Genomic DNA, 57,671 nt, shown 5'->3' with positions numbered 1-57,671 from the left:
CTATATCACAGCCATTACAGGATCCAGCATTTAGGTGAAAAATCCATGGTGATTTAGCCCTACTTTGATCAATTAATTTATCAAACAAGATACTTTCCTCCTCTTTAACACAGCTAGAGCTTTAAATAAACTAAGATTAAACTTAGCAAAGCCAAAGCCGTTGGTATTGTCCAAAAGAACTTCAGCAGCTGTTCAACCTTTACCCTGGCCACTACAGCCTTTACAAAGGAAATACAAACTACCGTCACTACTATCATTATGATAATAAGCAATACGATATTGAGTATTAGATCTATAGTATCATTTCCCGTTACTCCCACAAAGCCCTCTCCACCTAGGAACAGAGCAGCAAATAAGGAACCCATGACCAATATCTTGATAGCCTGGGTCAACTTATAGATACCAAGATAAAATCCGCTGTATTCTACCAGGGGGCCTTCACAAATCTCTGTTTCAGCTTCGGCCACATCAAAGGGCACGCTGCCCACCTCTGCCGGGATTATTAGCAGAAAGGCTATAGCTGCCGGTATCAAAGTCCAATGTGAGATTGAAACACCATTAAGCACTTGAAATTCATGTATTTTTGAAAGTGAAAAAGTAACCTTTCCATCTATAGAAAAACCTGCCTTTGCCCCAACTGCTAAAAGTACAATTACTAGGGGCAGCTCATAGGACAGCATAGTTACTACTTCTCTTGAAATTCCCACTCCTGCATAGGGGGAGCCGGAAGCAGACCCTCCCAATATCAAGGCTATGGCTGGTACTGTCAATAAGTAGATCAATACTATGATATCAGCAGTGCCGGGAATCCACACCTCACCAAATATAGGTATAAACAGCGGTATTGTCACTATACTCAAAAATCCTAGTATAGGCGCTAATAAAAATACTTTTTCCGACGCCCTGCCGGGAATAATATGAAGCTTACCCACAAGCTTAAAAAAGTCATAAAAGGGTTGAAGGAGAGGCGGTCCCACTCTTCGTTGAAACCTAGCCACCACTTTTCTATCTATACCTGCCAGCAATAATCCTACAATAAAGCAGAAAAGGAAACCGGGAAAAACAAGCACGTAAAATATAGGCATTATTACACTATTTATCCAATCCATTTTAACCCCCCCTCCCTATATTACTGCGAACAGATATATAGTAACAACCGCCAGACAAGTTACCACCCACAAGACATAATCGTTGACAAGTCCACTGTGGGCTTTATAGATGCCATCAAAATACAGCTTTAATTGATGCCTTATGCCCCAGAATAAATCTTGTCCTCCGATTGGTGCATGTTCATCCACTTCTCCGCCGGTAAAGCTGTCAAATTTCATATCCAAACCGTCTACTACATTTATTGTCTTTTTCTTAGCAGATCTTATATTTATTGAAAGTACAACTATAGCTCCAATCAATAATACAAAGAAAAGTGCCAGCCAGGCTTCCGGCTTCCAATAGCCTGCGTATTCTGCAGTCATATCCGGTATAATTATTTTTTCCTTGATCATCTCTTCTGCATAGCCCTCTTTGAACATCACGTCGATATAATTTCCTATATTGTAAATTGCATTGGCAGCCGGCTGTATCAGGTATTTTGAAACAGCATTATAGGCAATACCCCCTATGATACAAACCAGTGCCAGGATAATCATAGGAATTCTCATTGCCCAAGGAACTTCCTTTACCTTGTCACACTCCACTGTAGCTTCTCCAAAGAACACTGACTGCCCAACTTTAACCAAAGAAGCAAAGGTCATTACGGAACAGAGGAGGGCAAGTACAGTTATAGGTGCAAATCCCGCCTCATAGGTTGATTGATATATTAACCACTTAGACACGAAGCCGTTAAAGGGCGGTATACCACTGATAGCCGCAGTACCTATTAAGAATAAGGCCGTAGTAACGGGCATCTTCTTTGAAAGCCCCCCCAGCTTGGTCAAGTCTGTAGTTCCTGCTCTATATAATACTGCTCCTGCACAAAGAAACAAGAGGCACTTAAACATAGCATGGTTTAACATATGGTACAGGCCTCCCATAGTCCCCAGCACTGCCACGTTACTGCGGTCAGAGAGTCCTACTCCCAAGGCCACAACTATGTAGCCTATCTGAGATACGGAACTGAAGGCCAAAAGCCTCTTGAAATCTGTCTGTATCATGGCCATGGTTACCCCTAACACCATGGTGATTGTACCCCAGAAAATTATCAAAAGCTGCATTTCTGTCCTGCCGGTGCTTTCAAAAATGATATACAGGATTCTGATCAAGGCATAAACACCGGTTTTGCTCATAACTCCGGACAACAGCATGGATATAGAGGACGGTGCTGCCATATGGGCATCCGGCGGCCATGTGTGGCAGGGTACCAAGAAGGCCTTAACCGCATAGCCTGTCAGCATCAGTGCTAGGGCAAGAATTGTCACCGCTGAATATGGTTTCCCCTGTAATACCGCTGCTATCTGAGCCAAGTTTAAGGTGTGGGTTTCAGCATATAAGAGTACCGTACCCAAGAGTATAAATGAAGATCCTACAGAACCGATTACTATATACTTAAAACCTGCTTCGATAGACTTATAGAGGCCATTTCTAAAGGAGGTCAATGCTACTGCTGCAAAGGTCATGATCTCTATCATTACATACATATTAAAGAGGTCTCCGGTTAAAACAAAGCCCATCATACTGCCAGCCAGCAGTAAAAATAAGGTGTAGTACTTGTCTAAGCCATTGTCCTTTTCCATATATCTGATAGAATATATGGAGGATAAAAATACTGTAACTCCAATTATCAACCCTACAAACCATCCAAGTCCATCCACTTCAAGACCGATACCTATGGCCCAAAAGTCTTTAACATCTTTAGCTGCCCAATTACCCATCCAGTATGTAGCTATTTCTCCCCTTCCCACTATGGGCTCATACAGGAATATTATACAGAGCAGTGAAACCAGAGTAGCCAGCACTGCTACGGCTCTTTTTAAATTCAACAGCCTTTTGCCCAAGAGTCCGATTATAAAAGCTGATGCAAAAGGAAATACGATTGCAAGTATGGGTAAGTTAGATTCAAAACTCATCCCTTCAACCTCCTTACCTTTTCGGCATCTATGGTACCATAATGCTCCTTAACCTTTATAACCAGAGCCAGGGCCAAGGCGGTTACGCAGGCACCGATTACTATGGAAGTCAGTGTCAGAGCTTGAGGTACAGGGTCTACAAAGGGTGTCCCTTCCTTATATTCTGACAGAAATATGGGAGCAGTACCGTCTATTCTAAAGCCTATGGAAATCAGCAACAGATTTATACCACTGTCTAACAATCCCATGCCTATGACTATCTTAATCAAATTTTTCTTAACAAGGATTATATATAGACCGAATATGATCAATAAAAAGGATCCTAAATAATTCAGTAACATTCTTCCACCTCTATTCCTCTTCCTCTGAATTAAGGACGCTAATCATTACAAGAATCAATAATCCAACACCGGCTAATACCTTAAAGCCAACGGCAAAGTTCATCCAAAATATTGTACCTGAGCTGTATAGCTGACCCGGGTCACCGCTTTGGGCAATGAAATTGTTGAAAAAGGTACCCCCATATATCAAACCCAAAGTTGCCACCAGCACAAAGCCTAAGGCACCAATATTTTCAGATAGCTTTAAACTATCAGCCTTGAAGAGCTTATTGACCATATCTCCTCCATAGGCCAAATACAGTATTGCAATGGCACCGGCAATGAGCACGCCACCCTGGAAGCCTCCTCCCGGACTTAAATGTCCATGCAAAATTACACAAAAGCCCAATACCAAGGCTATGGGTAACACCATATTTGCACAGGAGGTAATAATGGAGTCCCGTCTCTTAACACCCTTTTTCATATCAATGGTCCTCCTTTGCCTTTATTTGTTTTCTTAAAATAACTGCTGTCCCGGTAACGGCTGTAAAAAGCACAAAGGATTCGCCAAGGGTATCATAGCCTCTGAAGTCGAAAACTATGGCAGTTACGGAATTCACAGCACCGGTTTTGTCTATGGTCCTATCCACTATCTCTTGGGCAATGCCCTCATAGGTAGGATGTTGCTCAAGACTGACCGTCATCTTATAGGATACATAAACAGAAAATATCAATATAACTGTAAGGGAAAACCACAGCATTGCTTTCTTCATTTACTTCTCCCCCTTCTGCTTTTCAGGCAAGGACTTTGCTTTGCCTTGCACCTTCTTTAAGGTGATTATAAAGATTATGGGTGATAAGACTGCCCCAACGGCTCCTTCTGCTATAGCCACGTCCGGTGCCCGTAACAATAGAAATTCTATAGCAATAAAGGTTCCTAAAACAGAGGATGCTATGATGCAGGGCAGGAGGTCATCCACTATAACCGTTATCAAGCCTGCTACTATTATGCCAATCATAATAAGGGTATTTAATATAGCCATGCTACTCATTTACTCTATCCCTCCCATAATCATCACATTTTGTTCTGGGATCCATCTTTGCACTGCTTTTATAAGCAGCTCTTGTCATCGCATGTGAGGCCGCGGGATTTGTGACTATTATGAATATTCCGATTATTAAAGATTTAACTCCAATACCTACATTTCCCGTAGAGAAACCGTAAATAGCAGCTCCTATCAGTATGGGCAGGGCACCGAGGGTCACAATATTGGTGGAAGACTGCAGCCTGCAGAAGGTATCCGGCATACGGAGCATTCCCACTACACCCGCAAGCATAAAAAAAATACCTATGGCGAAAAATATATCCATAATTATTCTATATATCATAGCTTTCCCTCCAAATACTTGGAAATAAGAATAGTCTCTATAAACCCTAGCAGGGCTGTAATTAGTCCCAAATCCACATAGAGGGACCTATCCTCATAACATCCAAAGATAACCATAACTACTCCGATTATAACATCAATGCTATCTGCTGCAGCTAATCTGTCCACCGCATGAGGCCCTCTTATAATTCTGTAAATCAGGCAGATTGCCATTATAGTTAAAACTATACCAACCACAGCAAGGTCGCTACGCATAAGATTATGAATCATTTCACTCATTTAAAAATCCTCCTAACCCAAGGTTCAAAGACCCCCTTAATAGTGTCTGATGCTTCCTTCATATCTCTGGTAGCCACATCTATCCAATGGATATACATATAACACTTTCCATTCTCCTCTACGATATCCATGGTGATTGTGCCCGGCGTCAGTGTTATGCAGTTGGCAAGCATCGCAAGGCCATAGTCAGATTTCAGTTCAGTTTCAATTTTCACGATTCCGGGATTGATATTCAGCTTTGGTGATAAGGCCCTTTTTGCTACATCCCAGTTTGCCTTTAACAGTTCCCATATATACAACAAACAGAATAGTAAAAATGCACCAAATCTCTTAGGATTAAAAAGCCAGAAAGGTTTTTCACTTATTAGAAAGGCTGAGCTAAAATAAGCCACCAACAAAGAAACTACTGCACCACCTATATACTCCTGCAGGGACGTTTCCGAATTACTGTAGGCCCCGGTAAACAGGACCCACATTAAAAAGCAGAGTATAAAGGTTGAAAGTACAGCCATCAATTTTTTCATTACTTTTTCCCCCTTACTTCACCATTTCAGGATTTATTCTACCTCCAAGCTCTGAATTAAAAATTCATTTCCTCTTATGATTTTAATGTCGCTGTGGCCGCACACCGGACAGCCATAGCCCTTACTTTTATCTATTTCGCTCTCGCTGTTGCAGTTGTTACATCTTACTGCCACCGGAACCTTGTTTATGATGAGCTTAGCCCCTTCTACCACTGTCCCCCGGCTTGCTATATCAAAATAATGCTGAATACAGTTAGGCATAAGCCCTGTTAGTTCTCCTACCGCTATCCTAATTTCCAATACCTTGTTAACCTTATGTTTTTCCGCTTCTTCTTTGGCAATTCTAATTATACTTTGTGTTACAGGCAGCTCATGCATCTTATCTATCCAAACATGAAAAGCAGGGATCTATGCTTGCTACTATTAATCCTGCGTCTGCTATAGAATTGCCCTTAAGCATTGTGGGAACTGTTGCGGCGTTTTTAAAGGTTGGTACGTGGATACTAACTCTCCAGTTATTTTGTCCGCCATCGGATACTACATAGTAAGTCAGCTCTCCTCTTGGCGCTTCTATTCTGTTGAAACATTCTCCTGCCGGTATTCTGGGCAGCTTAAACCCTAGGTTTATAGGCCCGTCCGGCATATTGTTCACTGCTTGATTTATAATGTTCATACTCTCCTCTACTTCCAATAATCTTACTACTGCCCTTGCGAATACATCTCCGTCCTTCATTACTATCTTCTTAAAGTCGAAGTCCTGGTAACTGCAGTAAGGGTCATCCTTTCTCACATCTATCTCCATGCCGGAAGCCCTTCCATGGGGACCGCAGGCACCATAAATCCATGCATCCTCATACTCCAGCTTTCCTACTCCCTTGGATCTGAGGGCAATGGTCTTGTCTGTTAAGAAAATATAAGTTATTCTCATAACCGGGTCTTTTAATTCTTTCAAAAGCTTTAAAAGGTCCTGAAGCTGCTGATCAGACAGGTCTCTTCTTGCCCCGCCTACAATATTCATTGCATAGTTTACACGGTTTCCTGTCAGCATTTCCAGCATATCCATTACCTTCTCACGGGCGGCGAAGGTCTGCATAAAAACACTGTCAAACCCAATAATATGGGCTGCCAGCCCCACCCACAGCAGATGGGAGTGGATTCTTTCCAGCTCGCTGATTATTACTCTAATATAGCTGCCACGTTTAGGCACCTCCATACCGGCCATGCTTTCTAAAGTTGTGCAGTAGGTTAGGGTATGGGCGTTGGAACAAATTCCGCATACTTTTTCCACCAAGGTAATGGTCTGTATGTAGTTTCTCTCTGTAGCCAGCTTCTCAATGCCCCGGTGGTTATAGCCTATAAAGACGTCAGCCTTGGAGATCAGCTCTCCGTCGGTATAGAGTTTTACATGTATGGGTTCTTCTAAAGAGGGATGATAAGGTCCTATTGGTATAACATAACTCACAATAAATCCTCCTTATGGTATCTTTTATTTTTCTGCAGCCTTTTTAAGCTCTGAAAGTGGCATTACCAGTATTTGTCCCGAGCCGTCAAATTCCTCCGGTAAAAAGAGTCTGCCGGACTTCTCCAAGCTTTCAAAGTCTATGGGCATAAATTCGCAGATTTCTTCTTCACACCATTGGGCCGAGCCACCATAAATCCCTGTTAAAGATGGTAAAGTACTATAGCCCTTGCATAGATAGGTCTTTATGTGTCCATCAATTTCAAAATTATAGGCCACCACATTATTTCCTTCCTTGTCTATATAGCCATTGATTATAACCAGCCTTCTCTTTTCCTCCCTAAACTTTTGAGCTATAGAAAAGAGCTGCTCTTTTGTAACATACTCCCCATCAAACTTTCCCACTTACATACCTCCTTAATTTATAGATAATAGTTAACATATTCTCGGCAATATGTCATAGCTAAGCTTATCCAAAATCCTCCTTCCCCCCAGGCTTCCCTTAAGCAGCACTTTTGAAGGCATATAGTCAACTACCTCACCGATAATTGCAGCCTTTTGTGAAAGTTCTATCCCTGATAGGCCTTTTACAACCTCATCTGCAATTTCTGCATCCACTACTGCCAAATACTTGCCTTCATTGGCACTATACAAGGGATCTAGTCCCAAAAGTTCACAGGCTGTTCTGATATGGGCATCCACAGGTACAGAATCCTCCAGGATTTCTATAGAAAAGGACATGCCTTCAACAAACTCATTAAGTGTAGTGGCAACTCCTCCCCTGGTAGGGTCTCTTAAGATTTTAACCCCGTCACCGTACTTGTACATATACTCTATAGGCTCCTTCAATACTGCACAATCGGATTCTATGGCCGTATCAATTAGGCCCTCTCTGGCATTTAGTATTGAAACACCGTGGTTTCCGCAGCTTCCGCTCAAAATAATCTTGTCTCCAACCTTAATTTTTTCTTTTCCGTAGTTTATACCTTCCACTCTTTCTCCGATACCTGCAGTGTTTATGTAGATTCCATGACCATGTCCTTTGTCAACCACCTTGGTGTCCCCGGTAACTACCTGAACCCCTGCAGCCTCAGCTGTCTTTGAAATGGATTCTATGATCTTCTTAAGCTCCTCTACAGAAAAGCCTTCCTCCAATATAAAGGATAAACTTAGGTACTTTGGGATGCTTCCACACATCAACAAATCGTTTACTGTACCACAAACACTTAATTTCCCTATATCTCCCCCCGGAAATATATAGGGATATATTACATAGCTGTCTGTGGAAAATGCTATATTGTTTTGTACATGCAAAAGAGCCCCATCGCTTAGGACCTCCAGCTTGTCATTTTTTAGCTTGGGCAAAATAAGCTCTTCAATTAGTTTGGAGGTCTTTTTTCCTCCATTACCATAAGACAATGAAATCAGTTCATCCATAAAAACACATCCTTTTACTTTAGTTAATAATTACCAAACTTGTATCTGGCAGCACAGCTTCCTTCACCAGAAACCATACAGGGTCCCACCGGTGATTCGGGACTACATACCCTTCCAAAGAGCTTGCACTGGTCCGGTGCTATTTTTCCCTTCAGCACTTCACCGCATTGACATCCATTTTTCCTCTTTTCAGGATTGCTGTGGTCAATGGGAAAAACCTCTTCTATATTGTACTTGGAATATTCTCTCTTTAACTTAAAGCCGCTGTCTTTAACCAGGCCAAGACCTCTCCAGTAGTCATGCTCTGCACAAAAGTATTTCTCAATTATGCTTTGAGCTGCCTTATTGCCTTCCTTCCTAACCACAGCACTATAGACATTTTTTATGGTAGTACTGTTGGACTTTAAATCTAATATAAGGCTATATAGGCCATTGATAACCTCGTCCAATTCAAAGCCAGCAATAGAAGCCGCACAGTCATATTCCTCCAGAAATTTAAAACCATCCTCACCAATTATTACCGCCACATGACCCGGGCATAAAAAAGCATCTATCTTCAGTTCCTCGTCCTCTAATAATAATCGCATAACCGGTTCTATCTTCTTATGCATGGACAATATATAAAAATTGTCCAAGCCCAACTTTTGAGCTTCCATTACGGCAATGGCCGTTGCCGGAGTTGTAGTTTCAAAGCCTATACCCAAGAAAACCACTCTTTTCTCCAGATTTTCTTTGGCAAGCTTCACTGCATCCAAGCTGGAGTAGACCATCCTCACCTCTGCTCCTAGGGCCTTGGCCTTTTCAAGGGAAATATGTCTCTCTGTCCCCGGCACCCTTATCATATCCCCGTAAGTTGCAATTAGGCAATTCTTGTTTACTGCAAGATCATAGATATAATCTATATAGTGGTCCGGTGTTACACATACGGGACAGCCTGGCCCAGAAAGCAGGTTGATATTACTTGCTAACAATCCTCTTATCCCATGCTTACCGATAGCCATGGTGTGGGTACCACAGACTTCCATTATATTGACCCTTTCCTTATAGCTGTTTATAAACTCAATCTTTCGCTTTAACTCTTGTATATCCATTGCTCCATCTCCCGCTATTTATCTGCCACCATTTTTCGCACTTCTTCCAGGGCATCCATAGTATCCTTGGCTAAACTTTCATCGATTTTCTCCAGGGCAAAGCCTGCGTGCACCATTACATAATCCCCGGACTTAATGTCCGGCAATAGATCTATCCTAATCTTTTTCTTAATTCCATTCATTTCTCCTACTGCTTCTTTGTCATTTTCAATACTCACTATCCTTAGTGGAACTCCTAAACACATAATTACACTCCCTTATATTTAAATCTGTTATACAAATTTCCTCTTGCTGTACTTGGATTATTTTCCAATACTTCTATAGTTTATGATATCATATTCTATTATATTATTAAAGGTGTTACTATGCAAATGCTCTAATTTTTAATTTTTATTCAATTGGACTACGGTATAATTAAAGAAAATTGTCAAGTTTAAAAAATTTAAACACGGAATCCACGGAGAACACTGAGGACGCGGAAGGTGGCTTAAAGGATGCTCCTTCCGTGTTCTCAGTGTCCTCTGTTAAATTCAGTGTTAAAAATATAAATCTCTTCCGCGTAATTCAGCGTCTTCAGTGTGTTCAGTGATGAAGATAATGTTTCGTATTTTCTTTCTGTAGTGACCAGAAATTAAATTCTTGTTTTAATAAAAGCAACATTATGATATAATAAATTGAATAATTATGTGAAGTTTGACATATCAATAACATATTCAGTTATTTTTCATTCACAATCAATAGATTAGTTATTAAAATAAACTTTAGTATAAATTTTTATGAAAAGGAGTCATACATATGGGATTTAAAGAAAAATTAGCAACCTATTATCAGAACTCATACCTGAAAAAATATGGAGACCGTCTAACACAAGTAAGAGGAAACATACTTTCAGTTAAAATTGAAGAAAAGAAGATCTTATGGATTTTTCATAAACTAAAGGTTTCAATAATTGTAAAGCCGGATAGAAGCAAGGGTGTTGTGTCCTGTGTTTATAAGAAGAATAAATGGTTTAAGAAGCCAAAGTTTATCCCTGTAAGTCAAGGTAATCTGGTAATCATCCAGGGTTTGAAGGGTAAGAAAGGTAAGGAAAACAGAGAAATTATTGAGATTTTGAACGTTATGAACCTTACCACAAAGAAGGACCTGTTCCCTGTTGACGGTGACGCTGTAAAGAAGGCTACCAAAGTTCAGTATAAATATAAATAGAACATGCATGTTTCAGATAGATATGCAATAAAAAAAACGGAAGCTGAGCTTCCGTTTTTTTTACTTTCTCCTTAAATATAGGTATACGCTGTTGATCAAGGCTATGATGCCTGAGAAGAAGAGTACTATGAACCATTGGGTGGATCCAAGGGCTACTGTGTCGAATACCTTTTGCAATGGTACCACATAGATAATGGATATGAGCATGGTAACAGAGATCAATACAGCGCCAATCAAATATTTATTTGTCAACGGATTGATTTCAAACAATGAATGCTTCTCAGACCTGCACTCAAAAACATGGATCAGCTGTGAAAGTACCAGGGTGCTTAGGGCAATGGTTCTGCCGCATTGTAAGGAGTAGCCCTTCATTTTGGCAATGATGAAGGCAAATACAGTGCATATGCCGATAAGTCCTCCACGGAATACGATCTTCTCAGTGAGACCTCTGGCAAAGATGCTCTCATTTTTGGTTCTTGGTCTCTCATACATTATATCTTTTTCAGGTGGGTCTATTCCCAGAGCAATGGCAGGCAGGCCATCGGTAGCTAGGTTTACAAACAGTATTTGTATGGCCTTTAGGGGCGGATCAAGGTAGAATAAGGTAGCCAGGAACATTGTAAGAACTTCACCGAGATTACAGGATAACAAGTATCTTATGAACTTTCTTATATTCCTATAAATAACTCGGCCTTCCTCCACAGCCGCAACTATTGTAGCAAAGTTGTCATCCATTAAAATCATGGAAGAAGCTTCCTTGGTTACATCTGTACCGGATATGCCCATGGATATTCCTATGTCCGCTTCTTTAACCGCAGGCGCATCATTTACCCCATCACCGGTCATGGCCACAATTTTACCCTTGGCCTTTAAAATTTTTACTATCCTCAACTTATGTTGAGGACTTACCCTGGCAAAGATAGACAGCTTATCTATCCTTGCAGAAAGTTCTTTATCGCTGAGCCTATCCAACTCTTCACCGGTTATTACCTCGTCAATGCCCTTGCAAATGTCCAGTTCTTTTCCTATGGCATAGGCTGTATTTTTATGGTCTCCGGTTATCATAACAGGCTTTATCCCTGCAATACGACACTGCAATACAGAATCCTTAACTTCCTTTCTTGGCGGGTCAATAATACCGGCAATCCCCACAAAAATGAGGTCATTTTCTACAGATTTGCTGTGGGTAATGCCTGTATCCCTGTAGGCTGCTGCTATACATCTCAGGGCTTTACTGGACATAATATCTACATTATTTAAGATTGCCCTCCTATAGTAATCAGTCATTGGTTTAGCTTCACCATTGATCAATATCCTCTTACATTTTTCCAATATTCTCTCAGGAGCACCTTTTACATAGCAGGTCTCTATTCCCCTTTCCTTCATCACCACAGTCATCATTTTCCTATTGGAGTCGAATGGGATGTCATAGGTCCTCAGAGCCGTTGACATAAAGGCCTTAAGCTCCCTGCTGTCTTCAAAAAAGGCTCTTATCAAGGCTGTTTCAGTAGGATCACCAAAAATGGCGGGGGAAATGTCCTTTTTATCGAAGTCAAAGTTCACATCGTTGCAGAAGGTGAAGATCTTCTTCAATATAGTGCTGTTGATTAAGCCCTTAAAGCTCTTTCTGTCACCGCATTCTACCATATTATTATTGTAGTAAATGGCTTTAACCGTCATCTTATTTTCTGTGAGTGTACCGGTCTTGTCACTGCAGATTATAGAAGTACACCCCAGGGTCTCAACTGCAGGTAGCTTTCTTACCAGGGCATTTCTCTTCAGCATTCTGGATACACCTAGGGCCAAGGCCACTGTTACTATAGCCGGTAACCCCTCCGGTATAGCTGCTACAGCCAAACTTACTCCCATGAGGAACATGTCCACCGGAGCATTACCTCTTATGATACCCAATACAGTTACCATTACGCATATGACTATACAGATTGCCACCATTACCTTACCTAGGGATGCAAGCTTTTCCTTCAAGGGCGACTTTTCTTCTTCTATGTTCTGAAGCATGTCTGCAATTTTGCCCATCTCTGTTTCCATTCCAGTATGTATTACCTTAGCGGTAGCCTTTCCCGTTAAGAGTACAGTACCCATATACAAGGAATTTTCCTTATCTCTGGAGCTCTTGATTACCCCTACAGATTCTCCCGTAAGCAGGGACTCGTCAACCATAACATTGCTGGAATGTAGTATCACAGCATCTGCAGGAATTCTGTCACCGCTTTCCAATAAAACTGTATCTCCTATCACTATGTACTCGGCATTTATAACCTTAACCTTCCCATCTCTTATTACCTTTGCTGTGGGTGCCGCCATCTTCTTAAGTGCATCCAGTGACTTTTCTGTTCTATATTCCTGAACAAAGCCTAGGATAGCATTCATAAAAATTATTATCAGAATCGTAATGGCATCTGCCTTTTCTCCCATTAACCCTGATATAATAGTTGCTGCTATCAGAACCCAGGTTATGAAATCATTAAACTGTGCCAGAAATATTTTAAAAGGTGACAACTTTTCTTTCTCTTCCAACACATTTAGTCCATACTGTTTCAGCCTTCTTTCAGCCTCCTGCGTGGTTAAGCCTCTTATCAGATCTTTTTCCTCAATCATTTATTAGCCTCCTTATAAATGTTCAGTGTCCCTTACACTATCCTATATAATATATGAGTGCAATTTTCCTGCTATGATGAATTTTATTCTTTACATTTATTAGAGATGAATATAAAATAAAAGAAATTAAATCGTTATCCTATTAAGGAAAGGGGACTTCTATGAAGGATGTTATTTATATAACCGGACATAAAAATCCAGATACAGATTCCATTTGTGCTCCCATTGCCTATGCTGAGTTTAAGAATAAAACTCAAAGCATACCGGCCATACCAGTGAGATTGGGAGAGATAAACAGAGAAACCCGCTTTGTGTTGGAATACTTTGATGTGGAGCCTCCCATGTTAATTGATACAGTAAAGGCTCAGGTTGCTGACTTAAACATTGATAAGATAGCGCTAATTTCCTCAGACATTTCCTTAAAGATGGCATGGAATCTGATGAAAAAAAACAATGTAAAAACTCTTCCAGTTACCAATGAAACTAATAACCTCATCGGCATCGTCTCAAATTCCAATGTTATCTCCACCTTTATGGATGTTTGGGATAACAACATTTTAGCTAAGAGTGATACCAAAATTGAAAACATCTTGGATACTCTATCCGCAAAATACATATACATACATGGTGAATCACCAAAATTTGAAGGAAAAATAATCATAGCCTCCCTTGATGCTGACTTTGAACAGGGAGATATAGCTATATGCTGCTCCTCTCAAGAAGTGCAATTACTGGCAATAAACAAGGGGGCATCCTTATGCGTCTTCACTGATAATCATGAAGTGTCAAAGGAAGTCCTGGACCTTGCCAAAGCCAAAGGATGTTCATTAATAGTTACTCCTTATGATGCTTTTACCGCTGCCAGGCTTATAACCCAAAGTATACCGGTTAGCCATGTGATGAGCAGGGATAATATCATAACCTTTAGCACTGAGGACTTTGTAGATGAAATAAAAGACATAATGTTGGAAACCCGTTACAGAAGCTATCCGGTTGTTGACAAAAATGACATTGTCATCGGAAGCATATCCAGGTATCATCTTATTTCTCAGAACAAAAAAAAAGTAATCCTTGTAGATCACAATGAGCGGTCCCAATCTGTTCATGGCATTGAAGATGCGGAAATACTGGAAATAATAGACCATCACAGAGTTGCTGATGTCCAAACCGGTAGCCCCATATATTTCAGAAATGAGCCAGTAGGAAGTACTTCTACCATTATAGCCTCCATATTCTTTGAGAATGGCATAAGGCCAAGCAAAAAAACAGCTGGCCTCCTGTGCGCGGCAATAATATCGGATACTCTTTTATTTAAGTCTCCTACCTCCACCAACGTGGATAGGATAATGTTAAAGAGACTTTCTGAAATAGCGGATATAGATGTAGAAAAGTTTGCCCGGGAAATGTTCAAGGCAGGTACTTCTCTATTGGATAAAACTCCGGAAGAGATCTTCCATCAGGACTTTAAAGTGTTCACCATCAGTAATTACAAGGTGGGCATTTCACAGGTGGGTACACTTGACATGGAAAGTTTCCAACCTATGAAACAAGATATTTTTAGCCTTATGGAAAGAAAGGTCCGTGAGAGCGGGTTTGCCCTACTTGTGCTAATGGTTACTGACATTTTAAAAGGCGGCTCCGAACTTATAGTAGCAGGCGAAGAAAAGGAAGTAGTTGCAAGAGCCTTTAACACTAAACTGGATGGTAACCACGTATACCTCCCCGGAATTATATCCAGGAAGAAGCAAATAATACCGCCACTGACCTCAACCATTTCCAGTATGAGTAAAACTTAGATTCATTAATAATTAATAATAAAGGTAAATTTTTCTTCGCTTGGCTCCGAAAAATTCTTTATATAAAAAATTCAGCCTTTGGCTGGATTTTTTTATATTAATCATAATTCATTACTGACGAATGAATATAGAAACTCTTTCCTTTCTACCCTATTGAAACATTAATAAATTTTCAATTACTGTTAAAAGTGTTTAAGCAGTATAAAGAACACAATAAAATATGTCATAGCTATCCCATAAGTAATCGACAAGTAATCTTTAACGCATACGCTGTCTATCTTATTACTGTATTCACCGTAGCTTTTTACATAGTGAACATCGTTGTGGTGAAAGTAGTAGTAAAAGTTAACTGCTTCAATATAGGCTCCAAGAATATCTATGTTAAGCAGGGGGCGGGTAAAGCAGTTGATGAGATAGTCACCCTTAAAATCAATGGAAAGTTTCCTGTTTCTTACTAAGTATACAAAATATAAGAGCAACTGAGCCAGCATGGATGGAATGATTGTCAAGAGAATAAAGAGAAATTTTAAAAATATATAGCTGTTGACATAGCAAATATTGTAAAGCAGCATATAGGCTATGCCGTATCCATTGCCTAGAAATAGTATATAAAAGAGCGGTGCAATAAACCCTCCCACTAGGGCCTTTGATATGGTAGAAATGGAATCATAAAAGTGAGTCCTATCTTTTATGTTTAAATTTTTTCTTTCTGTATTACTTATGTCTATTACTATAAATGCTGTTATGGCATTTATCAACTCATTTTTCCTATAATCGGATAACAATACGATAATAACAGAAATAATAAAAACATACAGGATTTCTGCTATAGTGACATTCCTCACGAACCTTCTTATTTTGTCGTCTATGGTTTCAATGAATCTACGCTTGTTTACCTTCCATAATATAATGCTCAGCATGCAGCCAATTATGTACCCTAAGCCCATAACCTCAACCCCCTCACAACTTCCTTGCTTCCTAATAAAAATAGCCTTATTGGTTTATACTCCAACAAAGCTATTTATTGTTTTTTAGTCTCTGATATCTTCAATGCTTACGGTTCTCATCCTCATATTCCAATTATTCAAATTTGAATTGAAGTTTCCATAGTTGTTTTCCAATGGATATGCCGGAGTTATGCATTCTGCTGTTGGTGAATATTGATAGTAATTATTTCTGTATGGACATTCATTTCTCATATAATTGTTGTCCATGTTATTGTTTGCTGCAAATGGGCAGTATCCATATGGGGACATACTATTATAGTTATTCATATAATTGTACCTGCCATTATAAAAGCTATTTGTATCATAAGTATACATATTATCCATGTTACTATAACTTATCATCTCAAACACTCCCTATATCTCATTAACAGTACATTATATGACACACCAGTTTAAAATATACAGCTAAAATTAGAGTTAATGATAAGTAAGGGCTGTCGCTCTTTTTTATGCGACAGCCCATTTACTTACTTCCTTAAATTATTTGCTATTCTCCACATCTCATCTGCGGTTTCAAGTCCCTTTGAACCAAGCTGAAAAGCTCTCTGGGTAACGATCATCTCAGTCATTTCCGTTACCAGATCCACATTGGAGCCTTCTATGTAGCCTTGATAAACTGAAGCTTGATTGGTCTCAACTATATTTGCACCTGGATTGGCTACATAGTAATTTTCACCATGGGATCTGAAAGCATCTGAACCGGTAGAAGTATATATAGGCAATCTTCCTACAACATTATAGCCTTGTTCATCCTTTAATAGTATCTCTCCACCTTCTGTTATTGAAAAGTTGTCAGATGTAAAGTTAATACTTGCCTCATCAACTCCCGGATTGAGAATAATGCTAACCCTGTTTCCGTTAGAGTCTACCAGCTTGTTGTTTGCATCCACATCAAAACGTCCTGCTCTTGTATAGGCAACACTTCCATCAGCCTTTGTAACTTGAAAATATCCTTCTCCGTCTATGGCAAAGTCCGTATTTTTGTTGGTTTCCTGTAGGATTCCCTGCCTATTATCTCTAACCCAGGCTGAGGTTTTTACTCCGGTGCCTGTAAATGGGTCTTGACTTCTTTCCTCATTATCAGATATGGGCACACCATTTCTATTGAGAGTCTCGCTCATCAGGTCCTGAAAGCTAACCGTTATCCTCTTATATCCATCGGTATTGGCATTTGCCAAGTTATTTGATATGGAATCCAATTTCTCTTGGTTTGCCATCATAGCGCTTTTACTGTTCCATAATGTTCTTAACATACTTCACCGCCTTATCTTACAGTTCCTATTTCATTTACAGCCTTACCCAAGGTTTCATCCATAGATTGAATTACCTTTTGATTTGATTCATAGGTTCTAAGCACAGTCATCATATTTACCATTTCGTTGATGATATTCACATTGGACTTTTCCAAGCTCTTCTGTTTAACAACCGCATTGGACTCCATTGGTGCTTCACCGCTGTAGAGGTTATCTCCAACCTTTCTCAGTGACTTGTAATCAGTAAAATCTGCCAATCTGAAACGATATTGGGCTGTGCCGTCAATGTATATGTCATTATTGCCGTCAACTACCATCTTTCTGTTGCCAACATAAAGTGGTTCTTCTGCTCCGGTATCCATATTTACGGCCAGTACGTTATCACCGGTGGCTGTGACTAAATACCCTTGGTTGTTTACGTGGAATTCACCATTTCTGGTGTAGTAGGTACTTTGGTTTCCGTTAGCAGCAGTCCTTCTTACTGCGAAGAAACCACTACCAGCTATTCCAAAGTCTGTTTCCTTATCAGTCTCTTGAAGTAAGCCCTGGGCAAAATCCGTTAGAGTTTCATCGATCTCACTTCCGTTAGATATACTGCCGATAATGTTCCTTACGTTTTTTCCACCGGATACCTTGTCAAAGTTCTGTATAAGTACGTCATTAAACTTTTTAATTGCCAAATTATCTGCCTTATAACCAACGGTGTTAGCGTTGGCCATGTTATTTGTAATAACCTGTTGTTTTGCTTCCTGAGTTATCATACCGGAAACTGCAGTATACAATCCTCTTATCATTGTTCCACATCCTTACTTATCACTTTGAATTCTTCAGTATATTCCATGCCCAGTTCTCGGGCTCTTAGCTCTACCTGTTCATCAGTAAACTGCTTGTTAGGGGGTGCAAGGGACATTAAGAGGGTTGCAATTATTATTCCGATACCTATACCTAACAAGGTTCTTTTGTCTAGGATCAGCTTTGGAATTAGCTTTATTTTAGGTATAAATCCTTTATTAATAATATCTCCCCCTTATTAATTTCTAACTTTTCTGATATTTCATCAATGGAGTAGCCCTCTTTTAGGAGTTTCTCTATATCATTTATTTTTACATTGTTATTTGAATTTGCAGTTTCTCTTTCTTCACCCATGTTATTAAGATCTTGGGCTTCTTCGGATTCGCTATCAGTAATGTCCTCCTCTACCACTGAGTTGCCTTCCTTTAGTCTCATAATTTCCTGTTGCAGCTCTAATATGGTTTCTGCAAACTCTCTGCGCATTTCTCCAATCAACATTTTGGTGTCATCCATATTATGGGTACTGTTGTCTAAGATGTCTTTAAAATTACTTCCCTTTGGACCTTTTGCTTCCTTAAGCAAGGAATATAGACTAAAGATAATAATAGTTATGCCGGATAATATTAAAACTACTGCCATCTGCTCACTCCAAACATATGGTATTTTTCTTAATCTGTATACTTTAAATTTTGCATTGCCTTTCTCAGATTAACAATTGCCCTGCTGTGAAGTTGACATACTCTTGATTCCGAAACCTGAAGCACTTTACCAATATCCTTTAGCGTTAATCTTTCATAATAATATAAAGATAGTACAAGTCTGTCTTTCTCTTTGAGAGATTCTATAGCTTTTGTTAAATACTCCAGTTCTTCCTTTTCTTCCAAAGTTCTTTCAGGGCTTGGACTATTATTATCCACAATGGTACTTTTTAGTTCCATCTCATCGTCCTCGGAAAACAGTATGTCCTCCAGTGAAGTCTGAGCTATATAGTTTATATTATTTTCAATGTCAGCTACTTCGCTAGTGCTTAGGCCCAACTGTTCAGCAATTTCAACATCCGTCGGCTCTCTCATCAACTTGTTTTGTAACATTTCAATGGCTTCGTTATACATATTCAGCTTATCCATGGCCCCTTTTGAAATTGGACTGTTGCGTCTTATCTCATCAATCATGCTGCCCTTAATCCTGATGGAGGCATAGGTAGAAAACTTCATCCCTTTGGAAGCGTCATACTTATTAATGGCATCCATTAATCCAACCATGCCATAACCTAGGAGGTCATCATATTCTATATATTTACTTTTACCTATAATTACTCTTGATGCAATATACTTAACTAACGGAATATATTTCTTTACAAGTTGTTCTTTTACATCCAAAGTCTTAACCGCTTCCATTTTTCCTTCCCTCCTAACCTGCATTAACCTATAAATTCTTCCGTTGTTTTCTCATTAATGCAAATATATACTGTATAATTCTATCTCTGGTTCTTTCATCTATAATTGTGAAGTTGATGCCGCAATAATAATTAGCATCAGGCTGCTTCTCTACTCTTACCACTTCTCCCATAACCCTGATGGTCCCCTTATCCGTTGGGATGTCTGTAACGATTATATCTTTAAACTGTAGTCTTTGACTTGTGCTAAGTCTGCAGCCTCCCCCACTGATATCCAGTAAAATCCCTTTATTGGTGAACTGAATATTATCGTCCAGGGATATTTTATTAAGCTCTTCATTACTGTACCTTGTATACTTGATATAAGAAGTTGTACTAACTCTTACAAACTTCCTTCTCTGAATTCTAACCACATTTTGCGGCAAGGTCATAATAAGCTGAGGTACAGCATTTTCGACTTTTCTTTCAAGGACTAGAGACTCAAATTTATATACATTTAAATTGTCATAGTACAACATTTCCAACATCTCACCCACCGATGGAGTCATATAAACTCCATTCTTTACCGGCAGGCTTATAGAAAAATTATTGGAATTTTCATCTTGAATTGTACTCTTATAAACTTCGGTATTATTTAAAACTTCTATTCTACTGTTCACTATAAGCTGTATCGCCATTTTTCTCCCCCAATGCTTAAGAAAAAATATTGAAGATCTTTTTAAAGAAGCCTTGCACTCCTATTCCCTCTGACTTTTCTTCTGTTCCTATGAGCCTTTGAGCAATCCTTTCTATATCCCTTGAAGCATCACAGTTTGGATATGATAGGATAAAAGGCTGCTGAGCTCGAACAGCTTGTACAAGTTTTCTGTCTTCAGATACCATGCCCAAATAATTGAGTTCCATCTTTAAAAAGGTAGTGACTGCATTATTGAACTTATTATAGGTTACAAGGGCTTCCTTTTCGTCAAAGGCTCTATTGATAATAACCTTTGCCCTGCTCTTTAATTTGAAATGGTTCACGGCCTTCAGTAGACTATAGGCATCTGTTAAGGAGGTAGGCTCAGGAGTTGTCAGTATAAACAAATCCTCACAGCAGGCAATAAAACCAAGTACGGTTCTGCTTATACCTGCGCCGGTATCCATTATAATGTAATCCAGGTCCTCCAAAGCTGCCAATTTATTCAAAAATTCTTCCCGCTTATCATCCGGGATATCTTCTATTCTGTTCAAACCGGAACCTGCAGGCACAAGTCCTACCCCATATGGTCCTTTAATTATCACTTCTTCCACAGTCTTATTATTAAATATTATATCAAAAACATTGTATTTAGGCAAAAAACCCATTAATACGTCATCATTCCCCATACCCACGTCTGCATCAAAGACCAAGACTCTTTTTCCTGCCTTCTGCAGGGCGATAGAAAGATTTACCACGAAATTGCTTTTACCAACTCCACCTTTTCCTGATGTAACTGTGATCATTCTGGGTTTAGATTTCTTTTCAGTATTGTTGGTTGCCAGCTGTCTCAATTTTTGTGCCTGATCTAGCATATTGTCTCATCCCCCAAAACTAATTTACATACTTCATCTGCAGAAAGCTGTTTTATATCATCCGGTACATTTTGTCCTGTGGTCACAAAATTTAAAGGTTTCTTTGCACAGTCTAAAATATTTATGATAGAACCATAGGTTGTGGTTTCATCCAACTTTGTAATTATGATATTGTCATAATTTAGTATACTAAAGCCTTCTATGATTGAATCTACATCCTTTTCCTTAGTAGTACAACTGATTACCAGGTTTACATTCTTAGAATTTGTCTTCTCCACAAAGGCTCTAAGTTCTGATAATTGCATAGAATTCTTGCTGCTTCGTCCGGTGGTATCTACAAGAATTACGTCACAATCCTTCATACTGTTGATGGCACTCTCCATTTCCTTCAAGGTAATAACTACTTTAAAGGGAATGTTCATGATATCCGCATAGGTCCTAAGCTGTTCAACGGCACCGATTCTATAAGTATCTACAGTGATTAGTCCAACCTTTTTCTTATCCACCAAGGATAGCTTACCTGCCAATTTTGCTATAGTGGTTGTCTTTCCAACTCCCGTTGGTCCTACTAAAACCACTATTCCTTCCATCTTAGACTTTGATACCGTAACATACTTTTTTATAGCATTTCTAAGCTTTGTATTTTCATCTGTTTCTTCCTTGCTATTTTTTATATTGCTTATTATCTTTTTTACATTTTTATCATTGATGTCTGCAGCTTCCAAGGTAGTCTGGAGTTTTGTCTTTCTTGCGGTAGTCGTCTTATTGTTACCGGCAGATATTCCCTCCAATAAGCTCTTCATTTCAGCAAATTCCTTAAGAAGCTTCTCCTCTACGTCTGAAGATGCAGACTTTACTTGCTCAACTATATTTTCCTCAGGTGGCACTTGCTTTTCCACTGCCACTTTGGCAGGCTGGCTTTTAATTAATTCCTTTAGCTTATCGATACCTTCTTCGATATCAGTTTTTTTATTTTGTGCTTCCTTGTCTGCTTTTTTGGAGTTATCTACAGCTGCAGTAACTTCTATCAGTTTTCCGGAAAAAAAGCCTGAAAGTCCAGGCTTTCTTACCTTTCTCTGGCTTATAATTACCGCATCTATTCCCAATTCATATCTGATTCTTGTCATAGCCTCGTTCATATTGCTTACCAGATATCTTTTTATAATCATCAGATGGTCACCACCCCTTCAGTTCTAATTTCCACATCGTTTGGTATCTCATTTAGTGATAGAACCACTATATTGGGATATACCATTTCAATAAGTCTCCTAAAGGCTGGACGAATCTTTGGTGAAGTAAGGAAAACCGGTTGGTTTTCATAAAAGTATACACTCTGCATTACATCTTTTATAGAACCTAATATAGCTCCGGTAGTATCAGGGTCCAAGGCCGGGAAAGTGCCCTGAATAGACTTCTGAAGATTAGAGGAAATAAGTTCTTCTACTCTTGGGTCTAAGGTAGCTACCGTAATGGTCCTGTTTTCATCTATAAGCGGTGCACATATGGTTCTTGCCAAGGCAAATCTTACATATTCCGTCAACAGCTCAATATCCTTTGTAACTCTTGAATTATCTGCTAAGGACTCCAATATTGTAACCATGTCCTTTATTGGCACCTTTTCCTTTAATAAGCTTTGAAGTACCTTCTGCACTTCTCCGATAGTCATCAAATCAGGAATAAGCTCTTCCACAACGGCACTGTATTTTTCCTTAACTGTGTCTATAATCATCTTAACTTCCTGTCTGCCTAATAACTCATAAGCATGAGCTTTAATCGTTTCTGTCAAATGTGTCACCATTACAGTTGTAGGATCTACTACAGTAAGTCCTTTAATTTCAGCTTCCTCCCTTTGGTCCTTATTAATCCAAACTGCAGGAAGCCCGAAGGTCGGTTCAATGGTTCTTATACCCGGCATATCTGTATTTTCATTGGTTGGATCCATGCAAAGCAGCATGCTGGCCATCAATTCTCCGGATGCAATTACTGTTCCTCTTATTTTAACTACATATCCATTGGTCTTTAACTGGAGATTATCTCTTATTCTGATAGGTTGAACCACTACCCCCATCTCAATAGCACATTGTCTTCTTACAGAGGCAATTCTCTGCAGTAGATCTCCTCCGGCAGCCTCATCTGCCAAAGGAATAAGTCCATATCCGATTTCTACCTCCATAGGTTCTACAGATATAAGGCTCATTACATTTTCCGGTTCTTTCCTTTCTGTCTCCATCATTTCCAATTGTTCTGTTTCTATTTCTTTTATTACTTTTTCGTTTTGCTTTTTGCTTACCATGTATGCACCATAGCCTAAAACTGATGCTATAAGTAAGAAGGGAATTGTAGGCAAGCCAGGTATTAAGCCCATGAAAAATAATACTCCAGCACTTATACCTAATACCTTAGGAAAGGCAGTCAACTGTTTAGTCACCACGCTACCAAAGTTCTCATCGGTACCGGAACGGGTAACCAAAATACCTGAAGCGGTTGATATCAGCAAGGCAGGTACCTGACTTACCAAACCGTCACCTATTGTGAGTCTTACGAAGGTAGCAGCAGCAGTGTTAATATCCATTCCCATCATGACTACGCCAATTATGATACCACCTAGAATATTTATCAATGTTACGATGATACCGGCTATGGCATCACCCTTTACAAACTTAGAGGCACCATCCATAGATCCATAGAAGTCTGCTTCCATCTGCAAGGCTCTTCTTCTTTGCCTCGCTGTTGCTTCGTCAATTACACCGGAATTTAAGTCTGCATCTATACTCATCTGTTTACCGGGCATTGCATCCAAGGTGAATCTGGCAGAAACCTCAGATACTCTGCCGGCACCAGCAGTAATAACTATAAATTGAATAATAATAATTATTAAGAATATAACTACACCGACAACATAGTTGCCACCGATAACAAAGCTTCCGAAGGCCTCAATGATCTTACCTGCATTGGCTTCCGTCAATATCAATCTGGTTGAAGATATGTTAAGTCCCAACCTGAATAGGGTAGTAACCAGCAGTAATGTTGGAAATACAGAAAACTGCAGTACCTCTGTGGTAAACATGGTTATCATCAAAATAATTACAGATATACTGATATTCAAAGCCAATAGTATATCCAGCAGCACTGTAGGCAAAGGTATAATGATCATCATAACTATACCTATAACACCCAAGGCCACCAAAGTATCACTTTGATTTTTTAAATTTATTTTTGTTCCATTATTAACAGCCAAAATTATCACCCTTTAGTTGTTAGTCTATTTCTTTTTCTTCTTCATCCTGTATACAACTGCAAGTACTTCTGCTACAGCTTGATACATGTCTACCGGTATCTCCCCACCTATTTCAACTTCGCTGTATATTAATCTAGCCAGCGGTTTGTTTTCTATAATCGGTACTTCATTTTCCTTTGCTATTTCCTTTATCTTTATAGCGATATAATCCTCTCCCTTGGCTACCACCTTAGGAGCTCCGTCTCCCCCCTCTTCATATTTCAAGGCTACCGCAATATGTGTGGGGTTTGTAATTACCACAGTAGCGTCAGGTACACTTGCCATCATACGTCGGCTGGCAATTTCTCTTTGCTTCTGCTTTATCTTTGACTTTATCTGAGGGTCTCCCTCCATTTGCTTGAATTCTTCTTTTACTTCCTGCTTAGTCATCTTTAAATCTTTTTTGTGTTGATACAACTGATAAAAATAATCTATAGCAGCCACAACTATCATAATCATAGTTATCTTTATAAATATACTGATTACCAAATTACCAAACTCTCTGGGTATGTTATAGATTGACAAATACCCAATCTTTAAGAGGTCATTGATATTATCCTTTACGAAGTTATATCCCACAAGACCCACTATGGAAACCACAACCAGCTGCTTCAACAGTTCTACAGCTGATCTGGCAGAAAACATCCTTTTAAAGCCACTTATAGGATTTAGCTTTGAAAGTTGCATCTTTAAAGGCTCTGTGGTAAATAAAAAACCAGTCTGAATGTAGTTAGAAACTACTCCCACTGCCATAATAGGTATTACTACAGGCAGAAATATTATTGCTACCCTATACAAAACTGTCACTGCAAGCTTCTTTAGATTTGAATAATCAAGTTCAGCAATATCGCTGCTTAAAAAATGTTTTAAAGTATCCATCAAACCATTGCCTACATAACCACTTAGTAGGGTTAGCAGCAAGGTAGAGGCAAGCAGAGTGAGAGCCAGGGACACCTCTTTACTCTTCGCTACTTGTCCTTTTTTTCTCGCATCACTTTTTTTCTTGGGTGTTGCCTCTTCAGTCTTATCTTCAGAAGCAAAGATTAAAACCACCGGCACCGCCTTAAATATATTGTTAAATATATCCGGTAAGTTTTCAAAAGCTATTACCATGCTTTTATAAATAAACGGTAAAGCCAGGGTTAAGGCAGTAAATCCAACCAAAATCTTTACGGGTAAGCCCATTATCATCAAGTTCAACTGTGGCACTGCCCTTGAGATCAAGCCCAAAACTATATCTGTTATAAGAATTATCAATACGATAGGTATTGCTATTTTCAAACCAATTGTAAAATACTCAATAATCACATTTATTGCTACCCCTGCGCTTCCAACGGTCAGTAGGGAGTTTCCAATATTTATACTATTAAAACTTTGTATAATCAATTTAATTAATAAATGATGCCCGTCTATGAATAAAAAGACTATAAAACTAACCCAATATAATAAGGTTTCAATCAAAGTACTGTTCGTGTTTGAATTTGGATCGAACATGTTTATCATGCCCAGTCCGATTTGAGTATCCATAAGCTGGCCTGCCAGCTTCATCACTGTAAATATAATATTTGTTATAAAGCCTAACATAAGTCCTGTCAAAACTTCATTAATTGCTATGAATATTATTTCTAAATTACTGTCTACTGAATTTAAATTATTTATATTTATCGATGGAACAATAACAAAGGATAACACCCCGGCTATAAAGACTTTCATAATATTAGGTGTTCCCTTCGGGAAAAATATAGGAACCGCTGCGCAGAAGGTTAGCATTCTTAAGAAGATCATTAGTACTGCCAAGAAATATCCTGTATTTATCAACTTCTATCCTCCTACAATCATCTGGTTATATTTGACATTATATTAAAAACCCTTGTTGTAAAGTCTACCAGCTTATGCAGCATCCAACTGCCGGTCAAAAGCCCAACAATAGCTACAGCTATTAATTTAGGCACAAAAGTAAGGGTCTGTTCTTGGATTTGAGTAGTAGCTTGAAATATACTGATCAATAGTCCAATAACAAGTCCCACCACAAGTATAGGCGCTACTACAAACAAACCTGTAGAAATTGCATCCTTTAAAATTCCTGTAATCAGATTTTCACTCATGCTGTGTTCTCCCTCTCTTCCTAACTTCTTTACCTAAATATTATCTATCTCTAGGTATATCACGTAAAACTTGTTATTAATGTTTTAACTAGTAAATGCCAGCCATCCACCATGACAAAGAGCAAAAGTTTGAATGGAAGTGAAATCATCACCGGCGGCAGCATAAACATCCCCATGGACATCAATACGCTGGCAACCACTATATCAATAATCAGGAATGGTAGATATAAGAGAAATCCTATGGTAAAGGCTGTTTTAAGCTCACTGATTGCAAAAGCAGGTACAACCACATATAGAGGAACATTATCTTCAGTAATTTCCCCTTCTAAATTTGCAATTTCTACAAAGAGCTTCAAATCCTTTTGCCTGGTTTGCTTAAGCATAAATTTTCTGATTGGCTTTGCCCCCTCTTCAATGGCCTGTTCCTGGGTTATTTTGTTTTCCATATATGGTTTTAAAGCCTTTTCATTGACCTCATTATAGGTAGGAGCCATTATAAAAATCGTTAGAAATAAGGCTAGACCAATAAGAACTTGATTTGGTATTGACTGCTGAGCACCAATAGCACTTTTAAGGAAAGAGAAAGTAACAGCAATTCTGGTAAAGCTTGTCATCATTACTAGAAAAGATGGCAATAGTGTTAGAATAGTTAATAATATTAGAAGTTTTATATTACTAACATAATCAGTAGGAGTGCTTGAACCATCTATTGACAAGTTAATATTCGGTACTGATATTGATTCCGGCGCTGCCCATACGGTTCTTGGTACTATAAGCAATATAACAAATACAGAGGTAAAAATTAATAATAATCTAGTCAGCTTTTTCATAAGGTACCTTTCCTCTTTAATCCGATTTTTTTGTAAAGATCCTGTAAGCTCGAAAATTGAGGTACAGCCTTCTGAGCTGTTATTGCAGCAAGTTCAGCATCTTCCAGCTCTTTTATAATCTCCAGCTTACCTGTGGTTGATGCCATGACATACCCCTTACTACCAATCTGTACAACTATCAGGCTGTTTTCTTTTGAGATAGTCGTTCTTTCAAAGACCTTTATGAATTTTCCCTTCTGGAAATTTTGAAGCTTACTGCCTCCTAACTTCATTGAAAGAAAAATCAGAAAGATAATAAAGGGTAAGAAGAACACCAATTGTAAGATCAATGTAAATGTATTTTTATCCATGTTCACCTTCCTTACTGAATGAAGAAGTCATTATAATATACATTGGATATCTTTCCTAATGAAAGTGTTGCATTTATCCTTGCAATAAGCTCCTGTTTTAATTCTTCCGGTCCTGTAGCTGTGCATAAATCTGCTGTTTTCTTTATTCTTAGTGTTGATATAATTGAATCAGCTATTACTGTTTTTTTCTTTTCTAATTCAGTAGTTAACTTCTTGTTTTCACTATTATAGGCCAGAACCAATTTAACCTTTAAATACCTTTTACTTCCCTCATCAGCCAAATTCACCACGAATTCTCCTGCTTCATAAAAAGCTTCTTCCGTATTGTTTTTTTCAGATACCGAATTACCTGTGTTGGCTTTCGGTGCTGATTTTGATGCAATGTAGTAGCCGCCAAAACCTGCTCCTCCAATTAATAGTAAAATCAACATGAATACTATTATAATCTTAAGCATGTTTCCGCTTGACTTTACTTTTCCTTTTACTGCCTCACTCATTATTCACTGACACCTTCCTTAGTCACTATTAGTATATTTACTCTCCTATTGGCGGCCCTGTTTTGTGGTGTATCATTACTCTTTACGGGACGATACTCTCCATATCCATGAGCCGAAACCCTGTAGGGATCTATTTTTTTGACTTCTACAAAGTACTTTAATACACTGATTGCTCTTGCTGAAGATAGTTCCCAATTACTAGCAAACTTCTGGTTGTGAATTGGCACGTTGTCCGTATGTCCTTCTATTATGATTTCATTAGGAAAACTGGAAACCAAAGTGCTTATTTTCTCTAAAATGTTTTTACTGTCTTCTTTTATATCTGCACTGCCGGATTCAAAGAGGATGTTGTCTCTAAGCTGAATAATAATACCTCTGCTGTCTTCAGTTATTTGCACAACTGCCTCTAACTTGTTCTTCTCTATAAATTCCGAAACAGTCTCATACATTGATGGATCTCCGGTGCTCTTATCTATTGGTATCTGATCTTGAAAACTATTCTCTCCTACCAGCGGAACTTCACCATACTTCATGTTGTAATCAAAAATTGCATTATTGGCTTGTCCGGTAAACACGGTCTGCAATGAAGCTGCCAATTGCTTTAGCTTTTGAGCATCCACAGAGGAAAAGGAGTATAGGAGAATAAAAAAAGTTAATAACAAGGTCATGGTATCAGAATAAGTTGCCAGCCATTCTCCACCAGATGGTCCACCGGATCCTCCTGATTTCTTTCTAGCCATTTTGCTGCACCCCTTCTAAAGCTTCACCATTCTGAGCTGCGTATTTGATTCTATCCTTAGGTGATAGATAGCATAAGAGCTTTTCCTCAACTATTCTTGGATTTACACCGGATTGAATAGCAAGGATACCTTCTAGCATCATTTCTCTCATACCAGCTTCTTTATCTGTTCTCGCTGCCAGTTTTGCCGCCATTGGTGTAAAAATCAGATTTGCCATAACTGCTCCATAAAACGTGGTTATCAGTGCAACGGCCATACCTGAAGCTATGGAACTTGAATCCGTAAGGTTTACAAGCATTTGTATAAGTCCGATAAGTGTTCCTATCATACCAAAGGCCGGAGCATATGCCGCCCATGATTTAAGCATGTCCTGACCTGCTTTATGTCTTTTCTCCATTTCTCCGATTTCAAGTTCCATTATCTCACGGATAGTCTCCGGTTCTATACCGTCTATAACCATCTGAAGACCTTTCTTTAAATAGTCGTCACCGATATTATTAACTTCGTCCTCCAGTGAGAGTAACCCCTCTCTTCTTGCTTTTTTAGACAAACTGGTAAATAACTGAATAGTCTCAAAGCTAGACAATTTTAAATCCTTGAAACTTTGCGCCATAACCGGAATTAGTCTTTTAATTTCCGATATAGGAAAGTTTATAAACAAAGCTGTTATTGAACCAAAAACAGTAATAACTACTGAAGCAAAATCATAAAATACCGACAATGGAGTTCCTATTAATATTCCCCAGATTATAACGAATGTACCACCAAGAACTCCAATAAAGGTAGCTAAATCTTGTTTTTTCATAATGCTGCCTCCTACAACCTATGACTAAAAATTCTCTTTTTATATTCTATTACCTTTTCAACAACCTCTTGGCTGTTTCCCATAACCATATACTTTTTTCCATTAGTTAATGTAATGAGGCATTCAGGCACTTCTTCAATCTTTTCTATGTGTTCTGCGTTTAACACAAAATCTTTTCCATTGAATCCAATTACTTTTATCATATTCTACCTCCACAGTTTTAATTTTAATCGTGTAGAGTAAATACATTATACCCTACACGATCATATAATTCTAACTGTAATTTTTATATTAAGTGCCTGCAGTTACCTCTTTAGGTTAATAATATCCTGAAGTATTTCATCTCCCGTAGTAATCATCTTGCCTGCGGCCTGGAAGGACCTTGAGGTTACTATCATATCAGTAAACTGTTCTGCCAAGTCTACGTTTGAGCCTTCCAACATACCTTGAAGCATATCACCATACCCCTTGCTGTTGTCATCAGGTGAACCTACACCGCTTCTCAGTACCGGATCTCCGGAGTTAACTGACTGTTGAAATAAGTTTTTACCCATTTTGCTTAAACCTGCTGGATTTTTAAAGGCTACCATTGCAATTTGTCCTAGTGCACTTACTCTACCATCTTCAAGAACAGCGCTGATAACTCCTTCCTTGCTGATACTAAAGCTTCTAACTCTTAATTCAACATTACCATCGACAACCACATCAGGAATTCTTAAAGTTTTTAAATTGCCTTCATCTGCTGTTATTACACCACTGGCATCTGCAAATACAAGATTGCCATCAGCATCAATACTGCCATTTATAGAATATCCCATTACTCTATAGCCATCAGAAGTCAGCAGGTTACCTTCACTGTCTAAAGTAAAAGAACCATCTCTTGTATATAGCAGCTCAGTATCTGTGCTTGCAGTAACAGCATGGTCTGTAACAGCAAATTTCGTATCATCAAAGCTCTTTGGTCCTTTTGCAACCATTATGTAGCCCTCTCCATCCACAGCTACGTCAAGGTTTCTTGAAGTAGGAATCATCATTCCCTGCTTAACTACAGTATCTATACCTGCAAGCTGAACACCAAGACCAACCTGTGAAGGATTGATACCACCTTGATTTGCCATTGGACCGGTAGCAGCAGTAACCTGCTGGCTGATCATGTCCTGAAATCTTGCTCGGCTTACTTTAAAAGCTGTGGTACCTACGTTTGATATATTGTTACCGATAACGTCCATCTTAGTTTGATTAACTCTCATACCGGTTATACCTGAATATAGTGATCTTAACATATTTATTCCTCCCAAAAATTTATTCTGATTTTGCCTGTTTCCTTGCTTTGCTTCCATCCTTCCGCAAAGCTGAGCCTCCTATGTTAAGGTCCAGCCCATTATAAAATCACCACACTGTCTATATTAGTAAACACATTATTCTTCATTCTGTTTCCATCAACAGCTGTGATGATTGTCCTATTCTCAATGCTGGTAACCAGCGCAACTTCCTTGTAAAGAATCAGACAATTTTTTGCCCCCTTTTCAAAGGCCATATTTATACCTTCATTTATCTTTTTCATATCAGTACTATCTAATTTAATATCTTTTAGCCGATCTGCTGCATGCTTGGATATATTAAAGGCTTCATCCTTATTGAGCCTGGTTTTTAATATTGCATCAAAGCTCATGCCATCCTTTAATCTATCTGCACCTATATTTTGCTTGCTACTATCATTAGCCGTGGGAAAATTGCCAATTGAATACAGTACTCCATTTATTACCCTGTAACCCATAACAGAACCTATACTTCTTGAACCTTTCTTATACTGCTGTAAGGTAAGTTCACAGTTTCATCCTTGTCATCAGGTTTTACATTAAACATAATGGTGTTTCCTTCGATATATACACCCTTTACTGTACCCACATACTTATTATTGTTTTCGTCAACTTCATTGAATTGGGCTCTTTTTCCTATAAGGGTCGAAGCAGTCAGCAATAATATATTCTCATTAAGACTGTCCAGCTTATAATCCGGTACCTCAATAACATCACTTACATCATCGTAATTGAATTCCATGAATTCACTAGAACCATTTACATTTACTTCCACCGTCAACTTTACACTTCCTGACCGGTTTGATACCGATCTTACAATTCCGGTATAGGCATTCCCATCTGCATCGGCAACTTTAAGGGATACCCCTTTGCCTATCAGTGAGTTTGCTGAAGAAAATGTCATGGTGGTATTCAAATTAGTCATCTGTTCCAGTGATGAAAATTGAGCCATCTGAGCCACATATTGACTGGAATCGCTTGTGTTCATAGGGTCTTGGTTAGAAAGCTGCGCTGCAAGTATTCTCAAAAATGCATTTTTGTCAAGTTCACCACCGGCCTTAACAATTCTGGTTCCTCTTTCTGTAGCATTTCCTGTGCCATACACACTGTTTACGCTCATATCTTCACCTCCGCTTATGCCAGTATATTTATCTGGCTATCTAATATATCTTCCTCTTCTGCCAAAATATCACCAACCTCTTCTATGCCACTGCCAATAATCTTTCCTGAGTTTCCGGACCTTTGGCCATCATTTCCACGCCTCTGAGATCCGTCTTTGAAGAAGGTGGTATCTCCATTATATATACTGTTACTAAAATCCTGGATTCGGATTTCATTGTTACTGAAGGCCCCCTTAATCTCTTCCGCATTGGATAGCAGCAGGTTATAGGCCTCCTTATTGCTGGCAGCTATGCTGGTCTTCATCTTACCAGCTTCTAATATAACTGTTATAACTATTTCCCCCAGCTCTTTCGGAGCTATACTTACCCTCAATTCCTTAAGGTTGGACTTTTCCATAAACTTCACTGATTTAATAATGTCACTGACAAAGGTGGACTTATTTACAGTCACTTTTTCTTTTATTGCAATATCTCCCACTTCTGAATCAACATTTTTAATTTGATTCATGAATAGGGTTACCTTATCATCCTTCACTTCAGCTTTGTCGTCTAATAAACTCTCCAGGAACTTTTCTTCCTTATTGCTGCTGTTACCAGTCTCAGGTTCATTGTTTAGCAATAAACTTTCCTCAGACTGTACAGCCATTTTTTCACCTAGAAAGGCTTCCTCAGGTACAGCTTGTCCCATCAAATCAGGTGTTTTTATAGCCATCCTCTTATTAGGAAACTCTAGATGATTAAATAGACTCTCAGGAATCTTTACAGCCTTTTGCTCCATTGCACTTTGGACTTCTGCCACATTAGCAGCCTTTGAATTGAAAGTACTGAACATACTATAGAACTTGTGTAGTTTAGCCTGACTCTTGTCCACATTTTTTATGAACTTGGCTTCCAAGTAATTCAGCTCTCTAAGTTCCTTATTGTCAGAAACCGTATTTCCATTGCCGTTTATCCTTGTTGCAGATTCTGCATTCTGCCTTCTTGTCTCACGTAATGCTTCAGTATTTTCATTTATACTACTCTTCTGAATCTTTTGGCTAAAATATTCTTCAGCCAGTGCTGCCTTAATACTATTGTCTACAGCTGCTTGTACTTCCTCAAGACTATTGTCGGACAAAATCTCAAACTGCATTAACAAGTCCTTTATGTCCTGTGGCACCTCTTCATCAGCCATTAGGTTGCCTATGGCCTGCAATAGCTTGTTCTTGTCGGAACTTCCTGCTTGTGCAGTGTCAAAACTAATTAAATCTTCTAAGGCACTGTTAACATCTGCAGTAAATTGTTTCATCGCAGGTGTTCCTTGTGGACTTTGATCTGCATTCATATAAAGATTGAGTCTGGCCAATAACATCACTAATTCTTCTAAGCTGGTAGTTTCTTCTTTCAACTCTGCTAACAGCTTTTGGGCCTCTTGAATATCAATGATTAGGTCGCCCTTGTTTTCTGTAACAGTCACATTTTGTGGTTGAACTTTAATATCTGCTTCAACGGAAATTATATTCTCTAATAAGCCTTTTACCATATCCTTCAGCTTACTTTGGAGGTCATCTGCTGATTCTGCAACTTTCAATTCACTAATTTTACTTGCAATACTCCCTTTTACATAACTTGAGCTCTTCTCTTGAATCCCTGAGAGTTCTCCTAACAAAGCTTTAAACTGGTCATTGTCACTCTTTGAAATATAACTGCCACTATATGACAGAGTATCAGTGCCATTGCTTGGAATATTTATTGCCGGAATATTTACATTCATTCTCTATTTTCACCCCCTTTCAAGGTTTCTCATAAATGCATATAGGGCAAACTCATCAATTTGAACTTGCTCTTTTCTGTCCTGCTCCTTTTTGAAGGCTTCAAGTCTTTTGTCCTTAATGATTTCTACAGTTTTTCTCTCAATTTGCCTTAATCTAACATCTTCACGGCAGCTATTTACTACAGCCTTTTTTTGTTCTAATTCATCCTTGGTCTTTAGAATTCCATTAGCCAAAGTATTTAGGTAGTTAACCTTCATTTTTTTCTCTGCCACAGTGAGATTATTGTCCAGTACGTTATACCTGGCATAGTTAGCCTTTAGTTCATCTAACTTAGCTTGTGTAATATTCTGCTGCCTTTGAGCTTCCATCAACTTCCGCTTACTTTGCTCTTCTTTGTCCACCCTGATGTCTAAAAGCTTTTGTAATGGAAACCTGAACCCCTGCATAGTCTTCACCCTTCTTTACATCTTAATCATTGCTTTAAGCCTGTTTAAACTTTCCTCAAAACTGCTGTGCTCTCTAATTCCCTGTCTCAAGAATTTATTAATGGTTTCATTATATTGTACAGCCTTATCAATTTTAGGATTTGCCCCCTTAACATAAGCTCCTATGTTAATAAGGTCTTCCGAATCCCTGTAAGTGGCTAATAGGTCTCTCAGTGTGGAGGTTATCTGCTGATGCTGTTCATCAGCTATTTCCGGCATCAATCTGCTGACGCTGTTCAGTATATCTATGGCAGGATAGTGATTTTTATGAGCCAAGGCTCTGGATAATACTATATGTCCATCCAAAATCCCTCTAACAGCATCGGCTATAGGCTCATTAAAATCATCTCCGTCAACAAGTACTGTATAAAAGGCCGTTATGGATCCCTTATCAGACATACCTGACCTTTCAAGCAATCTTGGCAGTTTGGCAAATACAGATGGTGTATATCCCTTAGTAGCCGGCGGTTCTCCTATAGCAAGTCCCACTTCTCTTTGTGCCATAGCAAATCTGGTTACGGAGTCCATCATCAAAATTACCTTCTTGCCCTTATCTCTAAAGTATTCAGCTATGGCGGTAGCAGTAAAAGCTCCTTTCATTCTGACCAAGGCTGACTTGTCAGAGGTAGCACATACAACTACTGACCTTTTTAAGCCCTCCTCGCCCAGATCTTTCTCTATAAAATCAAGTACCTCTCTGCCTCTTTCACCAATCAAGCAGATCACATTGACTTCTGCTTCTGCATATTTAGCTATCATACCAAGAGTTGTACTTTTACCAACACCGCTGCCGGCAAAGATGCCTACTCTTTGTCCTTCTCCACAGGTTAGGAAACCATCAATGGCCCTAACTCCTGTAGGAAGTATTGTCTTTATTCTTCTTCTCTTCATGGGGTCCGGCGGATCCCTATCCAGGGAATAGTATGTTCCACCCTTTATGACTGAATTGTCAATTGGATTTCCCAGTCCATCCAGGACCTTGCCCAGTAGCGCATCACTACATCTTACACTTAGAGGCCTGCCTTCAGGCACCACCCTGCAGCCCGGCGCAATACCGTTTAATTCTCCCAAGGGCATCAATATGACATTGTTTTCTCTAAATCCTACAACCTCACAAATTATAGGATTATTTCTATCATTATATATAGTACACAACTCACCAACGAAGGCCTTTATACCCTCTACCTCTATGGTTAACCCAATTACCTTACTTACTTTTCCTTCTGAGTATGACGTTCTACACTCAAGTACTGCTTTGTTTAACTCCTCAAAATCTATGGTAAGCATTTTCTGCACCTCTTCAAAAGTTATAGTATTGAGTTCTTAATATTTTCTAAGGCCTCATCTATATCTATTCGAATCTTTCCATTGTTTTTTTCTATTATGGCAACCCCTTGCTCAATCTGCTCATCAGCTAAGACAAAGATGTCCGACTTTAAAGCAAAGCGTTCTTTCCAAAGCCCTAACTTAGCCTTGATATTCTCCACATAAAGTGAGTTGGTCCTAATTACAATGCTTTCTGCCTTTCTAGAGTTTTCAAGAGCTTCAACAACCATCTCATCAATACCAGTATCAACGCTGACTTCCCGTTTCAGAATATGCCTTGCAATGTTAATAGATAATTTGATTATTTCCTCTTTTTTCTCTAACAGATAGGTTTCATATTCTGTTTTTGCATTTTGCAAAGTTTCAACAGAACTTTGTATTATTCGGTCACCCTCTAATTTAACTTTAGCCATGGCCTCCTCATAGCCATCACTGTATCCCTTTTGCTTCCCTTCCCCATATCCGGTTTTATAGGCCTGTTCATAGGCTTCTCTCTGGATTAGCTCGGCTTTTTCCCTGGCTTTTATCAGTATTTCTTCGCTTTGAAGTTTTGCCACTTCTAAAAGTCTCATTGTTTCTTCATTTTGTGTATTTACTGCTGGTATTTCAATATTTGTGTTATCTCTTTTTCCCGATATCCTATGGGTGGAGTATAGAGTGACAATCTCCCTACTCCCCTGTGGAATAACCTTTGTATCCTTAATTACTCTATACGATGATTGCATCTTCTCCACCTCTTGATATTACAATCTCTCCGGCTTCATCCAATCGTCTTATAATACCAACAATTCTCTGTTGTGCTTTTTCAACATCCATAAGTCTTACAGGACCTAGGAATTCCATATCTTCCTTCAACGCTGCAGCAGCTCTCTTGGATTGATTTCTGAATATTGCATTTGCAACTTCTTCAGAGCATCCTTTAAGAGCCATTGCCAATTCTTTTGCTTCCACCTCTCGTAATACTCTTTGTATAGAAACATCATCAAGAGTAATAATATCTTCAAACACAAACATTGATTCTCTGATTTTTTCTGCCAATTCCGGGTTTTCTCTCTCAAGGCTTTCAGTAATATTCTTCTCGGTTGTTCTATCAACCTGATTAAGTATATCTACTAATGTCTCTACACCACCTAGTACCGTTACATCAGACTTAACTACTGAAGATAATTTACTATCCAGCACCTTTTCGATTTCTTTGATAACCATAGGCGATGTATTGCTCATAGAAGCTATCCTATAGGCAACTTCTGCCTGAACCTCCTCAGGAAGGGCCGATAGAATCTGTCCGGACTTGTCCGGCTGCAAATAACACAGTATTAGTGCAATGGTTTGAGGATGCTCGTTTGAAATGACGTTCATCAATTGTTGAGCGTCAGCCTTACGGGCAATAGCAAAAGGCCTATATTGCTGAGTAGCCTCTGTTACCTTTTCCAATATTTCTTTGGCTCTCTGCTGTCCCAGAGCCTTTGACAAAAGGTTCTTAGCATACTCTATACCACCTTCTACTATATAATCCTTAGCCTTATTTATTTCAATAAATTCCGAAAGAATTTCTTGGCGTTGTTCAGCTTTTACTGAAGTAATATTGGCAATTTCATAGGTTATCTTTTGGATGTCACTCTCAGGAAATCTCTTTATAATACCTGCTGATGCTTCCGGTCCTAGAGTAATGAACAATATGGCAGCTTTTTGTACACCTGTTAACTTATTTGTATCTCTAGCCATATTTATCACCTCTCATCTTCTGCCAGCCACGATCTTACAATATCTGCTACCTGTTCAGGTTTATTGGTAGCGTACTTCTTAATTTCTTGTTCCAAGTGTGTTTTCTCATTTTCCACTTCCAAATCTATCGGGTCAAATTTAACAGCTTCTTTAACCGGTATATTTCCGCCTATGACAACATCTAATGCAGGTTGTGGTTCATCCTTTTTCTTTCTCATCACCTTAAACATAAAGATCATTGCAATAATAAAGGCTACAAGTGCTACACCTGCAATAGCCAAAGTTTTATATAGTTGGTAACGTCTTTCTCTCTCTGTAGCTTCTTTCAGCTCAGCAATGGCTTTTGCCTCTTCCTCACTAGCAGATGGATCAAAAGTCATACCCACTACACTTATAGAGTCCCCACGGTCCTCTTTGAAACCGATGACACCGGAAACTAACCTCTCTAAATCCGTCTTTGTAGCTTCATCCAATTTCCCATCGATTATTACAGAAGCAGTAATTCTCTTTACTTCTCCCGGTGCACTGATAACCTTACTGGTAGTTTCACCAACCTTGTAATTAGTGGTAATATCCTCTTTAGTGGTTGTATTTGTACCTCCATTAAGAGGAGTGGTATTTCCCATATTATTATCTACAGGACTTGCAGAGTTCGTTCCCTCCTCTGAAGAACTGTTTTCCCTAATGATTTGTGAACTTACTTCCACCTTATTCGGATCATAGGTAATGACAGTATTTTCTTTTGCATCAAAATCCAGGTCACTGTTAACTTTAACATTGACCTTATTCCTTCCAATTGCTGGTTCAAGCATATCCATAAGAGCATTCTCTAGCTTCTTTTCAAACTCCATTTCCAAAGCCTGTTGTTTATCAACAGATGTAGTGAAATCTTCTTCCTCTTCCTCAAGCACTCCCTTAGATAAAAGGTTCATTTTATCGTCAATGACTTCTATATTTTCCTTCGGTAAATTTTCAACGCTGCCGGATACAAGGGCCATGATGGATCTAATATTTTCTGAACTTAATTTAGTACCGGCTTTTAACTGTATATAAACTGCAGCTTTGGCTGGCTTCCCATCTTTTATAAAAACTGAATCCTCAGCAGGTGTAATATGAACCCTTGCATTTTCTATCTGCGGAAAACTTTTTATAGTTCTCTCCAGCTCTCCCTGGGTAGCTCTAAGTTTTTTCAAATCAAACTCTTCATTTGTCATGCCAAAACTACTACCGTTATCAAGTAATTCATATCCCTTGCTTCCGCCGGATATGTCCCCAGCGAGTTGCAGGCGCAGTTCATCTACCTTTTCTTTGGGAACATAAATTGTATTTCCTTTAACCTGCTTATCAATTTTCAGCTCATCTAATTTTGCAGAGATAGTATTCCCATCCTCTGGTGTAAGGTCTGAAAACAAAATGCCATATTTATTAGCACTGGAGTAGCTTACGTAAATTATGATTAGAGCTAAAACTACAGAAATTATTGTTCCAAAGAGTATTTTTTGACCGATACTTGTAGATTTCCATTTATCTTTTAACTTTGTAAATATTTCTGATAGTTTATTCATTGTCTGCACTCCTTATTATAACTGCATTCTGCTTATCTCCTGGTATGCCTCCACAATTTTATTTCTTACCTGCACAGCAAGCTGCAAAGACATTTTAGCCTCCTCTGTAATCAGCATAACTTCGTGGATATCAATATCCTCACCTTTTATAAAGCTTTCAGTAGCCACATCTGATTGTATTTGCTTCTCATTAACCTTATCCAGCTTTTCCTTTAGCGTGTCCATAAAGCTCATTGAACTGCCCTGAGTTTTTTCAGTTTCTTTTCCCAAGGTATTATCTATGGACAACAGCGACATTCTACTCTGTAGATAATCATTAATTTTCATTTAAATTTTCCTCCTATCTTCCTATTTCAAGAGCCTTAGAAAACATACTCTTTTCATTGTTTATTGCATTGATGTTAGCCTCATAGGCCCTGGTAGCAGCTATCATATCCGCCATTTCGTTCAATATATTAACATTGGGCATTAAAACGTAACCTTCTTCGTCAGCATCGGGATGTGATGGATCGTAAACCCTTCTTAACTCAGATTGGTCCTCTACTATGCCTACAGACTTAACCCCTAGCAAATTACCTTCTACTCTATCGCCTTTTCTTATAGCTTCATTGAGGTTTTCTTGAAAAACAGCAATTTTTCTCACGTATGGTTTGCCATCTTCACCTCTTGTAGTGGATGCATTTGCAATGTTTGAGGCAATAGTATCCATCCTCAATCTTTCAGCAGACAATCCACTGGCACTTATTCTTAATGAAGTGAATGCACTCATTTGTTATTACCTCCCGCCACTGGTTATGACATATCTTGTCATAGATAACTTAGAATTTACTTGAGTAATTAACGCATTATACATCAGTGTGTTTGCAGCCTGATTGGTCATTTCATTTTCGATGTCTACATTGTTTCCATCTTCTCTCATACTTGTAGATGTGTCCTGCTTAACGCTGATGGTTGCAGGCTTGTCCTTCCCATCAAGGTGAAGGTCATCACTTTTTTGTAACTCCACTTTATTCATGGTATCCTTTAGGGTATCTTCAAAGGACACATAGTATCTTTTGTAGCCTTTAGTATTCACATTTGCAATATTATTTGAGATAACTTTGCTTCTCAAGGAGGCCGCATCTAAACCCTTCTTAACCAGGTCGTACACCTTCTCATCATACGACATATTACTCACTTTCACTTTAATCCCCCTCAAATTTGTAATTTTTTTCGTATAAAATTAATAATTTAATTATATATTACATTAAATCTACAAGTTTGTACATATTTTTTGAATTTTTATGAGTAAATTTTAATAACTGTTTTTCCACAATATTCTTTAATACAAATAAAATTGTCATATAATTCTACAAACTTTTTTAACAATTTTTGTTATCGCTTTTATTATAGGGTATATTTCTACTTTTTTCTATACTTTTTTTAAAATTATTATTTTAAACAGCAAAAAGCGTTTCAGTGTTTTAAATGATATTGTATGTATACAAAGAGTTTTATTACAAAAATATCGTCGAAGGCTGTAACCATTTTCCCCTACCTTGGCAACTTATAATTCACTGATAAAAAAACAAGAGCACTAGCATGTTAATCCACTGCTGGTGCTCATTAAATCTTAAAAAATATACATTAACCTCTTAAATTTTCAAGAATCTTCAATATTTCTTTAGGGAAATTGTTTGATTGTACCATCATAGCATTGCCGGCCTCAATTAAAATATTGGACTTAGAGATTTGCATCATTTCGTAAGCTATATCTGCATCCTTAACGCTGCTCTCAGCATTTTGTAACGCTGCTTCTGTTTCACTCAAATTATTATACAAGCTTTCAAACCTGTTTTGTATGGCTCCATATTTACTTCTGGCCGTGGATACTGTTTCTAAGGCTCCATCTATGGTCTGTAAGGCTGTACTGATACCTTTGCTTGAAAGTATATTTATATCAGCAAGTTTGTCTCCGTTTTTTGAATTTCCTATCATATCTGAAGTGAGTTTGTATACAGGAATTTCTACCTCTTCACCTACATTTGCCCCACTTGGCATCTTAATAATACTAGGCTTTTCGTTACCCTTGGCGCCAGAGGCTAATAGCTTTACTCCATTGAACTCATTAGTGTTTATTGTTTGATCTATGCCCTTAATCATCTGGTTAATTTCATCCTGTATGGTTTTTCTATCTTCTACTGAATTGACTCCCCCAGCCTGTACAGTAAGCTCTCTGATTCTCTGAAGCATGGAGGTTACGGAATCCAAGGCTCCATCTGCATTTTGCAGCATACTTGCTCCATCCTGCACATTTCTGGATGCCATCTGAAGCCCTCTAATCTGGAGTCTTAGCTTTTCACTCTGGGCGATAGCGTTGGGGTTGTCCTTTGCGCTGCTGATTTTTTGCCCGGAGGATATGTTATTCATAGCAAGGCTATTAGATTTAAGATTTTTTACATGGTTTCTATATATGTTTAAGGATGCTAAATTGTGATTTAATCTCATAAAATCAACTCCAAAAATATTATTCCGTTTTAATAATCGTTGAGTTGTTGTTTTTCTTAAGTGTTAATGTAAACTTTTATGGATTTTTTTCAATAATTTATTCTCAATTAAAGTAAATTTGCAGAAAAATTAACATTCAATCTTGCTGGAAAAGTATTGTCCTATTTTAGCAATAAACTGGAGTACTTCAGATTTCATTTCATCAGGAAATGAAGTAAGCACAGGTGCCGTTTCAAAACTCAAAACCTTGTCATATTTTATATTTTTAAGTCCCTGGATAAATCCATTCCAATCCGTTGACGCCCTATTTTCACGTGTTTTTGTGAATGTAAATGGTATCTGATGAAGGTCACCGATTCCATCGTTATCATGAATGTGAAGGACCTTTAATCGATGTCCAAGAGTTGTTATGAAACCCTCAAAGTCAATTCCAACTAAATTAGCATGTCCTGTGTCAAAACAAAATCCCAAAACCTCCGCGCCGTATTTATCGTTAAATCTATCAATACGCTCAGCAGCTTTTTGTGCATTGCAGCATGGTCCTTCAAGAATATGATTACCAATACTTGTGTAGATATTTTCAATACAAATTGTTATCTTCATTTCCTTTGCTAAGGGTGCAATTATTTTGAGAAAGTCTTCTGTATATTTCCATTCCATTTCTTCAGAACCAAGACTTCGTGCAAGTTTAAAGCCATGAATTACAATGTTTGAGCAATCGAAGTATTTACAAATTTTTAAACTTTTTATTGCCACGACATTTGCTAAATAATCATTAAGTTCCTTACTTCCGTTGGTAACATAACAGGGGTATGGCATATGCATCTGATTTATTATTACCCCTGCTACTTCAGCTGCTTTTTTATGTGGTGCAAAAAAAGCTTCAAGCTCACTGTCCGATTTATTAAAGAATTCATTTAACTCCAATTTGTAAAGTGATGTATTCAGTAAATATGAATTAAGGCTGAAATCCGCACAGGAAAAGCCTGACTTTTTTAAAAGTTGGAAGCCTGAAGATGGATTGCTGTCAAAAACCACATTTTTTGTTTGTACGCCTATTTGCAGCAAAAAATCACATCCTTTCCAGCCTATCGAAATAGAACGACGGCATATACTCGTCATTAAAAAACTCAATATTATTTTTAATTCCCATATCTCTAAGCTGCTTTTCAATTTCACGGTAATATATATTGCATATAAATATTCCACAGTCAGCAGGAATACTTTTCAGTGCCTCCGGTGACTTTACCTCAAGTCCGCAGAAATTTGTACCCCAGGCCTTACTATTATTATCGCAAGTAAACATCGGAGGGTACTTTTCCCCATAGCATTTCATATAATTACGGCACATATTTCCTGCACCAAAAAGTACAATTGATTTATACTTCTTAAGTTGATTTTCAATTTCAATCTGCCACCTGAAATAATCCGCCGTCGCTTTAGCAAGTGTTAAAAGCTGTGGTCTGAGGATCGGGGAAAATGCAACAGCAGTATCCTCTATATCAAGAATCAAACCACCGTCAAAGCTAATATCACGCAGTCCACGGATGAGGCTCAACCAATCCGTTTGCGATTCGCCGGAGTTTACAGCAGTAAAAGGAAGCATCGAGGTTTCATTATGTCCGTCGCAGTCTCTCAATACTACAGCTTTTATTCGGCTGCCAAGTGATATAGCATATTCATGCATATTCTGTCCGCAAAGACTACAAGTTCCTGTGTTCATGCAAAAACCAAAACGTTCTTCTCCAGCAATATCATTAAGCTTATCTACCCACTTAGCGGCTTCCTTTCCATCGGAACAGATACCTCTCATGATGTGTCCATTATAGGTTCTATATTGATTTTCGAGTAGAATCATTACATTATTTTCACGGGCTGTTCTCGCAAGACTAGAATAATATTCTTTATTAACAAGCCATTCATTTGAGCGATCAACACCTGCAAAAATAGGCTGAACAATTACATAATTTACTTCTGCTTCGCCGCAAAATTCGATAACTTCTTCCGCCATTTGCTGTTGAATTTCATTTAAATCTGTTCGTTTAGTATCAATAGGAAGATATGGTGAACGAAGTGCAAATATATGAATGTTCTCAGCTTTGCATTTTTCAACAACCGCCCTAGTAGTTTTTAAAAAAGGCAGTTCATCCACAGAGAACTTCTCCATAAAGTGTTCAACATTTTCCTTGGTCACCTTTTTATATAAATGATTTAAATCCACGAATATCTGTTGAAAACCTGCAGTTTTTATATCAATTGTTCCTTGTGATGGACGATTATAATCTACTATGCCCGACAACTCGCATATAATTTTCATTTGTCACCTCTCCATAGTTTTATTAATTAGTTATGATTTGATCTCTTATTGCTTTTTGCAGCATAGTTGAACTGGTACTTTGTGTATAAGGAAAAAACTCTAGCTCCGAGCCTAAACTGCGAAGCTGCATTTGAAGCGTCATCCAATATGGCTGATTTTCATGATCACTTCCAGAAAACAAACAGCCGTAACGCAGTTCTTTCCATGCGTCAATTTTATTTGTATTGTGCTTATCCACTGGAATAGCTCTGTCAACATATCTACACTGCTTTACAATCTCAATACGCTCTTCAAAAGGAATAAAGGGAGTTTTATGTTTTTCATTTTCAATTATTTCATCAGTCAATACTCCTGCAATCAAGTAGTGGCAACGTTCCTTGCATCTTCTTAGAATATTAAGGTGACCTATATGAAACATGTCAAAAGCTCCTGTTACATAACCTATATTATATTTTCCGTCTGACATGGTATCTGTAATGGCTAATGTCAAAATATCGTCAATACTTTTCTGATATATACGATAGCTATCCTCATATATCCCCATCGACTTTAGCTGCTCAATTATTGGCTGATAATCTGCAATTGCAATAACAATTCTATATGTTCCATAAATAAGCCTGTGAAGTTCATCAGGGGATTTTACTGTTATACCCCGTTTTTCTGTTCCCCACTTTTCACTGTTATTATCTATAATGAAGTCTATTTTATAGTTGTTCTCATATTTGTCTAGAAAATAATCTGCATATTTTCCAGAGCCAAAAAGAATCAATTTTCTATCATTGAGCTCCGATACCGGATTAAAGAGCTTAATTGAACTGTCGCAGCTCATTTTCATTGCCCTCCTATTATTTATTAAAATATGTTCAGAGTCATTTCTCCATATTGAACGACCTAAATATATATCTCGATTTATTAGTCCTTTGCAAAACTCGTCCTCTACTCTCATATAGTAATTCCATAAGCTTTTTAAACTATATCTTTCCTTCATTTCATCAAGTGAGATCAGTTTTTCAACTTGTGGTATAAAATTATAAATGTCATTTACTGCTCTAAATAAAACATAGCCTGCTGGACAATTGTCCATAGTATACTCCTGATCAAAAAATAAAAGTTCTGCGTCTACAAAAAAACAATTGACAGGGATCATTTCAATATATGCTTTTTTTAGTACTGGTCCCCAATTTTCATTTTGTGCCATACTCGAAAAGGAGTTTTCAGAGGTATGATCAGAGGAGTTAAGTATATACTTATAAAGCATATCAATACATTCAAAAATAGCTTTTGTATTTTTATCTTCAGCTAATTTTCTTAGATGATTTGATAATGTGGGAGCTTCTATCCTATCCATAACCGCAATACCTTTATCAATAGATATTTTCAGTGATGGTATTTTTCTTTTAATTTGCTCATCTGCATTTCTTTTTAAATTTTCAAGACCGGATATTCCTTCATTATATATTGGTATCTTTCTTACCTTGCCATCGCTACATATATTAGTGGCGAAAGCTCTGTTACGGCTTCTTTCTGAAGAAATGGCTGAATATAATATATTACTAACTTCAACATTATTTCCACATTCCACAATAAAATAGTTTGCAAAAGTGGTTAATACATTATTTTGAGCAAGAATACTATACATTTTATTTTCACTTAAGACTCTTTCGTAATTCTTTGAAACATATACTTTTATCCGCTCCGTTAAATCATCTGTTGGGGGATACTCGTCTGTATATATGAGTTGAAGATTTCTATAATCAGGAAATGGATAATAGAGTTTTACAGAGTCAAACTGCATATCTGCAAGAAAGCTCAAAAGTTCACTGCGGCTGAAACGATACGTTCCAAATAGATTATCGGTTATACCGTCAAAGGGCAATCCCGATTTGCAGTCTCTTTCTCCACAAAGAACACGGACCCCAATACGGTTAGGAACTACAGCAAGAATTTTTCCTTTTCGCGCAAGTAGATTTTTCATAGCTAAAAAGTTAGATTCATAGTCTTTTTTGCTCAAGATATCTATACTTTCATCAATTGCCCAAATGATATAATCAAAGCGTTGCTCAAATTCTTTTTTAAGGTCTACAATATCGTAATTGTAGACACTAATATTTTTAATATTATTCATACGCTGCTTTAGAAAGTGTGCACGATAACCATCTTTTTCTACAACTACAACCTTCTTGCATCTTCTGCTAATACTCATTAAAAACGCCCCGAAATGTCCGCCTATTACCAGTAGCTCTGCAGTATTTTCAAAAGGATACCATGCAAACAAGCCATTTGGAATATCACTTAAGTAGCGAGAAATGTCTAGACGCTTATCCTTTCTTATAACATCGATGTAATTATTGTCAGGATGTGAGCTAATATATGTACCTATAGCAGCATCTATTTCATTTAAAGGATGAGAAATATTGTTAATCATACTCTAACTCCGTTCATTCAAATATAAAATAATAATATAAAGAAGATTTCTTTAATCATCAGCTATTCAAATAAATCTTATTCAACAGTATAGGATCTGCCCCCAGGGTATATTCATAAATATTATCATCAGAAATACCCATGCCCACTAATTGCTTCTTTATTTCCTGACAATGAGTCCTGTTAGCAACAATGTATGTTCCATTGGGATAGTCCTGAACAGCCTGTGCTGGTGAAATTATTGGCTTGCCTTGCAAGTCTTTTTTCCACAAATCAGAATTATTGTCACAATATGCTCCAATTTTATCTATGCCATTTAAATCAAGTAAAGCCAGAACAAAATTCCCTAATATGCCACATCCAAAAACAACAATTTGATCAGCAGCAGAAATTTTTTCTAATAAAATAGAAAGCTTACCACATCTTTCTGTTTCAGCCGTTTTATGATACTCATATAGCTCCCTAGGGTTTTGAACAATTAAGTCCAACTCCGCCCATTCTTTGGCTGTTAAATTTTCAGCTGCAATTTCATTTGTACTAATTGCTACTTTTAATTTATCAGATATATTTTTCAGATCTGATATAGCAGAATCCCAAAACACACCAGAGATTGCCATCAACCTGATTCTTTGATTTGTTTGTCGAAACATTTTACAATAGCTTAATGCATGCCATTTTTCATCTTGACCTTGAAGCAGATTATCTACATGTTTATATTCTTGAACAAGGAAGTGAAAAGCTTTAGGATTATATCCTGAAGCACTTGGATTATCTTGACGATAATAATAAAATATTTTATCTATGTAAACAGCCTTCTTGGCTTTGCAAAAGGTCTGAAGAAGAAAACCAATGTCTTGATATGCAGCACCGGGAGTTTGATTCAATAGTATAGATTTAGCAAAATCATTTCTATATATACCAGTCCATAAGTAATAGTCTTTAAGAATAAGTTCCGGTGTTACGCTTGGATTAATAGTAATTAAACCATTATGCTGAGCAAATTCTTTAACTGTAAAAACTTCAATTTTAGTGCAATACTTTCTATCTCCTGTCAACCCTAAAAACCTTACTGCACTTCCCTTAACATAATCCGCTTTTGATTCTACAGCAAGGGTATATAAAGTTTCATACATTTTTAAATCTATATAATCATCAGTTTCTACAATTCCGATATAATCTCCATTAGCCACCGAAATTCCTAAGTTTACCTGATAACCGTAGCTTTTTTTATCTGCGTGTATAATCTGAACTCTATTATCGTGTAATTCATATTTTCTTAAAATTTCAAGAGTTCCGTCTGTTGAACCTGCATCTACAGCAATAATTTCTATATCCTTTAGTGTTTGGTTTATTACACTTTCCATACACTGTTCAATATATTTTACTACATTTAAGGAGGGCATTATTATTGAGACTTTTGGCATATTATCTAGCTCCTTTTATCATCAAGTAAGTCCGAAATAAATTTTGCAGCACGTTCGCTGGCGTGTCCGTCTTCATGAACCCCATATTTTTCCATAAACTTATCAACCTTATTTACATACTCTTCTTGATCAAAATTTTCAATATTATGTGCCAGTTCCTCATTTGATTCAGCAATGGGAAATGGTAAAGTATCATAGTCTATTAATAGCTTTCGTTCACCATTGATATATTCCTTGCGATCCGGTGCAAATAAAAACACTGGTTTCCTTACGAAAGCAGGTTCAAACATTATACTTGAATAGTCTGTAATCATGATATCTGCTGCTGCAACAAGTTCCTGGCTGTCATGATAATTACTGGCGTCAATTACATAATCCGGTTGTTTTATGTTTTTACTTGCTTCGGAAACTACAGGATGTAATCTTAAAAGAATTCTCCAATCACCAAAAAATCTGCCACTAAGTTTTTTTAACAGTAATTCATAATCAATATTAGTTTCATAAACATCAGGTTTATAATAAACACCTTGTTTACAGCGAAATGTCGGCGCATACAACAAGATTTTTTTTTCATTATCTAAATCATAATATCTGCATATTTTCTGCTTGTGTGTAATTTCATAAAAAATAATATCAGATCGTGGTGAACCAACTTGAACAACCTCTCCTTGAAATCCAAATCCACTTCTGCAAGTGTCTGTATCAAACTTACTACCTGTAAGAATATAATCAATCATTGCTGAATTGTGCTTACAAACTGCAATTTCTCCTTCTTCATTACGAAATGTTGTTAAGTCAAATCCAAAGGTTTTTAAGGTGATACTGGGCCAATGTTTAACTTGCACATATATTTGTCCTGGTCGCTTATGAATGTATAATGGAATCATATCATCATATATCCATATCTTAGCTGTTTCCATCTGATAAATATATTGCTTTCTATTTCTTAAATATACATATCTGATACCTTTGGGTATATGTAATGCAGGATCCTTAAGAATTTTTAAATCATCAATAATCCAAACTATATCTAAATCATCTCGCAATTTCGAAAGTTGTTCAGCAATATATTTTCCATGTCCAGAATAACCACCCATTGTATAAAATACTATTTTATTTTGTTCTATCCTTTTAGTACATTCTTTTATAATATTGTCACTATCATAATCTTGAGCAGTATCAGAAAAAACTTTTTTTAACCCCTCCATTGCAAGTAAAGAAAAATAATTGCTAATTCCTATACTTTCAAGCTGTTCTGCAATTTGTTCACATGATTTAAGATTAGTAATTAAGATAACTATATCATCATTTTTATATTGATTTAATATGGATACATCCAAAACTTTCTTTTCTTGACACTTATCTAATGCAATTTCGTCAATAAACAAATCTATTGGAAGCCCATGCTTTTTTTTATCATTATCAATTAAACCAACAATGCTACCAGTATAATTTTCAATAAAGAAATCAGCACCGATGCCAATACCAAATAAAAATACAGATTTATTTTTCTTAATTCTCTCAAACTCTTCCCATGTCTGAAAATTAAATTTTTCTATTCCAAATCTACGATTTCTTTCATTTAATATATTTTGTATTATATCCATATTGTGTTCCTCCAAATAAATTCAGTATTGACGCCAATTGCATATTGCACTTGTAGGCAACCCATTTTCCTTTAATTTCTTAAAAATCTCCTCTTGATATTCTTTTTTTACAGCTACAATTACAATTGTTTCGTTGTCAAACTCAATTTCATTTAAAGAATATACTGAAATGTTTTCAATTTCTGACTCATTTCCTGCCATATTTGTAACAATAAAAGCATCTATTCTTACATCTATAGCCTTCATAAAGTGAAGACAATCTCTTCCAAATATACCTGCTCCGTATATATAAACCTTTTTATAATTCTGGCAAATTTCCTTTAATTCGAGTGCCTTATAATCAAATCTATCTAGATCATATATGTTCCGAAGACCTAATGACTTTCTAAGTCTTTCAAATGCCTTAGATAAGACATTTGTAAAATCTCCCAACCTCTCTTGTGCATAACGATCTGTCATAACCCATTTACTCTCATATCCTGCATCCTTAGCTACATACTCCAATATTCGTTCGATTGCATGACTTATAGTTCCATCATCAGCTAATGGTTCTGCATCAAAATCCTCATATTTCCATTCATATTCTAACAGCTTTTTTAAAGCATCAACTCTAGCCCAATACACTGTTCCTAAAGCCATAGGGGATATTTCTTTATTAACATTACAATGCAAATCCAAACGTTTTGCTAATTTAATTGTATTATCATAATTATTGTACCAATTATTTCTATATAAGAAAGATAAATGCTCCCCAATAGGAATTGGAGGAAGTAGCAATCCTATCTGTGAATTTTTATCAAAATAGGAAAGCACATTATAAATATATGTAGAAGTTCCTAACATATTTTCCCACTGACTATATATCCATCTGTCTATATCCTTTTTCATTGATGGATCTTTTTCCCTTTTGTCATGCAAAAAGCAAACATATTCATATTTTAGAATTTCTTTGCGGCAAGCTACTAAAAAAGAACTTATATCTCTACCACGGTTATTCTTCTCTATTATCATACAATTTTTTCTATGTTCAAGAAAAAGCTCAATTTTCTTTCTTATTTCATTATTTGAGGTTGTAAAATAAATATGAATCTCCTTCGGAATATTATCAATGTATTGTTTATATTTATCAAAAGTATCGAAATAATGCATATGCATAACTACAGCTATACGTTTGGTTAAAATTCTCTCATAATAACTATCTATTGAATAGTCAGCTGGAAGGATACAACTTAGTTGTTCAGTATTTTCAAATGTACTGCTCATAAAGTCCCCCTTAATATATTTGATTTACTTCTTTTAAAATATCAAATAATGAGATTACTTTAAACGGACAATATTCTTTTATAGCTTTTTTAATTTCATCAAAAGAACTTATTGTCGATACTACAATAGCATCAACTCTTAGCATATTTTTATTAAGTGAAATTACGGGAATATTAGCCTTTTTAACATCATTTCTTTTGTCTATGCAATATAAAACCTCAATGTTTGTATTTTTCAACATCTGATAAAATTGTTTACCATAAACACCAAATCCATATATGGCAATTTCTCGAATATTATTTAAATAAAAATAATTTTCTAATTTCTCCTGCAAAACATTCTGAAACAGAGTTGACAACTCGTTGTATTCTTCATATTTCTGAATTTTAGAATCAATCATTTTTCTGAATTGTCTTTCCTCAATATCATTCATTAAGTTCAGCCTCAAAAATATATCTCGAAAATTTTGACCTGACAAACTCATTTGTTTCCAATTAAAAGATGCATTACTCCCATCTTCCTCATGTACATACAATATCTCTTCATTAATATTAACCTTTACATTATGTGCCATCATAAGTGCCCATAAAAAGTGATCATCCCAACCGTTATATATCATTATATTATTAAGCCATTCTTTAGGAATGGTATTTCTTTTGATTAAGAGCTGACCTAATGAAACAAGGGGATACCCGCAATACAAATATTCTTTAAAAGAATATTCTTTTTTCATAGGGTTAGATGCAGAAAAAATTTTCTCCCCATTTCTATACAAACCATTACAAATTACTGCCTCTCCATCTTTTAAATGTTGTAACTGGCTAATCAAATAATTCTCATTTAATAAGTCATCTTGATCTAAGAAAACAATGTAATCACCAATTGCATGTTCTAAACCAACGATTCGAGAATGATGAATTCCCATATTATGTTGATTTTCTATTACTTTAATGAATATATTATATTTATTTTTCCATTGTGGTAATACTATAGGCTGTACAGGAAAGTCGTTCACAAAAATTATTTCTGGTTTAAGCTTATCATCTAAACTGGTCCAATGCTGTGCAATCTCAATAATTTTCTTTATATATTTATTTCCCTTATATAATGGAACAATTATACTACATATCATTTTTTATCCCCTATTTTTGAATTATATTTGCTATAACCATATTATTTAATATTTTCGTATAATCACTTAACATGGTTTATTCATCAAATTTTACTATCATTGAATAAATTACATTGCTCTAATAGTAACTTCGGATTATTTAAATATTTTTCGTCAATCCAACGTATCTTATTTTCATTTATCCCCATTGAAATTAAACTCTTTTTTGCACTTATATATGCATCCCTATTAAAGATAGCAATAATTAAATAATCAAAATCAATATTAATTATATTTTCTGGACTTTTTACATCCAAATCGCTAAAAGAAGAATAATTTTTATCAGCCCAGTAAACTATACTACAGCAATCACTATTTGATATATAGTTATAAAGTTGTATACCAACGGCACCAGCTCCATATAGAACAATTTTTGAACTTTTTTTTATTCCACCATATGGTATAAGGCACAAGTCTGATTGATTTAAATCAAATATGTATATAGCTTTAGATGCTAGTAAATACATTATAAAAAAGTTCAACTGGCTCTGAATGCTTTTCTCATAGCCAACTGCATTAAATCTTTTTAACCAATTAGAATAATTGGCTTTTATAATATCAGCTACGTCATTTCTTAATGATCGTTTAGTTGAAGAATTACGTATTCTATAATGATAAAAGCATTCATCGGTAATATATATTGATTGGGTATTAATAACACAAGGAAACACACACATAACATCATCAACAAGATTATTGCTTTCTTCAGACATCATCTGATATTTAAATATGCAATCTTTATAAAAAAGTTTTGTAACTAGATATGGAAAAATACCGTGTTTAAAAAAATTACCAGTATGAATAATTGTGGGGATAGTATCCTGAAACTTTTTGCCAGAATAAAATCCAGGTGTATAAAATGGTTTTCGTAAAACTGCTTTGTTTGTATAAGTATCTATTACACCTGATTCAACAATTAAAGCTCCTGACTTCTTAGCAAGTTTATATAAGGATTCATACATCTCTGGTTCGATCCAATCATCTCCATCTACATATCCAATATATACCCCTTGGGCAATTTTCATTCCTTCTTTTCTTGCACTGTCCTGACCACCATTCTTCTTATGAATTACTTTTATTCGCTGGTCTTTTGCCGCATATTCATCACATATGTCACCGCATTTATCCGTAGAACCATCATCAACTAATATTATCTCAATATTTCTGTATGTCTGATTTATAATACTTTCAATACACTGACGTAAATATGGTTCTACATTATATATAGGCACTATTACACTTATTAATTCAGCCATAATTGCCTTCCTTTCAACTACTATTTGTATAAATCAATAATATGCTTCTCATAATTATGAACTTACATTATTTAATATTTAATCTTATTTTGATATAGTGAAAAGGCTCCTCTAGCTATTACCAAAAATCTTTCGTACAATATTCCCCTAATATACGATTTAAATAATGCTTTCTTAAATTTCATTTTTAAATTATTATCTTTCTTTTCTTAGCCAAATGCTTCCCCCATATGGTCTTACTTTCAAAGGCCATTTTGTCATAATTATGTCCATATATTTTTGTTCAATCATATTATGAAAATACTGTATTGAATAATTGTTGTTATTTTGAAAAAAATGCTCTTAGTAAATACAGTTCAATCCATTCAATACCATATCATTTTCTAAAATCCACTTCTTTTGATATTCAAAAAGATAAAACAATTTTTGACACATCAGCGCTCCAAAACTACCAGAACCAAAAATAACAATATACTGTGATTGTGTATTTATATAAAATAACATGACTCATCATATAAATCTTTTAAAATATGCTTCAGTTGCATCATCAAAAGTATACTGTATTTTTTTAGGTGGCAGTCCTGATAGTAATCGCCTAACTTTTCCATCATCAACATTTGGAAAAGAAATTTCACATATTATATCTGCAATTGTTTGCATTGAATCCTTTGGCCAACCGTAACGGGCTATTTCCTGTGTACCAAGTCTAATTCCATAACCACGGAATAATTTCTTGTGTTTCTTATTTAATGTAACACCAAAGCGTATACTATTCTCATATATTCTATCCATAGCTTCTTTATCTGTATATATGAAAACCTCATGTGTACTTGTATATTTGTTATCATAAGCTTTTCCAACACTAAATCCTCGTTTTTCTAGCTCCTCTGAAAGAGCATTTGAAAGTTCTACAATATGTTCCTCATATGCTCTACCAAATGTTTCAAATTCTATCATAGCAAATAATAAGCTTACCTTCTGATGCATTTGTGTATGACGTATATAAATAGGGTTAATACTTGTTTCTAATCTACTATGGAGTTCATCATTATTTGTCATTATCAGGCCACTTGCAGGACCAGGAAATGTTTTATGTGTTCCTCCAAACATAACCATATTATCAACAGATTTTAATGGATTATCAATTAAATCTGCTGCAATTAAACCCAGTAATTGACTTGCATCATATAATAAAGTTGTTTTTGTTGTATCAACTTTTTCCACCTCAAATGGATGTATAATGTCAGATGGTGCAAGTAAAACAAAATCAATTTTTTCATTATGTAGTTGTTGATTTAATTTTTCGTAATCCACATCTTGCTTCTCATAGTCAAAGGGCACTTCACCAACCTTAAGTCCTAACCTTTCTGCAATAGGCTTAACAGATGCGTGACCTCCGGCAGAAGATCCCTGAATCAAAATTCTATCCCCAATTTTAGCTAATGATGTAAGCACCATCATAAGACAATTCATACCTGTAAGTGTCCTTGCATCAGAGTATTTAGCTCCGAATAATTTAAAGCACTGCTCAGAAATCATTTGATAAAACGGAAGTAAATATGTGCTTCCAATGAAGTTATCCTGTTCTAAATAAGAATAAGTATTTCCAACAATATATCTTTCTTGGAATCCCATGGATAAGGGCATATTAGCAAAAGGTGAAATAACATTTTCAGCAGCACATAAAGGTAAAGTTTTATCGTAATAGCTAATAAAACTTTCCGTTAAATTAACTAATTCTTGTATTTTATCGTCATATCGATTTATCTCAATAATTTTCGAATCATTTGTTATGCGACATATATATCTCTTTTGTTCAAACGTAAATGTAAAACCGCGTCCAAGATCTTCTTTTGTTATAGGTTTGAAATCTTTAAGATTGTTCTCACTTGTTTTTAAAGTATTGGCTATTTGCCGAAGCAATGGCGATTGTGCATCATTACAATATGATGTATCAAATTCGCGAAGTTCTTCAAGTGAATCAAATTCATAAATGATATTACCATGGCAACGCTTTGCATACATATAAAGCTCGCTGAGATGGTTATCTTGAATATCTGCCCAGAATTTTTGCATAGTCTTAGGATAATCATATTCCTTTTCAAGTATTTCTAAAAAGTTTCGAGAAAATCTCTCATTAAAATATGCATATCCTAATGTTATCCAAGTATCCGCTGCTCCATAAAAAGTGTTTATAATTCGGTCATATATATCTGTTTCAATTCCTCGTTCATCAGTTATACCTTCTCTGTAAACAGTACAATAATAGGCATCGTATGCATACTTTTGAAATATATTTTCATTGAAGTATAAGTCCGCAGAGGTAATTATTGTATTTCTAAGATACTCTCTTGCAGCATAAACACTTGCATGATTATTGCGCACCTTATAGGTATCAGTTTCAATTAACTTGACACCATATTTTTCAACAAGGTATGAAAACATATCTTTCATGTGCCCTACAACAATTATAATTTCTGATATTCCGGCTTCCTTAAGCTGACGTATTTGCCTTTCAATCATTACTTCACCTTTTACCTTTAAAAGTGCCTTTGGTTTTTCAAAGCAGAGGGGAACAAAACGTGACGATACACCTGCAGCCAATATAACAGCATTATCTATCTTATGCTCGTTTAAATATTGCTCCCCCTTTTTAGTAAGTTTATTTTCAGCAACATATTTATCATAAACAAGACTTCTATATTCTTGTTCTATAATAGAATAAGGTTTAAATAGCTTTCTGGCATATCGCTTGACATCCCAATTTTCTCCACCCTTCAAAAGGAGCAAAATATCAAACATTATCTTATTCATTTCAAATCCTCCTATAAATCTGATTTATTTATTTTATTTGTCTTCAGGAAATCTAAGCTTTGACACAGGATGAACCTTTCGTTTTTCTACTGGAGGTAGTTTTAAATAATCACCATAAAGAAACCTTAAATATTCATCATAATCGCGACAAGCTCTTAGCGTTATACCTTCAAACTTCATATCAATAGTATCCTCATACCATTTTCGCTTATACCCATAAACACGATTACAAGCTGGGAATGTTAGACACTTGACCATTTCAGTACTTTTCATATTACGAAACTTAACATATTTAGCGTATATTTTTTTTATTGACTTTTCAGGGATTAGTTCTAATATTCTATAAATCAGTTTGTCTATTCCAACTGCAGTATGCTTTCCTACTTTTGAGTAGAATATTTTTCGAAAAATAAAAGAGTTAAAATTGCATATACAGCGTAATAGGTAATTATCTGGAACATTATCACAAACAAATACATCTAGAAAAATCCCTTGTTCATAAGGCATATACTCTTGATTTAAACGAACAAATTCTGTGTTTGCCCGTCGTAATTTTCCATATCCCCATCTATAACCTGTTGTTCTGTTTAAATCCTGAAAATAAAATTTATCTTTATTTAACTCTTGGTCCACTACCAAAAGAAATTTTTCATATTCTTTACGATTTAAAATTACATCAGCATCATCGTCCCATGGAATAAATCCACCATGTCTTACTGCACCAAGCAAGGTACCGCCATCAATACTATAAGTAATATTGTGTTTTCTACAGATTCTGTCGAACTCAATTAGGAGTTCTAGTTCTATGTTTTGCAATTTCTTTATTTCATTAACTGATAGATTATGGATCTTATTACTTTTACCCATAGTATAGTCCTTTCAATTTAGTTCTTTAATATATTTCTTGGTAAAAGCCAATTGGTTATAAAGGAATCGACACCAATGCTCTCTCCTTTTTTTAGATCTGCTAGAGTATCAACAGGATGAATACAGATTCGAATATTATGAGCTATAAAAAAACGTAAATATTCATAATTCATCTTTTCAAATCCCATTGTAACTATGGGGATTTTATTTTCAACACACATTTTTGCCAACTCGTTTGGTCTTAATAATTTATCCCAGTGTGTTCTATATAATGTTAAAGTAATATCTTTAAAGGGATAAATTGTTTTGGCGATATTTAAAGTTCGTACTTCATGAACCTGTACAACAAATCGCTGCAAAATATATTCTTTTTTATACTCGTCTTTAACCATAGAAACTATTTTCTCCAGCATATGCTTATAATGTTCTATTGTTCTGGATTTTATATCAAGAACAATATGCACATCAGAATATTTATCAATAAAATTAATCAAATCAGTAAAATCCATTGGAGTATAATTTCGTATTTTACAACTCTCTAAGAACTGGTTGTAAGTAGCTTGTTCGCCATCATAATATGGAAGAAACCATGCACATGCAACTAATTTTCCATCAGTTGTTTCCATTATATCTGCTTCTATATATTTAAAACCATTAGCATAGGATTCATAAAAAGCTTCTTTTGAATTTGTATATTCAAGCTTTTTACCATTAACATATCCTCCCCCCGCATGAGCTATTAACTTGCCTACTCCTCGCCACCAGCCATTACTATATTGTTCTGATAAAATCGAATATCCTCCAACCTCTGCCATTTCCGGTAACTGCTTGCATACTCTTATAAATATACTTTCCATCTTTTCAGGTTCTTTATAAATCCATTTCATTCTATCCATAGAAATAAAAAGATTAGGATCATAAAAAGCTTCTTTAAGACTCTCTTCATCGAAAAACATAAAATT

62 protein-coding genes (2 of these 62 running past the window's edge) are annotated in these 57,671 nt (G+C 36.7%); 2 read left to right on the top strand and 60 right to left on the bottom strand.

Going from position 1 to position 57,671, the window contains the following annotated elements; translation table 11 throughout:
• The 16 genes in view from FHY60_RS06620 to FHY60_RS06545 are tightly spaced (at most 33 nt apart) and all read right to left on the bottom strand, a layout consistent with a single transcriptional unit that may run on beyond the window.
• Positions 1–88, bottom strand: partial view of an NADH-quinone oxidoreductase subunit B family protein gene (locus tag FHY60_RS06620; protein ID WP_139904226.1) — the beginning only. 353 nt of this gene lie to the left of the window's left edge; 88 of the gene's 441 nt are visible here — the first part of the coding sequence; its start codon is at positions 86–88; its stop codon lies beyond the left edge, outside the window.
• Between the two features lie 25 nt (positions 89–113).
• Positions 114–1,109 (bottom strand): respiratory chain complex I subunit 1 family protein, encoded by a 996-nt coding sequence (locus FHY60_RS06615; protein WP_139904225.1) that lies wholly within the window; start codon positions 1,107–1,109, stop codon positions 114–116.
• A 15-nt stretch (positions 1,110–1,124) separates the two neighbouring features.
• Positions 1,125–3,062, bottom strand: coding sequence for a proton-conducting transporter transmembrane domain-containing protein (locus tag FHY60_RS06610; protein ID WP_139904224.1), 1,938 nt, complete (start codon positions 3,060–3,062; stop codon positions 1,125–1,127).
• On the bottom strand, positions 3,059–3,403 hold the full coding sequence (locus tag FHY60_RS06605) for a sodium:proton antiporter (protein WP_139904223.1): 345 nt from the start codon (positions 3,401–3,403) through the stop codon (positions 3,059–3,061). The genes FHY60_RS06610 and FHY60_RS06605 overlap by 4 nt, the downstream gene beginning before the upstream one ends.
• 10 nt (positions 3,404–3,413) lie before the next feature.
• Complete coding sequence (locus tag FHY60_RS06600; protein ID WP_139904222.1) at positions 3,414–3,866, bottom strand: MnhB domain-containing protein; 453 nt, start codon at positions 3,864–3,866, stop codon at positions 3,414–3,416.
• Between the two features lies 1 nt (position 3,867).
• Positions 3,868–4,155, bottom strand: coding sequence for a hydrogen gas-evolving membrane-bound hydrogenase subunit E (gene mbhE, locus FHY60_RS06595; protein WP_139904221.1), 288 nt, complete (start codon positions 4,153–4,155; stop codon positions 3,868–3,870).
• Positions 4,156–4,434: a Na(+)/H(+) antiporter subunit B gene (locus FHY60_RS06590; protein ID WP_139904220.1), complete on the bottom strand. Its 279-nt coding sequence runs from the start codon at positions 4,432–4,434 to the stop codon at positions 4,156–4,158. It lies immediately after the preceding gene.
• Complete coding sequence (gene mnhG / locus FHY60_RS06585; protein WP_139904219.1) at positions 4,427–4,771, bottom strand: monovalent cation/H(+) antiporter subunit G; 345 nt, start codon at positions 4,769–4,771, stop codon at positions 4,427–4,429. The genes FHY60_RS06590 and mnhG overlap by 8 nt, the downstream gene beginning before the upstream one ends.
• Positions 4,768–5,049 (bottom strand): MrpF/PhaF family protein, encoded by a 282-nt coding sequence (locus FHY60_RS06580; RefSeq protein WP_243122246.1) that lies wholly within the window; start codon positions 5,047–5,049, stop codon positions 4,768–4,770. The genes mnhG and FHY60_RS06580 overlap by 4 nt, the downstream gene beginning before the upstream one ends.
• The gene (locus tag FHY60_RS06575; RefSeq protein ID WP_139904218.1) at positions 5,046–5,573 is read right to left on the bottom strand and encodes a Na+/H+ antiporter subunit E; all 528 of its coding nucleotides are present in this window, start codon (positions 5,571–5,573) and stop codon (positions 5,046–5,048) included. Before FHY60_RS06575 ends, FHY60_RS06580 begins: the two co-directional genes overlap by 4 nt.
• Positions 5,574–5,606: 33 nt before the next feature.
• Complete coding sequence (gene hypA, locus FHY60_RS06570; RefSeq protein WP_139904217.1) at positions 5,607–5,951, bottom strand: hydrogenase maturation nickel metallochaperone HypA; 345 nt, start codon at positions 5,949–5,951, stop codon at positions 5,607–5,609.
• A 1-nt stretch (position 5,952) separates the two neighbouring features.
• Positions 5,953–7,035, bottom strand: a complete 1,083-nt coding sequence (locus tag FHY60_RS06565) for a hydrogenase large subunit (protein ID WP_139904216.1) — start codon at positions 7,033–7,035, stop codon at positions 5,953–5,955.
• 24 nt (positions 7,036–7,059) lie between these two features.
• The gene (locus tag FHY60_RS06560) at positions 7,060–7,437 is read right to left on the bottom strand and encodes an NADH-quinone oxidoreductase subunit C (RefSeq protein WP_139904215.1); all 378 of its coding nucleotides are present in this window, start codon (positions 7,435–7,437) and stop codon (positions 7,060–7,062) included.
• A gap of 30 nt (positions 7,438–7,467) precedes the next feature.
• Positions 7,468–8,469: a hydrogenase expression/formation protein HypE gene (gene hypE, locus FHY60_RS06555; protein WP_139904214.1), complete on the bottom strand. Its 1,002-nt coding sequence runs from the start codon at positions 8,467–8,469 to the stop codon at positions 7,468–7,470.
• Positions 8,470–8,492: 23 nt separating this feature from the next.
• Positions 8,493–9,560 carry a hydrogenase formation protein HypD gene (gene hypD / locus FHY60_RS06550; protein WP_139904213.1) on the bottom strand — a complete coding sequence of 356 codons (1,068 nt, stop codon included), beginning with the start codon at positions 9,558–9,560 and terminating at the stop codon, positions 8,493–8,495.
• A gap of 14 nt (positions 9,561–9,574) precedes the next feature.
• The gene (locus tag FHY60_RS06545; protein ID WP_139904212.1) at positions 9,575–9,805 is read right to left on the bottom strand and encodes a HypC/HybG/HupF family hydrogenase formation chaperone; all 231 of its coding nucleotides are present in this window, start codon (positions 9,803–9,805) and stop codon (positions 9,575–9,577) included.
• Between the two features lie 550 nt (positions 9,806–10,355).
• Between FHY60_RS06545 and FHY60_RS06540 the strand changes: the two genes are divergently transcribed.
• Entirely contained in the window at positions 10,356–10,766 is a 411-nt protein-coding gene (locus FHY60_RS06540; protein WP_139904211.1) for a hypothetical protein, read from the top strand.
• Between the two features lie 60 nt (positions 10,767–10,826).
• On the opposite strand, the gene FHY60_RS06535 is transcribed toward FHY60_RS06540, so the two are convergent.
• Positions 10,827–13,385: a calcium-translocating P-type ATPase, SERCA-type gene (locus tag FHY60_RS06535; RefSeq protein ID WP_139904210.1), complete on the bottom strand. Its 2,559-nt coding sequence runs from the start codon at positions 13,383–13,385 to the stop codon at positions 10,827–10,829.
• A 161-nt stretch (positions 13,386–13,546) separates the two neighbouring features.
• On the opposite strand from FHY60_RS06535, the gene FHY60_RS06530 reads away from it, so the two are divergent.
• On the top strand, positions 13,547–15,181 hold the full coding sequence (locus tag FHY60_RS06530) for a putative manganese-dependent inorganic diphosphatase (RefSeq protein WP_139904209.1): 1,635 nt from the start codon (positions 13,547–13,549) through the stop codon (positions 15,179–15,181).
• Between the two features lie 182 nt (positions 15,182–15,363).
• Here the strand turns inward: FHY60_RS06530 and FHY60_RS06525 are convergent, their stop codons facing one another.
• From FHY60_RS06525 to FHY60_RS06315, 43 genes are all read right to left on the bottom strand, one after another.
• Positions 15,364–16,128, bottom strand: coding sequence for a hypothetical protein (locus FHY60_RS06525; RefSeq protein ID WP_139904208.1), 765 nt, complete (start codon positions 16,126–16,128; stop codon positions 15,364–15,366).
• Positions 16,129–16,212: 84 nt separating this feature from the next.
• A complete protein-coding gene (locus tag FHY60_RS06520; RefSeq protein WP_139904207.1) occupies positions 16,213–16,530 on the bottom strand; it encodes a hypothetical protein in 318 nt (105 codons plus the stop codon).
• 125 nt (positions 16,531–16,655) lie between these two features.
• On the bottom strand, positions 16,656–17,441 hold the full coding sequence (locus tag FHY60_RS06515) for a flagellar hook-basal body complex protein (RefSeq protein WP_139904206.1): 786 nt from the start codon (positions 17,439–17,441) through the stop codon (positions 16,656–16,658).
• Between the two features lie 11 nt (positions 17,442–17,452).
• Positions 17,453–18,235 carry a flagellar hook-basal body complex protein gene (locus tag FHY60_RS06510; RefSeq protein WP_139904205.1) on the bottom strand — a complete coding sequence of 261 codons (783 nt, stop codon included), beginning with the start codon at positions 18,233–18,235 and terminating at the stop codon, positions 17,453–17,455.
• Positions 18,232–18,393 carry a hypothetical protein gene (locus FHY60_RS06505; RefSeq protein WP_243122245.1) on the bottom strand — a complete coding sequence of 54 codons (162 nt, stop codon included), beginning with the start codon at positions 18,391–18,393 and terminating at the stop codon, positions 18,232–18,234. The genes FHY60_RS06510 and FHY60_RS06505 overlap by 4 nt, the downstream gene beginning before the upstream one ends.
• 35 nt (positions 18,394–18,428) lie before the next feature.
• Positions 18,429–18,872, bottom strand: a complete 444-nt coding sequence (locus FHY60_RS06500; protein WP_139904203.1) for a DUF6115 domain-containing protein — start codon at positions 18,870–18,872, stop codon at positions 18,429–18,431.
• Positions 18,873–18,901: 29 nt separating this feature from the next.
• Positions 18,902–19,630: a FliA/WhiG family RNA polymerase sigma factor gene (locus FHY60_RS06495; RefSeq protein ID WP_139904202.1), complete on the bottom strand. Its 729-nt coding sequence runs from the start codon at positions 19,628–19,630 to the stop codon at positions 18,902–18,904.
• Positions 19,631–19,658: 28 nt separating this feature from the next.
• Positions 19,659–20,306, bottom strand: coding sequence for a flagellar brake protein (locus tag FHY60_RS06490; protein ID WP_139904201.1), 648 nt, complete (start codon positions 20,304–20,306; stop codon positions 19,659–19,661).
• A gap of 16 nt (positions 20,307–20,322) precedes the next feature.
• Entirely contained in the window at positions 20,323–21,180 is an 858-nt protein-coding gene (locus tag FHY60_RS06485; RefSeq protein ID WP_139904200.1) for a MinD/ParA family protein, read from the bottom strand.
• Positions 21,174–22,349, bottom strand: coding sequence for a flagellar biosynthesis GTPase FlhF (flhF, locus tag FHY60_RS06480; RefSeq protein WP_139904199.1), 1,176 nt, complete (start codon positions 22,347–22,349; stop codon positions 21,174–21,176). The genes FHY60_RS06485 and flhF overlap by 7 nt, the downstream gene beginning before the upstream one ends.
• The gene (gene flhA, locus FHY60_RS06475) at positions 22,349–24,418 is read right to left on the bottom strand and encodes a flagellar biosynthesis protein FlhA (RefSeq protein ID WP_423243576.1); all 2,070 of its coding nucleotides are present in this window, start codon (positions 24,416–24,418) and stop codon (positions 22,349–22,351) included. The genes flhF and flhA overlap by 1 nt, the downstream gene beginning before the upstream one ends.
• 24 nt (positions 24,419–24,442) lie before the next feature.
• A complete protein-coding gene (locus FHY60_RS06470) occupies positions 24,443–26,275 on the bottom strand; it encodes a fused FliR family export protein/FlhB family type III secretion system protein (RefSeq protein WP_139904198.1) in 1,833 nt (610 codons plus the stop codon).
• Between the two features lie 17 nt (positions 26,276–26,292).
• Entirely contained in the window at positions 26,293–26,562 is a 270-nt protein-coding gene (gene fliQ, locus FHY60_RS06465) for a flagellar biosynthesis protein FliQ (protein ID WP_139904197.1), read from the bottom strand.
• A gap of 59 nt (positions 26,563–26,621) precedes the next feature.
• Positions 26,622–27,392 carry a flagellar type III secretion system pore protein FliP gene (fliP, locus tag FHY60_RS06460; RefSeq protein ID WP_139904196.1) on the bottom strand — a complete coding sequence of 257 codons (771 nt, stop codon included), beginning with the start codon at positions 27,390–27,392 and terminating at the stop codon, positions 26,622–26,624.
• Positions 27,389–27,742: a flagellar biosynthetic protein FliO gene (gene fliO / locus FHY60_RS06455; protein WP_139904195.1), complete on the bottom strand. Its 354-nt coding sequence runs from the start codon at positions 27,740–27,742 to the stop codon at positions 27,389–27,391. The genes fliP and fliO overlap by 4 nt, the downstream gene beginning before the upstream one ends.
• Before the next feature lie 11 nt (positions 27,743–27,753).
• Complete coding sequence (locus FHY60_RS06450; RefSeq protein ID WP_139904194.1) at positions 27,754–28,239, bottom strand: flagellar basal body-associated FliL family protein; 486 nt, start codon at positions 28,237–28,239, stop codon at positions 27,754–27,756.
• Positions 28,239–28,979 (bottom strand): OmpA family protein, encoded by a 741-nt coding sequence (locus FHY60_RS06445; RefSeq protein ID WP_139904193.1) that lies wholly within the window; start codon positions 28,977–28,979, stop codon positions 28,239–28,241. The genes FHY60_RS06450 and FHY60_RS06445 overlap by 1 nt, the downstream gene beginning before the upstream one ends.
• A complete protein-coding gene (locus FHY60_RS06440) occupies positions 28,972–29,784 on the bottom strand; it encodes a motility protein A (protein ID WP_139904192.1) in 813 nt (270 codons plus the stop codon). The genes FHY60_RS06445 and FHY60_RS06440 overlap by 8 nt, the downstream gene beginning before the upstream one ends.
• A gap of 11 nt (positions 29,785–29,795) precedes the next feature.
• Positions 29,796–29,987 carry a flagellar FlbD family protein gene (locus tag FHY60_RS06435; RefSeq protein WP_139904191.1) on the bottom strand — a complete coding sequence of 64 codons (192 nt, stop codon included), beginning with the start codon at positions 29,985–29,987 and terminating at the stop codon, positions 29,796–29,798.
• A gap of 102 nt (positions 29,988–30,089) precedes the next feature.
• On the bottom strand, positions 30,090–31,067 hold the full coding sequence (locus tag FHY60_RS06430) for a flagellar hook-basal body complex protein (protein WP_139904190.1): 978 nt from the start codon (positions 31,065–31,067) through the stop codon (positions 30,090–30,092).
• A gap of 98 nt (positions 31,068–31,165) precedes the next feature.
• Positions 31,166–31,561, bottom strand: a complete 396-nt coding sequence (locus tag FHY60_RS06425) for a TIGR02530 family flagellar biosynthesis protein (RefSeq protein WP_139904189.1) — start codon at positions 31,559–31,561, stop codon at positions 31,166–31,168.
• An 8-nt stretch (positions 31,562–31,569) separates the two neighbouring features.
• Positions 31,570–32,223, bottom strand: coding sequence for a flagellar hook capping FlgD N-terminal domain-containing protein (locus FHY60_RS06420; RefSeq protein WP_139904188.1), 654 nt, complete (start codon positions 32,221–32,223; stop codon positions 31,570–31,572).
• Positions 32,224–32,237: 14 nt separating this feature from the next.
• Entirely contained in the window at positions 32,238–33,977 is a 1,740-nt protein-coding gene (locus tag FHY60_RS06415) for a flagellar hook-length control protein FliK (RefSeq protein WP_139904187.1), read from the bottom strand.
• 9 nt (positions 33,978–33,986) lie between these two features.
• On the bottom strand, positions 33,987–34,424 hold the full coding sequence (fliJ, locus tag FHY60_RS06410) for a flagellar export protein FliJ (protein WP_139904186.1): 438 nt from the start codon (positions 34,422–34,424) through the stop codon (positions 33,987–33,989).
• A 15-nt stretch (positions 34,425–34,439) separates the two neighbouring features.
• Positions 34,440–35,750 (bottom strand): flagellar protein export ATPase FliI, encoded by a 1,311-nt coding sequence (fliI, locus tag FHY60_RS06405; RefSeq protein ID WP_139904185.1) that lies wholly within the window; start codon positions 35,748–35,750, stop codon positions 34,440–34,442.
• A 20-nt stretch (positions 35,751–35,770) separates the two neighbouring features.
• Positions 35,771–36,514, bottom strand: coding sequence for a FliH/SctL family protein (locus FHY60_RS06400; RefSeq protein ID WP_139904184.1), 744 nt, complete (start codon positions 36,512–36,514; stop codon positions 35,771–35,773).
• Entirely contained in the window at positions 36,498–37,514 is a 1,017-nt protein-coding gene (gene fliG, locus FHY60_RS06395) for a flagellar motor switch protein FliG (protein WP_139904183.1), read from the bottom strand. Before fliG ends, FHY60_RS06400 begins: the two co-directional genes overlap by 17 nt.
• 5 nt (positions 37,515–37,519) lie before the next feature.
• Positions 37,520–39,079, bottom strand: coding sequence for a flagellar basal-body MS-ring/collar protein FliF (gene fliF, locus FHY60_RS06390; RefSeq protein WP_139904182.1), 1,560 nt, complete (start codon positions 39,077–39,079; stop codon positions 37,520–37,522).
• A gap of 15 nt (positions 39,080–39,094) precedes the next feature.
• Entirely contained in the window at positions 39,095–39,406 is a 312-nt protein-coding gene (gene fliE / locus FHY60_RS06385; protein WP_139904181.1) for a flagellar hook-basal body complex protein FliE, read from the bottom strand.
• A gap of 13 nt (positions 39,407–39,419) precedes the next feature.
• A complete protein-coding gene (gene flgC, locus FHY60_RS06380; RefSeq protein WP_139904180.1) occupies positions 39,420–39,848 on the bottom strand; it encodes a flagellar basal body rod protein FlgC in 429 nt (142 codons plus the stop codon).
• 6 nt (positions 39,849–39,854) lie between these two features.
• On the bottom strand, positions 39,855–40,247 hold the full coding sequence (gene flgB / locus FHY60_RS06375; RefSeq protein WP_180375503.1) for a flagellar basal body rod protein FlgB: 393 nt from the start codon (positions 40,245–40,247) through the stop codon (positions 39,855–39,857).
• A 458-nt stretch (positions 40,248–40,705) separates the two neighbouring features.
• Positions 40,706–41,566 (bottom strand): flagellin N-terminal helical domain-containing protein, encoded by an 861-nt coding sequence (locus FHY60_RS06370; RefSeq protein WP_139904178.1) that lies wholly within the window; start codon positions 41,564–41,566, stop codon positions 40,706–40,708.
• Positions 41,567–41,695: 129 nt separating this feature from the next.
• Positions 41,696–42,634 (bottom strand): sugar phosphate isomerase/epimerase family protein, encoded by a 939-nt coding sequence (locus tag FHY60_RS06365; protein WP_139904177.1) that lies wholly within the window; start codon positions 42,632–42,634, stop codon positions 41,696–41,698.
• 4 nt (positions 42,635–42,638) lie between these two features.
• The gene (locus FHY60_RS06360) at positions 42,639–43,883 is read right to left on the bottom strand and encodes a sugar phosphate isomerase/epimerase family protein (RefSeq protein ID WP_139904176.1); all 1,245 of its coding nucleotides are present in this window, start codon (positions 43,881–43,883) and stop codon (positions 42,639–42,641) included.
• Positions 43,884–43,905: 22 nt separating this feature from the next.
• Positions 43,906–46,308 (bottom strand): adenylyltransferase/cytidyltransferase family protein, encoded by a 2,403-nt coding sequence (locus FHY60_RS18270; protein ID WP_243122244.1) that lies wholly within the window; start codon positions 46,306–46,308, stop codon positions 43,906–43,908.
• Between the two features lie 58 nt (positions 46,309–46,366).
• Positions 46,367–47,731, bottom strand: a complete 1,365-nt coding sequence (locus FHY60_RS06350; RefSeq protein ID WP_139904175.1) for a glycosyltransferase family 2 protein — start codon at positions 47,729–47,731, stop codon at positions 46,367–46,369.
• A 5-nt stretch (positions 47,732–47,736) separates the two neighbouring features.
• Positions 47,737–49,338: a CDP-glycerol glycerophosphotransferase family protein gene (locus FHY60_RS06345; protein ID WP_139904174.1), complete on the bottom strand. Its 1,602-nt coding sequence runs from the start codon at positions 49,336–49,338 to the stop codon at positions 47,737–47,739.
• A 21-nt stretch (positions 49,339–49,359) separates the two neighbouring features.
• On the bottom strand, positions 49,360–50,601 hold the full coding sequence (locus FHY60_RS06340) for a rhamnan synthesis F family protein (protein WP_139904173.1): 1,242 nt from the start codon (positions 50,599–50,601) through the stop codon (positions 49,360–49,362).
• Between the two features lie 10 nt (positions 50,602–50,611).
• On the bottom strand, positions 50,612–51,733 hold the full coding sequence (locus FHY60_RS06335; RefSeq protein ID WP_139904172.1) for a glycosyltransferase family 2 protein: 1,122 nt from the start codon (positions 51,731–51,733) through the stop codon (positions 50,612–50,614).
• Positions 51,734–51,816: 83 nt separating this feature from the next.
• Positions 51,817–53,028: a glycosyltransferase family 2 protein gene (locus FHY60_RS06330; RefSeq protein ID WP_139904171.1), complete on the bottom strand. Its 1,212-nt coding sequence runs from the start codon at positions 53,026–53,028 to the stop codon at positions 51,817–51,819.
• A gap of 510 nt (positions 53,029–53,538) precedes the next feature.
• Complete coding sequence (locus tag FHY60_RS06325) at positions 53,539–55,842, bottom strand: NTP transferase domain-containing protein (RefSeq protein WP_139904170.1); 2,304 nt, start codon at positions 55,840–55,842, stop codon at positions 53,539–53,541.
• A gap of 33 nt (positions 55,843–55,875) precedes the next feature.
• Positions 55,876–56,709, bottom strand: a complete 834-nt coding sequence (locus tag FHY60_RS06320; protein WP_139904169.1) for a LicD family protein — start codon at positions 56,707–56,709, stop codon at positions 55,876–55,878.
• 17 nt (positions 56,710–56,726) lie between these two features.
• Positions 56,727–57,671: the 3' portion of a PI-PLC domain-containing protein gene (locus FHY60_RS06315; protein WP_139904168.1), read on the bottom strand. It continues 264 nt past the right edge of the window; the window shows 945 of its 1,209 coding nt (coding positions 265–1,209); its start codon lies off the right edge, out of view; the stop codon is at positions 56,727–56,729.

Origin of the sequence: Clostridium thermarum, from assembly GCF_006351925.1 — a bacterium.
Classification (GTDB): Bacteria; Bacillota; Clostridia; order Clostridiales; family Clostridiaceae; genus Clostridium_AU; species Clostridium_AU thermarum.
Note: the sequence above shows the minus strand (reverse complement) of the source record. Positions and strands in the feature narration are given on the sequence as shown.

What these genes read in the sequence shown, in the direction of transcription:
- FHY60_RS06605 (WP_139904223.1), bottom strand. Translation starts at nt 3,403, where the DNA reads ATGTTACTGAATTATTTAGGATCCTTTTTATTGATCATATTCGGTCTA.
- FHY60_RS06400 (WP_139904184.1), bottom strand. Translation starts at nt 36,514, where the DNA reads ATGCAATCATCGTATAGAGTAATTAAGGATACAAAGGTTATTCCACAG.
- FHY60_RS06580 (WP_243122246.1), bottom strand. Translation starts at nt 5,049, where the DNA reads ATGAGTGAAATGATTCATAATCTTATGCGTAGCGACCTTGCTGTGGTT.
- FHY60_RS06510 (WP_139904205.1), bottom strand. Translation starts at nt 18,235, where the DNA reads ATGATAAGAGGATTGTATACTGCAGTTTCCGGTATGATAACTCAGGAA.
- FHY60_RS06320 (WP_139904169.1), bottom strand. Translation starts at nt 56,709, where the DNA reads ATGGGTAAAAGTAATAAGATCCATAATCTATCAGTTAATGAAATAAAG.
- FHY60_RS06500 (WP_139904203.1), bottom strand. Translation starts at nt 18,872, where the DNA reads ATGGCAGTAGTTTTAATATTATCCGGCATAACTATTATTATCTTTAGT.
- FHY60_RS06370 (WP_139904178.1), bottom strand. Translation starts at nt 41,566, where the DNA reads ATGAGATTAAATCACAATTTAGCATCCTTAAACATATATAGAAACCAT.
- FHY60_RS06340 (WP_139904173.1), bottom strand. Translation starts at nt 50,601, where the DNA reads ATGAGCAGTACATTTGAAAATACTGAACAACTAAGTTGTATCCTTCCA.
- FHY60_RS06430 (WP_139904190.1), bottom strand. Translation starts at nt 31,067, where the DNA reads ATGTTAAGATCACTATATTCAGGTATAACCGGTATGAGAGTTAATCAA.
- FHY60_RS06445 (WP_139904193.1), bottom strand. Translation starts at nt 28,979, where the DNA reads ATGGCTAGAAAGAAATCAGGAGGATCCGGTGGACCATCTGGTGGAGAA.
- FHY60_RS06335 (WP_139904172.1), bottom strand. Translation starts at nt 51,733, where the DNA reads ATGATATGTAGTATAATTGTTCCATTATATAAGGGAAATAAATATATA.
- FHY60_RS06535 (WP_139904210.1), bottom strand. Translation starts at nt 13,385, where the DNA reads ATGATTGAGGAAAAAGATCTGATAAGAGGCTTAACCACGCAGGAGGCT.
- FHY60_RS06525 (WP_139904208.1), bottom strand. Translation starts at nt 16,128, where the DNA reads ATGGGCTTAGGGTACATAATTGGCTGCATGCTGAGCATTATATTATGG.
- flgB (WP_180375503.1), bottom strand. Translation starts at nt 40,247, where the DNA reads ATGTCGTATGATGAGAAGGTGTACGACCTGGTTAAGAAGGGTTTAGAT.
- FHY60_RS06435 (WP_139904191.1), bottom strand. Translation starts at nt 29,987, where the DNA reads ATGATAAAAGTAATTGGATTCAATGGAAAAGATTTTGTGTTAAACGCA.
- FHY60_RS06515 (WP_139904206.1), bottom strand. Translation starts at nt 17,441, where the DNA reads ATGTTAAGAACATTATGGAACAGTAAAAGCGCTATGATGGCAAACCAA.
- FHY60_RS06495 (WP_139904202.1), bottom strand. Translation starts at nt 19,630, where the DNA reads ATGGAAGCGGTTAAGACTTTGGATGTAAAAGAACAACTTGTAAAGAAA.
- fliE (WP_139904181.1), bottom strand. Translation starts at nt 39,406, where the DNA reads ATGAAAATTAATGATTATCTACAGAGTAGAATGTCGCTGTTGTCCATA.
- FHY60_RS06485 (WP_139904200.1), bottom strand. Translation starts at nt 21,180, where the DNA reads ATGCTAGATCAGGCACAAAAATTGAGACAGCTGGCAACCAACAATACT.
- FHY60_RS06490 (WP_139904201.1), bottom strand. Translation starts at nt 20,306, where the DNA reads ATGGCGATACAGCTTATAGTGAACAGTAGAATAGAAGTTTTAAATAAT.
- FHY60_RS06330 (WP_139904171.1), bottom strand. Translation starts at nt 53,028, where the DNA reads ATGGCTGAATTAATAAGTGTAATAGTGCCTATATATAATGTAGAACCA.
- FHY60_RS06610 (WP_139904224.1), bottom strand. Translation starts at nt 3,062, where the DNA reads ATGAGTTTTGAATCTAACTTACCCATACTTGCAATCGTATTTCCTTTT.
- FHY60_RS06415 (WP_139904187.1), bottom strand. Translation starts at nt 33,977, where the DNA reads ATGAATGTAAATATTCCGGCAATAAATATTCCAAGCAATGGCACTGAT.
- flhF (WP_139904199.1), bottom strand. Translation starts at nt 22,349, where the DNA reads ATGATTATAAAAAGATATCTGGTAAGCAATATGAACGAGGCTATGACA.
- FHY60_RS06420 (WP_139904188.1), bottom strand. Translation starts at nt 32,223, where the DNA reads ATGAGCGTAAACAGTGTGTATGGCACAGGAAATGCTACAGAAAGAGGA.
- FHY60_RS06360 (WP_139904176.1), bottom strand. Translation starts at nt 43,883, where the DNA reads ATGAAAATTATATGCGAGTTGTCGGGCATAGTAGATTATAATCGTCCA.
- FHY60_RS06590 (WP_139904220.1), bottom strand. Translation starts at nt 4,434, where the DNA reads ATGAGTAGCATGGCTATATTAAATACCCTTATTATGATTGGCATAATA.
- fliG (WP_139904183.1), bottom strand. Translation starts at nt 37,514, where the DNA reads ATGGCTAGAGATACAAATAAGTTAACAGGTGTACAAAAAGCTGCCATA.
- mnhG (WP_139904219.1), bottom strand. Translation starts at nt 4,771, where the DNA reads ATGATATATAGAATAATTATGGATATATTTTTCGCCATAGGTATTTTT.
- FHY60_RS06350 (WP_139904175.1), bottom strand. Translation starts at nt 47,731, where the DNA reads ATGCCAAAAGTCTCAATAATAATGCCCTCCTTAAATGTAGTAAAATAT.
- FHY60_RS06615 (WP_139904225.1), bottom strand. Translation starts at nt 1,109, where the DNA reads ATGGATTGGATAAATAGTGTAATAATGCCTATATTTTACGTGCTTGTT.
- FHY60_RS06345 (WP_139904174.1), bottom strand. Translation starts at nt 49,338, where the DNA reads ATGGATATAATACAAAATATATTAAATGAAAGAAATCGTAGATTTGGA.
- FHY60_RS06530 (WP_139904209.1), top strand. Translation starts at nt 13,547, where the DNA reads ATGAAGGATGTTATTTATATAACCGGACATAAAAATCCAGATACAGAT.
- fliI (WP_139904185.1), bottom strand. Translation starts at nt 35,750, where the DNA reads ATGCTTACCATAGATTTTGAGGAGTTAAACAAAGCAGTACTTGAGTGT.
- mbhE (WP_139904221.1), bottom strand. Translation starts at nt 4,155, where the DNA reads ATGAAGAAAGCAATGCTGTGGTTTTCCCTTACAGTTATATTGATATTT.
- FHY60_RS06425 (WP_139904189.1), bottom strand. Translation starts at nt 31,561, where the DNA reads ATGGGTTACAGGGTAATAAATGGAGTACTGTATTCAATTGGCAATTTT.
- fliF (WP_139904182.1), bottom strand. Translation starts at nt 39,079, where the DNA reads ATGAATAAACTATCAGAAATATTTACAAAGTTAAAAGATAAATGGAAA.
- FHY60_RS06545 (WP_139904212.1), bottom strand. Translation starts at nt 9,805, where the DNA reads ATGTGTTTAGGAGTTCCACTAAGGATAGTGAGTATTGAAAATGACAAA.
- FHY60_RS06600 (WP_139904222.1), bottom strand. Translation starts at nt 3,866, where the DNA reads ATGAAAAAGGGTGTTAAGAGACGGGACTCCATTATTACCTCCTGTGCA.
- FHY60_RS06450 (WP_139904194.1), bottom strand. Translation starts at nt 28,239, where the DNA reads ATGAGTGAGGCAGTAAAAGGAAAAGTAAAGTCAAGCGGAAACATGCTT.
- fliO (WP_139904195.1), bottom strand. Translation starts at nt 27,742, where the DNA reads ATGGATAAAAATACATTTACATTGATCTTACAATTGGTGTTCTTCTTA.
- FHY60_RS06520 (WP_139904207.1), bottom strand. Translation starts at nt 16,530, where the DNA reads ATGATAAGTTATAGTAACATGGATAATATGTATACTTATGATACAAAT.
- hypA (WP_139904217.1), bottom strand. Translation starts at nt 5,951, where the DNA reads ATGCATGAGCTGCCTGTAACACAAAGTATAATTAGAATTGCCAAAGAA.
- fliQ (WP_139904197.1), bottom strand. Translation starts at nt 26,562, where the DNA reads ATGAGTGAAAATCTGATTACAGGAATTTTAAAGGATGCAATTTCTACA.
- hypE (WP_139904214.1), bottom strand. Translation starts at nt 8,469, where the DNA reads ATGGATGAACTGATTTCATTGTCTTATGGTAATGGAGGAAAAAAGACC.
- fliJ (WP_139904186.1), bottom strand. Translation starts at nt 34,424, where the DNA reads ATGCAGGGGTTCAGGTTTCCATTACAAAAGCTTTTAGACATCAGGGTG.
- flgC (WP_139904180.1), bottom strand. Translation starts at nt 39,848, where the DNA reads ATGAGTGCATTCACTTCATTAAGAATAAGTGCCAGTGGATTGTCTGCT.
- FHY60_RS06540 (WP_139904211.1), top strand. Translation starts at nt 10,356, where the DNA reads ATGGGATTTAAAGAAAAATTAGCAACCTATTATCAGAACTCATACCTG.
- FHY60_RS06440 (WP_139904192.1), bottom strand. Translation starts at nt 29,784, where the DNA reads ATGAAAAAACAAGATTTAGCTACCTTTATTGGAGTTCTTGGTGGTACA.
- hypD (WP_139904213.1), bottom strand. Translation starts at nt 9,560, where the DNA reads ATGGATATACAAGAGTTAAAGCGAAAGATTGAGTTTATAAACAGCTAT.
- FHY60_RS06575 (WP_139904218.1), bottom strand. Translation starts at nt 5,573, where the DNA reads ATGAAAAAATTGATGGCTGTACTTTCAACCTTTATACTCTGCTTTTTA.
- FHY60_RS06325 (WP_139904170.1), bottom strand. Translation starts at nt 55,842, where the DNA reads ATGAATAAGATAATGTTTGATATTTTGCTCCTTTTGAAGGGTGGAGAA.
- FHY60_RS18270 (WP_243122244.1), bottom strand. Translation starts at nt 46,308, where the DNA reads ATGATTAACAATATTTCTCATCCTTTAAATGAAATAGATGCTGCTATA.
- fliP (WP_139904196.1), bottom strand. Translation starts at nt 27,392, where the DNA reads ATGAAAAAGCTGACTAGATTATTATTAATTTTTACCTCTGTATTTGTT.